Annotated in this window: 55 protein-coding genes and 1 tRNA gene (2 of these 56 running past the window's edge); 37 read left to right on the forward strand and 19 right to left on the reverse strand. The window is 59.0% G+C overall.

From position 1 onward, the window contains the following. On the reverse strand, positions 1–262 hold the 5' portion of the coding sequence (locus A0U94_RS06100) for a LapA family protein (RefSeq protein WP_062032194.1). The gene continues 80 nt to the left of window position 1, outside the view; only the first 262 of its 342 coding nucleotides appear in the window; it begins with the start codon at positions 260–262; the stop codon falls past the left edge of the window. Between A0U94_RS06100 and A0U94_RS15685 the strand changes: the two genes are divergently transcribed. The 6 genes from A0U94_RS15685 to A0U94_RS06125 are packed head-to-tail and all read left to right on the forward strand — an operon-like array spanning position 246 to position 7,481. Next, a complete protein-coding gene (locus A0U94_RS15685) occupies positions 246–620 on the forward strand; it encodes a hypothetical protein (protein ID WP_149026706.1) in 375 nt (124 codons plus the stop codon). The genes A0U94_RS06100 and A0U94_RS15685 overlap by 17 nt on opposite strands. A gap of 12 nt (positions 621–632) precedes the next feature. After that, complete coding sequence (locus A0U94_RS06105; RefSeq protein ID WP_062031901.1) at positions 633–1,154, forward strand: protein-export chaperone SecB; 522 nt, start codon at positions 633–635, stop codon at positions 1,152–1,154. A gap of 48 nt (positions 1,155–1,202) precedes the next feature. Then, positions 1,203–4,295, forward strand: coding sequence for a glycosyltransferase (locus A0U94_RS06110; protein ID WP_077802804.1), 3,093 nt, complete (start codon positions 1,203–1,205; stop codon positions 4,293–4,295). Between the two features lie 59 nt (positions 4,296–4,354). After that, a complete protein-coding gene (locus tag A0U94_RS06115) occupies positions 4,355–5,779 on the forward strand; it encodes a M20/M25/M40 family metallo-hydrolase (RefSeq protein WP_167369361.1) in 1,425 nt (474 codons plus the stop codon). 2 nt (positions 5,780–5,781) lie between these two features. Further along, positions 5,782–6,786 carry a 4-hydroxythreonine-4-phosphate dehydrogenase PdxA gene (gene pdxA / locus A0U94_RS06120; protein ID WP_408735623.1) on the forward strand — a complete coding sequence of 335 codons (1,005 nt, stop codon included), beginning with the start codon at positions 5,782–5,784 and terminating at the stop codon, positions 6,784–6,786. Then, the gene (locus A0U94_RS06125) at positions 6,783–7,481 is read left to right on the forward strand and encodes a pyridoxine 5'-phosphate synthase (protein ID WP_077802807.1); all 699 of its coding nucleotides are present in this window, start codon (positions 6,783–6,785) and stop codon (positions 7,479–7,481) included. Before pdxA ends, A0U94_RS06125 begins: the two co-directional genes overlap by 4 nt. 48 nt (positions 7,482–7,529) lie before the next feature. Here A0U94_RS06125 and A0U94_RS06130 read toward each other — a convergent pair whose 3' ends face one another. Further along, positions 7,530–8,129: a hypothetical protein gene (locus tag A0U94_RS06130; RefSeq protein ID WP_062031915.1), complete on the reverse strand. Its 600-nt coding sequence runs from the start codon at positions 8,127–8,129 to the stop codon at positions 7,530–7,532. A 188-nt stretch (positions 8,130–8,317) separates the two neighbouring features. Between A0U94_RS06130 and A0U94_RS06135 the strand changes: the two genes are divergently transcribed. Next, on the forward strand, positions 8,318–8,542 hold the full coding sequence (locus tag A0U94_RS06135) for a DUF3126 family protein (protein ID WP_062107861.1): 225 nt from the start codon (positions 8,318–8,320) through the stop codon (positions 8,540–8,542). Positions 8,543–8,546: 4 nt separating this feature from the next. Here A0U94_RS06135 and A0U94_RS06140 read toward each other — a convergent pair whose 3' ends face one another. Then, a complete protein-coding gene (locus A0U94_RS06140) occupies positions 8,547–9,068 on the reverse strand; it encodes a DUF2939 domain-containing protein (protein ID WP_077802808.1) in 522 nt (173 codons plus the stop codon). Positions 9,069–9,171: 103 nt separating this feature from the next. Here A0U94_RS06140 and A0U94_RS06145 point away from each other — a divergent pair, with 103 nt between their 5' ends. The 4 genes from A0U94_RS06145 (at position 9,172) to pyk (ending at position 12,783) form a co-directional block, all read left to right on the forward strand. Next, the gene (locus tag A0U94_RS06145; RefSeq protein ID WP_077802809.1) at positions 9,172–9,942 is read left to right on the forward strand and encodes a HesA/MoeB/ThiF family protein; all 771 of its coding nucleotides are present in this window, start codon (positions 9,172–9,174) and stop codon (positions 9,940–9,942) included. Then, positions 9,939–10,316 carry a DsrE family protein gene (locus A0U94_RS06150; protein ID WP_062031931.1) on the forward strand — a complete coding sequence of 126 codons (378 nt, stop codon included), beginning with the start codon at positions 9,939–9,941 and terminating at the stop codon, positions 10,314–10,316. The genes A0U94_RS06145 and A0U94_RS06150 overlap by 4 nt, the downstream gene beginning before the upstream one ends. An 85-nt stretch (positions 10,317–10,401) precedes the next feature. Further along, positions 10,402–11,328 (forward strand): SH3 domain-containing protein, encoded by a 927-nt coding sequence (locus A0U94_RS06155; RefSeq protein ID WP_208611682.1) that lies wholly within the window; start codon positions 10,402–10,404, stop codon positions 11,326–11,328. 24 nt (positions 11,329–11,352) lie between these two features. After that, the gene (gene pyk / locus A0U94_RS06160; RefSeq protein WP_077802811.1) at positions 11,353–12,783 is read left to right on the forward strand and encodes a pyruvate kinase; all 1,431 of its coding nucleotides are present in this window, start codon (positions 11,353–11,355) and stop codon (positions 12,781–12,783) included. A 55-nt stretch (positions 12,784–12,838) separates the two neighbouring features. On the opposite strand, the gene A0U94_RS06165 is transcribed toward pyk, so the two are convergent. Together A0U94_RS06165 and A0U94_RS06170 are read right to left on the reverse strand one after the other, a co-directional pair. Beyond that, on the reverse strand, positions 12,839–13,720 hold the full coding sequence (locus A0U94_RS06165) for a prephenate dehydrogenase/arogenate dehydrogenase family protein (RefSeq protein WP_077802812.1): 882 nt from the start codon (positions 13,718–13,720) through the stop codon (positions 12,839–12,841). Further along, positions 13,717–14,892, reverse strand: a complete 1,176-nt coding sequence (locus A0U94_RS06170) for an HpnL family protein (protein ID WP_077803877.1) — start codon at positions 14,890–14,892, stop codon at positions 13,717–13,719. Before A0U94_RS06170 ends, A0U94_RS06165 begins: the two co-directional genes overlap by 4 nt. A gap of 134 nt (positions 14,893–15,026) precedes the next feature. On the opposite strand from A0U94_RS06170, the gene hpnA reads away from it, so the two are divergent. The 3 genes from hpnA to hpnC are packed head-to-tail and all read left to right on the forward strand — an operon-like array spanning position 15,027 to position 18,024. Beyond that, entirely contained in the window at positions 15,027–16,022 is a 996-nt protein-coding gene (gene hpnA / locus A0U94_RS06175) for a hopanoid-associated sugar epimerase (RefSeq protein WP_077802813.1), read from the forward strand. Next, positions 16,022–17,164, forward strand: coding sequence for a glycosyltransferase (locus tag A0U94_RS06180; protein WP_062031952.1), 1,143 nt, complete (start codon positions 16,022–16,024; stop codon positions 17,162–17,164). The genes hpnA and A0U94_RS06180 overlap by 1 nt, the downstream gene beginning before the upstream one ends. Beyond that, entirely contained in the window at positions 17,161–18,024 is an 864-nt protein-coding gene (gene hpnC, locus A0U94_RS06185; protein WP_077802814.1) for a squalene synthase HpnC, read from the forward strand. Before A0U94_RS06180 ends, hpnC begins: the two co-directional genes overlap by 4 nt. Before the next feature lie 29 nt (positions 18,025–18,053). On the opposite strand, the gene A0U94_RS06190 is transcribed toward hpnC, so the two are convergent. Together A0U94_RS06190 and A0U94_RS06195 are read right to left on the reverse strand one after the other, a co-directional pair. Then, positions 18,054–19,223 carry a pyridoxal phosphate-dependent aminotransferase gene (locus A0U94_RS06190; protein ID WP_062031961.1) on the reverse strand — a complete coding sequence of 390 codons (1,170 nt, stop codon included), beginning with the start codon at positions 19,221–19,223 and terminating at the stop codon, positions 18,054–18,056. Positions 19,224–19,303: 80 nt separating this feature from the next. Then, positions 19,304–19,711, reverse strand: a complete 408-nt coding sequence (locus A0U94_RS06195) for a cupin domain-containing protein (protein WP_231865408.1) — start codon at positions 19,709–19,711, stop codon at positions 19,304–19,306. 202 nt (positions 19,712–19,913) lie between these two features. Here A0U94_RS06195 and hpnD point away from each other — a divergent pair, with 202 nt between their 5' ends. The 4 genes from hpnD to A0U94_RS06215 all read left to right on the forward strand — a co-directional run bounded on the left by hpnD (position 19,914) and on the right by A0U94_RS06215 (position 24,788). Next, positions 19,914–20,789: a presqualene diphosphate synthase HpnD gene (hpnD, locus tag A0U94_RS06200; RefSeq protein WP_062031964.1), complete on the forward strand. Its 876-nt coding sequence runs from the start codon at positions 19,914–19,916 to the stop codon at positions 20,787–20,789. Between the two features lie 3 nt (positions 20,790–20,792). Beyond that, complete coding sequence (gene hpnE / locus A0U94_RS06205; RefSeq protein WP_077802816.1) at positions 20,793–22,088, forward strand: hydroxysqualene dehydroxylase HpnE; 1,296 nt, start codon at positions 20,793–20,795, stop codon at positions 22,086–22,088. A gap of 73 nt (positions 22,089–22,161) precedes the next feature. Continuing rightward, positions 22,162–24,156 (forward strand): squalene--hopene cyclase, encoded by a 1,995-nt coding sequence (gene shc / locus A0U94_RS06210; protein ID WP_077802817.1) that lies wholly within the window; start codon positions 22,162–22,164, stop codon positions 24,154–24,156. After that, positions 24,156–24,788, forward strand: coding sequence for a phosphorylase family protein (locus A0U94_RS06215; RefSeq protein ID WP_077802818.1), 633 nt, complete (start codon positions 24,156–24,158; stop codon positions 24,786–24,788). The genes shc and A0U94_RS06215 overlap by 1 nt, the downstream gene beginning before the upstream one ends. 90 nt (positions 24,789–24,878) lie before the next feature. Here the strand turns inward: A0U94_RS06215 and A0U94_RS06220 are convergent, their stop codons facing one another. Both A0U94_RS06220 and A0U94_RS06225 read right to left on the reverse strand, forming a co-directional pair. After that, positions 24,879–25,685, reverse strand: a complete 807-nt coding sequence (locus A0U94_RS06220; protein WP_077802819.1) for an RlmE family RNA methyltransferase — start codon at positions 25,683–25,685, stop codon at positions 24,879–24,881. Continuing rightward, positions 25,682–26,803 (reverse strand): Ppx/GppA phosphatase family protein, encoded by a 1,122-nt coding sequence (locus A0U94_RS06225; RefSeq protein WP_077802820.1) that lies wholly within the window; start codon positions 26,801–26,803, stop codon positions 25,682–25,684. Before A0U94_RS06225 ends, A0U94_RS06220 begins: the two co-directional genes overlap by 4 nt. A 157-nt stretch (positions 26,804–26,960) precedes the next feature. Here A0U94_RS06225 and A0U94_RS06230 point away from each other — a divergent pair. The 3 genes from A0U94_RS06230 (at position 26,961) to A0U94_RS06240 (ending at position 30,099) form a co-directional block, all read left to right on the forward strand. Then, positions 26,961–27,034, forward strand: a tRNA-Gln gene (locus A0U94_RS06230). 153 nt (positions 27,035–27,187) lie between these two features. After that, positions 27,188–28,681 (forward strand): IMP dehydrogenase, encoded by a 1,494-nt coding sequence (gene guaB, locus A0U94_RS06235; protein WP_077802821.1) that lies wholly within the window; start codon positions 27,188–27,190, stop codon positions 28,679–28,681. A gap of 56 nt (positions 28,682–28,737) precedes the next feature. Beyond that, a complete protein-coding gene (locus tag A0U94_RS06240; RefSeq protein ID WP_077802822.1) occupies positions 28,738–30,099 on the forward strand; it encodes an RsmB/NOP family class I SAM-dependent RNA methyltransferase in 1,362 nt (453 codons plus the stop codon). On the opposite strand, the gene A0U94_RS06245 is transcribed toward A0U94_RS06240, so the two are convergent. Beyond that, positions 30,065–30,589 (reverse strand): GNAT family N-acetyltransferase, encoded by a 525-nt coding sequence (locus A0U94_RS06245; RefSeq protein WP_077802823.1) that lies wholly within the window; start codon positions 30,587–30,589, stop codon positions 30,065–30,067. The two genes, A0U94_RS06240 and A0U94_RS06245, sit on opposite strands and share 35 nt — an antisense overlap. 93 nt (positions 30,590–30,682) lie before the next feature. On the opposite strand from A0U94_RS06245, the gene A0U94_RS06250 reads away from it, so the two are divergent. Beyond that, positions 30,683–32,485 (forward strand): cation:proton antiporter, encoded by a 1,803-nt coding sequence (locus tag A0U94_RS06250; protein ID WP_062107897.1) that lies wholly within the window; start codon positions 30,683–30,685, stop codon positions 32,483–32,485. A 168-nt stretch (positions 32,486–32,653) separates the two neighbouring features. Then, positions 32,654–33,628, forward strand: a complete 975-nt coding sequence (locus A0U94_RS06255) for a glycosyltransferase family 8 protein (RefSeq protein WP_077802824.1) — start codon at positions 32,654–32,656, stop codon at positions 33,626–33,628. Positions 33,629–33,649: 21 nt separating this feature from the next. Here the strand turns inward: A0U94_RS06255 and A0U94_RS06260 are convergent, their stop codons facing one another. Further along, entirely contained in the window at positions 33,650–34,162 is a 513-nt protein-coding gene (locus A0U94_RS06260; RefSeq protein ID WP_077803878.1) for a L,D-transpeptidase family protein, read from the reverse strand. A gap of 163 nt (positions 34,163–34,325) precedes the next feature. Between A0U94_RS06260 and A0U94_RS06265 the strand changes: the two genes are divergently transcribed. Further along, complete coding sequence (locus A0U94_RS06265; RefSeq protein WP_062107902.1) at positions 34,326–35,060, forward strand: response regulator transcription factor; 735 nt, start codon at positions 34,326–34,328, stop codon at positions 35,058–35,060. 25 nt (positions 35,061–35,085) lie between these two features. Here A0U94_RS06265 and A0U94_RS06270 read toward each other — a convergent pair whose 3' ends face one another. Then, entirely contained in the window at positions 35,086–35,883 is a 798-nt protein-coding gene (locus A0U94_RS06270) for an exodeoxyribonuclease III (RefSeq protein WP_167369399.1), read from the reverse strand. An 81-nt stretch (positions 35,884–35,964) separates the two neighbouring features. Here A0U94_RS06270 and A0U94_RS06275 point away from each other — a divergent pair, with 81 nt between their 5' ends. From A0U94_RS06275 to A0U94_RS06290, 4 genes are all read left to right on the forward strand, one after another. After that, the gene (locus A0U94_RS06275) at positions 35,965–36,972 is read left to right on the forward strand and encodes a dipeptidase (protein ID WP_077802826.1); all 1,008 of its coding nucleotides are present in this window, start codon (positions 35,965–35,967) and stop codon (positions 36,970–36,972) included. Positions 36,973–37,287: 315 nt separating this feature from the next. After that, positions 37,288–39,225, forward strand: a complete 1,938-nt coding sequence (gene uvrC / locus A0U94_RS06280; protein WP_077802827.1) for an excinuclease ABC subunit UvrC — start codon at positions 37,288–37,290, stop codon at positions 39,223–39,225. 89 nt (positions 39,226–39,314) lie between these two features. Continuing rightward, positions 39,315–39,917, forward strand: coding sequence for a CDP-diacylglycerol--glycerol-3-phosphate 3-phosphatidyltransferase (gene pgsA / locus A0U94_RS06285; RefSeq protein ID WP_077802828.1), 603 nt, complete (start codon positions 39,315–39,317; stop codon positions 39,915–39,917). A gap of 101 nt (positions 39,918–40,018) precedes the next feature. Next, positions 40,019–40,624: a hypothetical protein gene (locus A0U94_RS06290; protein ID WP_062107906.1), complete on the forward strand. Its 606-nt coding sequence runs from the start codon at positions 40,019–40,021 to the stop codon at positions 40,622–40,624. Between the two features lie 52 nt (positions 40,625–40,676). Here the strand turns inward: A0U94_RS06290 and lexA are convergent, their stop codons facing one another. Further along, positions 40,677–41,396 carry a transcriptional repressor LexA gene (gene lexA, locus A0U94_RS06295; protein WP_062032010.1) on the reverse strand — a complete coding sequence of 240 codons (720 nt, stop codon included), beginning with the start codon at positions 41,394–41,396 and terminating at the stop codon, positions 40,677–40,679. Between the two features lie 304 nt (positions 41,397–41,700). Between lexA and rpmG the strand changes: the two genes are divergently transcribed. Then, positions 41,701–41,868 (forward strand): 50S ribosomal protein L33, encoded by a 168-nt coding sequence (gene rpmG / locus A0U94_RS06300; protein WP_011253780.1) that lies wholly within the window; start codon positions 41,701–41,703, stop codon positions 41,866–41,868. An 84-nt stretch (positions 41,869–41,952) separates the two neighbouring features. On the opposite strand, the gene A0U94_RS06305 is transcribed toward rpmG, so the two are convergent. Next, positions 41,953–42,282, reverse strand: a complete 330-nt coding sequence (locus A0U94_RS06305) for an FtsB family cell division protein (protein ID WP_062032014.1) — start codon at positions 42,280–42,282, stop codon at positions 41,953–41,955. 141 nt (positions 42,283–42,423) lie between these two features. Beyond that, positions 42,424–43,704 (reverse strand): phosphopyruvate hydratase, encoded by a 1,281-nt coding sequence (gene eno, locus A0U94_RS06310; protein ID WP_077802829.1) that lies wholly within the window; start codon positions 43,702–43,704, stop codon positions 42,424–42,426. A gap of 101 nt (positions 43,705–43,805) precedes the next feature. Between eno and A0U94_RS06315 the strand changes: the two genes are divergently transcribed. After that, positions 43,806–44,282 carry a DUF3429 domain-containing protein gene (locus A0U94_RS06315; protein ID WP_244178100.1) on the forward strand — a complete coding sequence of 159 codons (477 nt, stop codon included), beginning with the start codon at positions 43,806–43,808 and terminating at the stop codon, positions 44,280–44,282. Here A0U94_RS06315 and kdsA read toward each other — a convergent pair. From kdsA to tpiA, 4 genes are all read right to left on the reverse strand, one after another. Further along, positions 44,279–45,103 carry a 3-deoxy-8-phosphooctulonate synthase gene (gene kdsA, locus A0U94_RS06320; RefSeq protein WP_077802831.1) on the reverse strand — a complete coding sequence of 275 codons (825 nt, stop codon included), beginning with the start codon at positions 45,101–45,103 and terminating at the stop codon, positions 44,279–44,281. The two genes, A0U94_RS06315 and kdsA, sit on opposite strands and share 4 nt — an antisense overlap. Further along, positions 45,100–46,731 carry a CTP synthase gene (locus tag A0U94_RS06325; RefSeq protein ID WP_062107911.1) on the reverse strand — a complete coding sequence of 544 codons (1,632 nt, stop codon included), beginning with the start codon at positions 46,729–46,731 and terminating at the stop codon, positions 45,100–45,102. The genes kdsA and A0U94_RS06325 overlap by 4 nt, the downstream gene beginning before the upstream one ends. A 103-nt stretch (positions 46,732–46,834) precedes the next feature. Then, the gene (gene secG, locus A0U94_RS06330) at positions 46,835–47,185 is read right to left on the reverse strand and encodes a preprotein translocase subunit SecG (RefSeq protein WP_062032034.1); all 351 of its coding nucleotides are present in this window, start codon (positions 47,183–47,185) and stop codon (positions 46,835–46,837) included. Beyond that, complete coding sequence (gene tpiA / locus A0U94_RS06335) at positions 47,182–47,982, reverse strand: triose-phosphate isomerase (protein WP_077802832.1); 801 nt, start codon at positions 47,980–47,982, stop codon at positions 47,182–47,184. Before tpiA ends, secG begins: the two co-directional genes overlap by 4 nt. Before the next feature lie 190 nt (positions 47,983–48,172). Here tpiA and A0U94_RS06340 point away from each other — a divergent pair, with 190 nt between their 5' ends. From A0U94_RS06340 to A0U94_RS06370, 7 genes are all read left to right on the forward strand, one after another. Next, positions 48,173–50,122, forward strand: coding sequence for a peptidyl-prolyl cis-trans isomerase (locus tag A0U94_RS06340; protein ID WP_077802833.1), 1,950 nt, complete (start codon positions 48,173–48,175; stop codon positions 50,120–50,122). Further along, the gene (trpE, locus tag A0U94_RS06345) at positions 50,122–51,534 is read left to right on the forward strand and encodes an anthranilate synthase component I (protein ID WP_077802834.1); all 1,413 of its coding nucleotides are present in this window, start codon (positions 50,122–50,124) and stop codon (positions 51,532–51,534) included. The genes A0U94_RS06340 and trpE overlap by 1 nt, the downstream gene beginning before the upstream one ends. 61 nt (positions 51,535–51,595) lie before the next feature. After that, entirely contained in the window at positions 51,596–52,192 is a 597-nt protein-coding gene (locus tag A0U94_RS06350; RefSeq protein WP_077803879.1) for an anthranilate synthase component II, read from the forward strand. Further along, positions 52,189–53,292, forward strand: a complete 1,104-nt coding sequence (trpD, locus tag A0U94_RS06355; RefSeq protein WP_077802835.1) for an anthranilate phosphoribosyltransferase — start codon at positions 52,189–52,191, stop codon at positions 53,290–53,292. The genes A0U94_RS06350 and trpD overlap by 4 nt, the downstream gene beginning before the upstream one ends. Then, entirely contained in the window at positions 53,289–54,215 is a 927-nt protein-coding gene (trpC, locus tag A0U94_RS06360) for an indole-3-glycerol phosphate synthase TrpC (protein WP_077802836.1), read from the forward strand. Before trpD ends, trpC begins: the two co-directional genes overlap by 4 nt. Before the next feature lie 153 nt (positions 54,216–54,368). After that, positions 54,369–55,373 carry a pyruvate dehydrogenase (acetyl-transferring) E1 component subunit alpha gene (pdhA, locus tag A0U94_RS06365; RefSeq protein ID WP_062032056.1) on the forward strand — a complete coding sequence of 335 codons (1,005 nt, stop codon included), beginning with the start codon at positions 54,369–54,371 and terminating at the stop codon, positions 55,371–55,373. 3 nt (positions 55,374–55,376) lie between these two features. Continuing rightward, positions 55,377–56,502, forward strand: partial view of a pyruvate dehydrogenase complex E1 component subunit beta gene (locus A0U94_RS06370; protein WP_077802837.1) — the 5' portion only. The gene runs 242 nt beyond the window's last position; the window shows 1,126 of its 1,368 coding nt (coding positions 1–1,126); the start codon lies at positions 55,377–55,379; its stop codon lies off the right edge, out of view.

Below are 56,502 nucleotides of genomic sequence, written 5' to 3' on the forward strand. Positions count from 1 at the left end.
GCTGATGAAGCTCAACCAGCTGGCTTTCCAGTGTGCGGACATGCTGCTCGGCCCGACGCGCGCGCGAACGCTGCTGCATGTCGCCGATAAGGCCGATCAGGAAGCCGAACAGAAGCGCGATTACGCCCACTCCGAGGACCAGCGTTCCGATCGACAGATGCCAGCCAAAAGAGACCAGCCAGATGGGTTCCAGATCCGTATTGCTCAGGGCAAAGACGATCAGGACCGCAAGAAGAATAACGAGAATGAGCAATCTGAGCATGAACATGGTCCTATCGTGCTGTCTGCAGCGCAACAAGGCGTGCGGGCTGGAAGAATGTTTCCCTGTCAGCAATCATGATGTCCTGTCGCGGCGTGCATCATGCGCCAGTGCTGACCTTGTGCAGGATGGCGATATCATTCCCAGCATATCGCAGAAGATCCATGACTGCACGAGTGAGGAAAGAAGACCTTCCACTTTTTCCGGAAACCCGGTGTTTTTCTGGAAAGAATACTCTACTCGAAAGGCGCCTCTAAAATCGCCCCGCTGGTCAAAACTGAAACATCGTGACAGAGTGCCGGGTGCCACATTTCATTGCATTTCAGTGCAATACGGAATGAAGCAGGTGATGACCGCATGAGGATGCAAGCCAATGGATCAGACATACACCGATACCGTGACGGGCAGTCCGGCTAGCCTTGATGTATCGGATTCCCTGCCTTCTTCCTCATCCCTGATTGTTGGATCGCAGTATCTTCGCACTCTGACCATTGATGTCCAGAACACCCCGGATGTCTACCGCGACCTTCCGTCCCAGCCCCATATCGGCATGACGGTGGATGTCACGGGACGCCAGCTTGGAGATCAGCCGACATTTGAAGTCAGCCTGGTCATTCGGGCGCAGGGTTTCGAGAATGCGCCGACACAGGACGCACCTACCTCCAGAGTACTTTACGAAATCAGTCTGGCTTACGCGGGTCTGTTCGGCCTGACGGGACGCATTCCGCAGGATGCGATCGAGCCCCTGCTGCTGGTTGAGGCACCGCGTTTCCTGTTCCCTCCTGCACGAAGCGTTCTGCTGAATACGATCCGCGAGGCGGGATTTCCCTCACCGAACATCCAGCCCATAGATTTTCATTCGCTCTGGCAGAGCCGGCGCGCCCAGCAGCGATAAAGGTGGGATAACGGCGTTCAGCGGGTGACTCCAGAGGGTTCAGCGTCAATGAAAGATCATATTCTTGAATCCCCGGCTTTTGCTGGAGACCGCCCCCCGCTCTGGGCTGCATTTGACCCAGAATGGTATCGGACGCGCTATGGACAGCGGCTGCGGCAGGAGGCCAGGGACGGAGCGGATGCGTCCGAGCTAGATCTGAGCGACGAAGGGCTGGAACGTCACTGGAAACAGTATGGTGCCAGAGCTGGATTTTCTCCCAACCGGTTCTTCGATGAAGAATGGTATCTCCGCCAGAACCCGGACGTCCGTGAAGGGATCCGTCTGGGGATTTTTGACAGCGGTTTCCTTCATTATTGCGAAAGTGGGTTTCGGAGCCGCTCTCCACACTGGCTGTTTTCTGAAGAGAACTACTTCAGCTGCAATCCGGATCTGAGTCCTCATGTTCTCAAGTCACAGGGGTTCTGTAACGGTTACGATCATTACCTTGCGATAGGCGATCAGGAGCACCGCAAATCCCACGCGTTTTTTGATCCCGAAGTTTTCCGTGCCGCCAGCATGACCGAGCGGCAGCACTATGATTTCGCAATTGGGGATTTCGTCCAGTTCATCAGGTTTTCGTCTGCCGGGCGTCGACGCAGCTCATGGTATTTTGACCCGCAATGGTATCTGAGCCGTTATCCGGACGTAATCGAAGATCTGAAGAACAACCGCTACCAGAGCCCACTCCATCATTACCTGACGAATGGAAACCCGACAGCCTTCGATCCCAATCCGTGGTTCAGTGAAGCTTTCTATGCCGAACATTATCCCGATGTTGGCGAAGTTGTGACCCAAGGGAGATTCCGAAACGGTTACGAACACTTTATCCGGTTCGGAATTTCAGAAAAACGTCAGCCGCAGGCGGGGGTCGATCTCGCGGGCTTCCTGAGGCAGAGCGGAATACAGCGCCTGTTGCGCCAGCCTCATATCCCGGACATTTTTGCCCTCTGGGTCCAGTCTCAAGGGAGCCCCACGCCGGACGAAGCGCTGGAGGCATCGGAAGAACAGTACCAGTTACTTGATCTTCAGCGGGCTCAGACCCTCATTCCATCGCTGGTCCGTGCACCACTGGATTTTCAACCGGTCACGGCGCCGGACATCACAGTTATCCTGACTGTTTCAAACCAGTTTCAGGAAACACTCTCTACTCTTGCGGCACTCCATGCGAATAATGACCGCAATCTTCAGGTCATTCTGGTCGATGCCGGCTCTACGGACGAAACCGCACAGATCGAAAGATTTGTGCGCGGGGTCCACATCGTCCGCCCTCCTTACCGTACCACTCACGCTGAACAGAGGGAGCTTGGTCTTGAACTTGCCCGGGCGGAGATCGTCCTGCTGGTTTCCGCCGGTGTCCAGCCTTTCCCCGGAGCCCTGAAGATCGCGCTTGAAGCCTTTGCAGACCCACAGGTCTGGGCGGTAGGCGGACAGTCCCTGGGGCTGGATGGACGGGTCCGGGAGGCTGGAAGCGTCATCTGGAGAAATGCGGGCTTTACGCCTTTCGGGATTGGTATGCGGGCCAACGAGCCTGAAATTGCCTTCCGACGGTGGGTAGACGGTTTTACCGGCGGCCTTCTGTTCTGCCGACGGTCTGCTTTGCGGACCCATAATCACCTCACTCTGGGAGGTATCGGCCCGGAAGCGGAGATGCTGGCGATCTGTCTCTCCCTGCGACAAGCAGGTGGGAAAATCCTTTACGATCCGGATGTGATCGACAGATCGCCGCCTGAACCCGCAATCGCGGCGGACTTGCGCGCGCGCAATGAATCCTGGCTGAAACGCCGCTTTTCCGGGTTACTCTCCAGACAGCCACTGCCCGGAACCAGCCTCATGCGGGCACGCTCGGCATTTGGAACGTCAGGGATCCTGTTCCTGTGCCAGCAATTGCCTCATCCCGTATTGGGAACACCTGGTCTGCGTCATCGGGATATGATGATCGGCCTCAGCCGGCTCGGATATCGGGTAACCGTCTTTCCGCTGGACGGCACACTTCACGACGGTGTGGCAACGGCTTTGGACTTCCCGCCTGAAATTGAACTGATGGATGACTGCGACCTGTCCGAACTTCCGGGCTTTCTGCGAGACCGCGCGGACTGTTTCGAGGCTGTCTGGATCGGCGGGGTGCAGACACTCCAGCAGGCAGCCCCGGTCCTGCAACAGCATTCCCGGTCATTACCAAAACTCGGAATTGTGGCGGATATTCACGCAGGCCCTGCCAGAGAGAGGCATCTGCGCAGGCGCGTCGGCGCTCTCAATGACCGCGACCTGTTTCTGGACGATCTGGAACTGGATACCGATCAGGTCTGGCTGACACAGGCTGTCGTTGTCGGAAACGAGGAAGAGAAAGCGGATCTGGAAGCCCTCGGCCTGACCAGTATGCGCGTCATTGGGCACCCCCCAATTTCGTCAATGCTCTCTCCGTCCTTTGAAGAACGCTCGGGCATCCTTCTGGCCCTTCCGGTTCATACAAGCGGCGATGCAGTTCATGACGGTCTGCATTTCTTTATTCATGATGTCCTTTCAAAACTGGACCGTGACCTTCCGCCGGAGGCCACCGTTCTCCTGGCAGGGTACCGGTCCGAGCAGATCGACCTTTCAGCCTTTACAAGATATCGTCGGCTGGAAGCCTTTCCCGAAGAAGCCGATCTGACGGCGCTCTACAGATCCCGTCGTATTCTCGTGGAGCCCGCGCGCGTGCTGGCAGCCGCCCCACGGGAAGTTCTGGATGCCGCCGCTGCCGGGTTGCCTTCAGTCCTTTCGGAGAGCGTCTGCCATACACTGGGATGGGAAGACGGCCAAACATGCCTGTCAGGCGGATTTTGTGACCCCGACCGCTTCGCCAAGGCCGTCATCCGGCTGTATACGGACGTGGGTCTGTGGAATACGATAAGCCGACAGGTGCAATCCGTAATGGACGCAGATGCCGCCCATTCGAGCTTCTACGAGGATCTGAAAGACGTTCTTTCGGTCGCGGCAGGCACTACGCCCCTGATACCGTCAACCGCCCCTTTGCGTCCGCAGAAAGTCCCTGAAGTTCAGACAGCTTTTGCTCCGGCCCCGATCCGGCTACAGCCACGTCGACTAACTGCGGGCAACATCTGAAGACACGACGCTGCCGCCCGACTTCATGGAAATCTACCAGCCTGAACATGGATAACACGATGACTGCCTATTCCGAGAAACTTGATGCCGTTCTTCAGAATGTCGACACCAATCTGGATGCATCGGTCTCACGTCTTTTCGAGATCCTGCGTATCCCGAGCATTTCCACTCAGCCCTCACATGCCGCCGATTGCCGCAAGGCTGCAAACTGGATGCAACGCGAACTCGAACAGCTGGGCATGAAAGCGGATGTTCGGGATGTTCAGTGGTCAGTTCCCGGTCATCCAATGGTTGTCGGGCACGATCAGCGATCGGCAGCGGATGACAGCCTCCCGCATGTCCTGTTCTATGGTCACTATGATGTTCAGCCGACAGATCCGGAATCGCTCTGGACTGCGCCTCCCTTCGAGCCTCGTCTGGTCGAGGAACCTTCCGGCCGCCAGGTGATCGTTGCCCGTGGTGCAAGCGATGACAAAGGTCAGGTCATGACCTTCCTTGAGGCGTGCCGGGCATGGAAACAGGTCACGGGGTCGCTTCCGGTCCGGGTGAGCGTCCTGCTGGAAGGCGAGGAAGAATGTGGCGGTGCAAACCTGCTCCCGTTCCTCAAGGAAAACGCCGCAGAGCTGAAAGCGGACGTCGCACTTGTCTGCGATACCTCCATGGCCGACCGGAAAACACCGGGGATCACCACGTCCCTGCGCGGCATGATGGCGGATGAAGTGGTCATCCAGTGCGCCAGCCATGATCTGCATTCCGGTCTGTATGGCAACGCTGCGGCCAACCCGATTGCCGTTCTGTGTCAGGCTCTCGCTACACTGCGGAACGCGGATGGCGGTGTGACGCTTGCAGGGTTCTATGACGGCATTCAGGATCCTGCCCCCGCAACTCGTGCGCAGTGGAGCAGGCTCTTTCCTGGCGACAGCTCCCTGCTAGAGGAAGCAGGCCTGTCGGTTGCAGCGGGCGAGAAAAACTACAGCGCCATCGAGCAGACATGGTGCCGCCCCAGCTGCGAGATTAATGGAATTTCGGGCGGTTATGAAGGCGAGGGGTTCAAGACCGTCCTGCCTGCCAAGGCTATGGCAAAGGTTTCGTTCCGTCTGGTTCCGGGGCAGGACCCGGATCGCATCCGCGAAGCATTCCGCGCCCATATCCGTGCAGCCCTGCCTGCAGACGCACACGTGACCTTTACGGCGCATGGCGGATCTCCGGGTTTCGAAGTCTCCCGTGACAGCCGGTTTCTGAACCCGGCGCTGCAGGCTCTGACGGATGAATGGGGCGTTCCCGCCGCCATGGTCGGATCGGGTGGCTCCATCCCCGTGGCCGGTGAAGTGCGGGATGCACTCGGGTTGGATGCCCTCATGATCGGCTTTGCCCAGAATGACGACCGGATCCATTCCCCAAACGAGCAGTACGGGCTGGACTCTTTTCACAAGGGAATCCGCTCCTGGGTCCGGGTTCTGGCCGCGCTCGCTAAAGCAGGCTGATGATGCGCCCCTCCAGCCCCCTTGCACTGACACTGGGTGATCCTGCGGGTATTGGTCCCCAGCTTACGGCGCAAGCCTGGCGCAGCCTCAGGCATTCAGGGGAGGGGACGTTCTTCTGGCTTGGCGATCCGCGTCTGATAGAGGCCGCAGTACCCGTCACCCGGATTGAAACGCCGGAAGAAGCGGACGCGGTTTTCGCCGTCAGCCTGCCCGTTTTGCCGGTTTTCTGCGAGGCAGCCGTGATTCCGGGCCAGCCTGATCCACGCAATGCCGCAGCCACGATCAGCAGCATCCGTCTGGCTGTTGAATACGCACTTGCTGGCCGGGCTGGCGGCGTCGTGACAAACCCGATTGCCAAACATGTTCTTGCAGCGGCAGGCTTTCCGTATCCGGGTCATACGGAGTTTCTGGCGGCGCTTTGCGACATGCCCGGGGACGAGATCATGATGCTGGTCTCGCCCCAGCTCAGAGTCGTGCCGGTCACGGTGCATGTTTCGCTGCGAAAGGCTCTGGAAACGCTGACGACCGATCGCATCGTAAGCGTGGCGGAGAGCGCAAATGCAGCCCTGAAGCGTGATTTCGGGATCTTGACCCCACGTCTGGCGATTGCGGGCCTCAACCCTCATGCCGGTGAACAGGGGTTGATGGGAGAAGAAGAAATTACGATCATCCGGCCTGCGATCGAGAAACTTCGCGCGCGGGGGATCGACTGTCTGGGGCCGTTCCCGCCTGACACGATGTTCAGCGACACGGCCCGGCCAACCTATGATGTCGCCATCTGCATGTACCACGATCAGGCGCTTATCCCGCTCAAAACGCTCGATATGGCGCACGGCGTAAATGTGACACTGGGACTGCCTCTGATCCGCACATCGCCCGATCACGGCACGGCATTCGATATCGCAGGCCCTGTGACGGAGACGTGCCGCCCCGACGTCTCAAGTCTTCTGGCCGCCATCCGTCTGGCGGACGGGATGAGTGCTTATCGGGAAGGAAAAAAATCATGATCCGGCTTGGTGTGAATATTGATCACGTCGCGACATTGCGAAACGCACGAGGCGGTACGTTTCCCGATCCAGTCGCGGCGGCAGAACTGGCCATTGCGTCAGGCGCAGATGGGATCACGGCACATCTGCGGGAGGACCGTCGCCACATCCGTGACGCCGACATGCCGCGCCTGAGAGCACTATCCGCACCGCTGAACTTCGAGATGGCTGCGACAGACGAAATGGTCCGGATCGCCTGTGAGCTTCGTCCCCATGCGTGCTGTCTGGTTCCGGAAAGCCGACAGGAAGTCACAACCGAAGGTGGGCTTGATGTCGTCGGACAGCGTGAAGCCCTGACGCCCCGCATTGTCCGACTTAAAGAAGCCGGGATACGGGTTTCCCTGTTCATTGATCCCGATACGCGACAGATCGAGACGGCAGCAGCACTCGGAGCGCCCGTTGTCGAGCTTCATACGGGAGCTTATGCACTGGGCGGCGGGCACGAGCTGGAGCGTCTGCGGAAGGCCGCAGAGACGGCTGTCGCCTGCGGAGTGGAGCTTCATGCCGGACATGGGCTGACTTATGACAACGTCGAAGCAATTGCGGCCCTGAAGGGCGTTGCCGAGCTCAATATCGGCCATTTTCTGATCGGGCAGGCCATTTTTGACGGCCTGGGGCCAGCCGTTCAGAGAATGAAGCGTCTGATAAACTCCTGAACAAAAAAAAGGGGCCGGGACAAAGACTGTCCCGACCCCTTTTCAGGCTCACTTGACCGGCTGGATAACCGGCTGAGTGTCGTCCTTGCTGAATTTGGGAACGTATTTTCCGGACTGATCGGAATAGGTGGCCGTACCGCTCTGGGGTGGGGTACGCGGCGGATGGAAAGCCGACACAGGCCCGAACGGCCCTGCATTCACACGGCGCATCGTCGATTCACGCTGGCGGGCACAGCCTCGCGTGATGATGGAGCAGATGCCGTCCGTTCCGATATATTCATCGTCATTGCCGGTGTAATGGACTTCCGAAACCCGGTCATGATCCACGCGGACCAGCATCCGGCAGGTCGTCCCGCCGCCGCCCAGAGCAGACTGGTAAATGCTGATTGCGGACTGGACAGGAATAAATCCCGAATCAGCAGGCATGGTCGGCAGCGCCATGCTTCCGTCATACTGCCAGAGTTCGGTCGTATCGTTCAGCTTCTTCGTGCTGGCCGGAATACCCGCGCAGGACTGAAGGTCGTAGCTGGTCATCCCGATCATTTCATACTGCGCCTTGTGGGCGTTCCGGGAATCAAAATACCCACATCCCGAAAGGGCGGCAGTGGAGGTCAGGGCAACGATCATTCGAAGGAAAACCGGGCGCATCATGTCTCCTTTGCGCGTAAGGGGGAGCAGACTGCGGACCCTGAACGATTCATGACGAACAGGTCACAATCACATGTGAAGTGCCCGGTTTCTACAACAGCATCCCTGACGGGGATAGAGGAGGCGGGTTCCTTTGTGCGTGTCGATGGGTTACAGGGCAGTTCCCTTGCAGCACAGGAATGCCACCAATGGCCGATATGACCCTATCCGAGGTGACACGCCTCCAGACCACGCTCCAGCGCCTGCTGGGCTCTCCGAAACTGACTGTCAACAAGCCGAGCCGCAAGGGCATGAGCGTTGAACTGGCCGTGTCCGGAGAAGTTATCGGAACGGTTCATCGCGATGAAGACGAGGGCGAGGTTTCCTACGCCATTCACATCACGGTTCTGGAAGAAGATCTTCCGGCGGCCTGAATTTTCAGGCCGCGTGCGCCGGGGCCGGCATTTCGAATCGTGTGATCTTCCAGCCCCAGTGCTCGAATTTCATATGCAGGACGAAAGGTGTCTGCCCCGGCTGATCGAGGCTGGCCTCGAATTTTCCGGGGCTTACGAAATGGGTATGCACGGCATGCCACGTCCCGAGCCAGCCTGAGGTCGACGCCTCATGCGGCATCACCTGATGGGCTGTTGTCATTAGCGTCGCGGGTGTCAGACGGGTATCAATCGCATTGGATACAACCTGCCCGGCAAAGGAACTGCCGAAGCCAGGCAGGTCATCATCGGCAGGAACAGCTGGTGTGAACTGTTCCTTCAGACAGTGGCTTAGCGACGACCAGTCCACATGCGGCGCCAGACGCGACGCATTGTTTCCGTGCAGGGCCCGGTCGATATCCCACAGGGCAAGATAAGGGGACACGGCATAGGCGGCCAGAACGGCACCGGCCGTAACGCCCAGCCCCTGCCATGCACGGGGCATGGCGCTGCGAAATCCTTTTCTCATGATATTCCCCTGTCTCGGGTCCCGCGGGCACAACCTGCGCGGTGACGGACGATAATGACGCTAACGTCTTTCAAGAGTGAAAGTCAGCAATTATCATCATTGCATGGACATGAATTTTTCCGACCAGGAACTGGAACGGTATTCCCGCCACATCCTGCTGCCGCAGGTTGGCGCGACAGGACAGGCACTGCTTCGACAGGCCTCCGTGCTCGTGGTCGGTGCAGGCGGCCTCGGAGCCCCGTTGCTTCAGCAGCTTGCCGCTTCGGGCATTGGACATATCGGGATCATGGACCATGACCATCTGGAACTGAGCAACCTGCAGCGGCAGGTTCTTTATGGGACGGATGATCTTGGGCTGTTCAAGGTCGAGGCCGCAGCCCGACACCTGAGGGCGCTCAATCCGTTGGTCAAAATCAGTTCCTACCCGGTACGTGCGACGGAAGCGACGCTTGATGACCTCGTCCCGCAATATGATCTCGTCTGTGACGGGACCGACAATTTCCCCACACGGCTTGCAGTTTCCGATGCCTGCGTCAGGCACAGGCGCTCTCTGGTTTCGGGGGCTGTACAGGGGTTTTCAGGCCAACTCGCCGTATTCAGGCCTCAGAAGGGTGGTCCCTGTTATCGCTGTCTGTTCCCCGAAGCCGAACAGACAGCTGCGCCGGATTGTGGAATGTCCGGTGTGCTGGGCGCCGCCCCGGGAGTTATGGGCAGTTTGATGGCGGTCGAGGTCATGCGCGAAATCATGGACCTTGAGGGATGTGATGAAACGCGGGTAAGCATGTGGGACGCGCTGTCAGGAACGATGAACGGTTTTACGCTCAATCGCGATCCCCATTGCCTCGCACATCCTGAGGATAATGTGAAAGCATGAGCCGCCCTATGTTTCTGACGCTGGCGGATGATTCGTGGCAGCGTGCTCATTACGCGATGATTGTCGCGGCAGGTGCGCTTTCGCTGGGTCGTCATGTCACGCTTTTCGCGGGCGGCCGCAGCGTTCTGGCCCTGACGACGGATTGCTCAGGACTTCAGGGCACCATTGCCGATAACGTGCTTGAGGCCAAGGGGATTGCAGGGTTCGGCGAACTCCGGGAGGCAGTGCTCGGCTTTGGCGCGACCGTTATGGCCTGTGAAACCGGCCTCATAATGGCCGGACTGACTACGAAAGACCTTCTGGCGGGGGTGGAAGTAAGAGGAATTGTCAGCTTTCTCGAACTGGCGGGAGACAATCCGCTCCTTGCGCTGTAAGTTTTCCTTAAAGATTACGGGTTCAGGATGTCTTTCCCGTTTTGATGACTTGCCCAAACCGTCGGCCCTTGGCAGGGATGCGCTCATGAGAATGTCAGTCTTCCTTCCGCGTTCCTCCACAGGCCCGTCCACTGTTCTTTGCGCGCTTATGGCCGGTACGATCCTGCTCGCTGCTCCCGGCGCGCAGGCGGCGCATCATCACAAAAAGCACGCAGAGAGCGCAGCAAAGCCTGCGGACAAACACGCCTCTGCGAAAAAGCACCATAAGGCCGACGCAGCAAAGCCGTCATCTTCGGCCCCGCGACACAAGGCGGCCCATCATGCCGCACTGAAACATGCTGCTCCTGTGGCCGCTGGTGCGGCTGCCCCAGAAGCAGCGGCTTCCACGGCAGCAGCTGCGGATCAGGCGGCGACACCGGCTGTTCCTCCTGGGCCCGAAAACACGGACAAAGGCAGCAATACAGGCCTGCCCCTGCCGCGCTACGCCGCGCTCCGGGCTGACAAGGTCTATATGCGTCGTGGGCCCGGAGACCGTTATCCGATCGACTGGGTCTATCATCGGCGCGGCCTTCCGGTGCAGATCGAACGGGAATTCGATGTCTGGCGGCTCGTGGAGGACTCCGACGGCCAGAAAGGCTGGGTCCATCAGGCAACGCTGTATGGAAGCCGCACATTCGTGATTCCGGGCCTTCCTCCCGAAGGTGTGAAAGCCCAGACCGGCGAGGCGAGCGCACAGGAAGGCGACCATATCGGCAAGGCCGATGCACGGATCCTTGCCCGTGTCGCAACACAGGACGAGGCGAGGGCACACAAAAATGATGTGCTTCTTATGAGTCATCCGGAAGAAGATAGCACCGTGGTCGCGGTTCTGGAGCAGGGAACGGTGGGCAACATCAAGTTGTGCCCGCAGAACTCCCAATGGTGCCATGTCAGCGTGAAGGGCTACGACGGCTGGCTGCCACGCCGTCTTTTCTGGGGCCTGCTCCCGGGCGAGACGATTCAACCAAACTGATTTTTTCGATCGAGGACGCCGTATATGACATCGAGTTCCCATCACCGCCGCACGCGGATCGTCGCTACACTGGGGCCGGCTTCATCGTCCCCCGAGATGATCCTTTCTCTGGCGCAGGCCGGTGTGAATGTCTTCCGGCTCAATTTCTCCCATGGCGCCCATGAAGATCATGGCGAGCGTCATGCCGCTATCCGGGCCGCCGAGCAGAAGGTCGGGCATCCGCTGGCAATCCTTGCGGATCTTCAGGGCCCCAAACTACGCGTTGGCGTGTTTGAAAATGGCCCAGTGATCCTGGAGGAAGGCAAGCCGTTCCGGCTGGATCTGGACCGTACGCCGGGCACGATTTCGCGGGTCTGCCTGCCGCATCCGGAAATTATTTCCGCTGCGAAGCCGGGAAGCCACCTTCTGCTGGATGACGGCAAGCTCAAACTGCGTGTCGTGACGGTAGGAGACGGCTTTCTCGAAACAGTCGTGGTGGTCGGCGGCAAACTGTCCGAGCGCAAGGGCGTCAACGTTCCCGACGTGACACTCCCTATTCCGGCGCTCACCGAAAAAGACCGCCGCGACTTCGATTTCGCTCTGTCGCTTGGTGTCGATTTCGTGGCTCTCTCCTTTGTGCAGCGCCCGGAAGACGTTCAGGAAGCGCGCGATATTGCGAACGGCCGCGCAGCGATCGTTACCAAGCTCGAAAAGCCTCAGGCGATGGATAACCTTGAAGCCATCGTACATCTTTCAGATGCGCTCATGGTGGCGCGCGGTGATCTCGGTGTCGAACTCCCGCCCGAGGAAGTCCCTGTTGCCCAGAAGCGCGCAATTGCCGAAGCCCGCAGACAATGCCGTCCGGTGATCGTGGCGACGCAGATGCTCGAGAGCATGATCGAAAGCCCGACCCCGACACGCGCCGAAGTCTCTGACGTCTCCAATGCCGTTTATGACGGTGCGGATGCGGTCATGCTGTCTGCGGAAAGTGCCGCTGGCAAATATCCGCTTGAGGCCGTGTCAATGATGGTGCGGATCGCCGAGCGGGTCGAGCAGGATCACGAATGGCGCATCCGCATGGACCGTCTGCGTCCCACACCGGACGAGACCGTCCAGTGCGCGATTGTTCAGGCCGCCTGGCAGGTCAGCCGCACACTCCATGCGGGTGTGATTGCATCCCATACCCGTGGCGGCGGCGGAGCAATGCGCATGGCGCGTGAGCGGCCGCATTGCCCGATCATTGCCCTGACGCCAGAACTGGACGTCGCGCGTCGCCTCTGCATCGTATGGGGGACATTCCCGCATGTTGTGGATCGGGAACAGACAGCTCATGGCATTGAGGATCTGGCCGGACCGGCCGCAGAGCTCGCACGGAGCCTGAACTTCTGCAAGGCCGGAGACCGGGTTCTGGTTCTCGCCGGTCTGCCTTATGGCCATTCCGGAAGCACCAACACCCTGCGTGTTGTTACGGCCTGATGTAACAACCTGCTGTCGGACATACGCCCGGCAGCAGGCTCATCCCTGAATAATCTTAGGCTTGACGGTTTTCAATCAGGGTTCGGCGGATGGCGCGCCCACGTTCAATCCTGCCGGTTATGGCCGCCTCATCGCCGTTGCGGATTGCATCCGCCATGGCCTGCGTATCGGCCATAAACCTGTCCAGCGTACCCAGAAGCGCCTCGCGATTGGCAAGGAAAATATCCCGCCACATGACCGGGTCTGACGCGGCAATCCGTGTAAAATCACGAAACCCTGACGCCGCATAATCCAGCACGGCAGCGCGGATTTCGTCAGACAGGTTGTCGGCGGTATCACAGATCGTGAAGGCCAGAAGATGCGGCAGATGGCTCACCATGGCGCAGATCTGATCGTGTTGTTCGTCAGACAGGGTTTTCGTCCGGGCGCCACACAGGTTCCAGAGGGCCTCGATTTTTGCGATCGCTTCCGGATCGGAGCCTTCAGGTGGCACAAGCAGCGCCCATCGGTCTTCAAACAAGGTTGAAAAACCAGCGTCCGGCCCGGAATGCTCTGTCCCAGCCATAGGGTGGCCCGGAATATAGGATATGCCTTCGGGCAGTATCGCGTGAATCGTTGGTCCGAGTTGCCCCCTCACTGAAGCTACATCTGTGAGGATGCTTCCGGGCTTCATATAAGGCAAAACCTGCCGCGCGACGTCTTCAACCGCACCGACGGGAACACAGATCATGACGCAGTCTGCCTGTGCCGCAACGGCTGGGTCAGACGTTATGACATCGGCAATATCAAGCTCACGCACCCGTTCGAGAACACGCGGCCTCGTATCCGCTGCGATCAGGGTTCCGGCAATCGTGCCAGTCTCCCTGGCGCGACGAAGGACGGAAGAGCCAATCAGTCCCGGACCAACGACGCAAAGGGATTTGAAAAGCGGCGTCATAAAACGCGTGGCGCTGTGGCGAAAGAGCTGTCTTCTGACGTTTTACCATCCCGGGAGGCCGTCTCTTTCTTGATGTTTCCTGCAAGAGCGGTCACGGCTGGCGCAATGACCTTTTTGCGAAGAGAGGGCGAGGTCGGTTCGTTTTCCGGTCTTGCCTTCGGGCGTTCATGACGAAGACGCCGCATCTCAACGACCTGCCAGATCAACAGAACCGGAATACCGATCAGAATATCCCGACCGCGTCGCAGCAGCGAAAGGCTGAGCGACACTTCCGCATCGACACCGAAAATCATGCCAAGTGCGACATAAGCGGCTTCCTGAACGCCGAGCGCCCCCGGGACCAGAAACCCTGCCGACATGATGCCGCAAACCACACCCTCAATGGCGACAGACGAGAAAAATCCGACATGTGCGCCAAGGAGCTGAAGTCCCAGCCACGTCATGGCAGCACTGCCTGTCCAGCATACCAGATGACAAAGCGCACCCAGAGAAATCCGGTCAGGGCGGCTCCAGAGTCCTTCCAGACGAGACTGAAAAGCCTCGGTATTTCCGATGAGTGAGTCACGCCACTCCGCAGCGATATGCCGCCCCAGGAATGTCGCAACCTTGCGGACCGTCGCGCCGCCACGCTGCTGCGTCCAGATGAAACCGGCAATTCCGAGGCTAAGCAACGCCATCCCGCCAATGAGCGGCCAGACAAATCTGGCCGCGTCGTGATGACCGATAAGGCAGAGCAGGGCGATCAGCACGAAGGCGATCTGTCCGAGCACTTCCGTCGTGATATCCACGAGATTGGCCGCCACGGCTTCGGGCCAGTGAAGATTTTCGCCCTGCTCGGTCTTGGGATCAATGCCCGCCATCGTTGCGCGAACACCAATCACCATCCCGCCAAGCTGGGAGAAGGGCAGGCACGCTCCGGCGCTGTCCCGGACAAGACGCGCACCCATCAGGCGCTTGACGCCCAGAATGGGGACCGCAGCGTGCCAGGCGATCCCGAGCCCGACGTCCACTACAAGCTGGCAGGCCGCCAGAAGCAGAAAGCCACCAAGCCCGACTTTGGAGAGCGCTTCCATGACAGGATGGATACCGGCTCTGGCCGCAATGAAGGTGAACAGGGCCACCCCGAGAAGGGAAAGGAGAACAGGGAGAGTTTTTTTCAACGTCTTCGTCACATGCCGTTTGCACACGATCTATCGCAGGTATCGTTAATATTCCACCCTCGCAGACGCTTTCCCCGAAAAGCCGGGAGGATTATGCTGTCATAAATTGCAACCATCAGCTGATAACCCAAGGAGACACTGCCACCATGAACGATGTCACACTCGTGACGGGGGCTACGGGGTTTGTCGGCTCTGCCGTCGCCCGCGTCCTTGAAGAACGCGGACACCGCCTGAGACTTTTCGTCCGCCCGACATCAGACCGTTCAAATATTGCGGAGCTTGATGCGGAAATTGCCGTAGGAGACCTCTCCGATCCGCAGACGCTCGCTCCGGCACTGAAGAACGTCAAAACCCTTTTCCACGTTGCTGCCGATTACCGACTCTGGGTTCCTGATCCGGAAAGCATGATGAAGGCGAATGTGGAGGGCACACGCAATCTGATGCTTGCCGCCCTTGAGGCCGGGGTGGAAAAAATCATCTATTGCTCGTCGGTGGCGGCACTTGGCCTGGGCAAGAACGGCGAATCAGCTGACGAAAACACGCCGGTTTCGGAAAGTCAGGTTATCGGGATCTACAAACTCTCAAAATATCGCGCGGAACAGGAAGTTCTGCGGCTCGTTCTGGAAAAAAACCTACCCGCGATCATCGTCAATCCTTCCACCCCCGTCGGCCCGCGGGATATCAAGCCGACACCCACAGGGCAGATGGTTCTCGACTGCGCCAGCGGAAACATGCCGGCCTATGTCGAGACGGGTTTGAACATCGTGCATGTCGATGACGTCGCGGAAGGACATGCTCTGGCTCTGGAACGGGGCAGGATCGGCGAGAAATATATTCTTGGCGGCGAAAACATCATGCTGGGGGATCTTTTCCGCATGGTCAGTCAGATTGCCGGGGTGAAGCCACCAGCAATCAAACTCAAGCAGTCCTGGCTCTATCCCGTAGCCCTTGTGTCCGAATGGCTGGCACGCGGGTTCGGCATTGAACCGCGGGTCACGCGCGAAACGCTCGCCATGTCCAAAAAGCTGATGTTCTTCTCGTCCGACAAGGCCAGGCGGGAACTCGGATACACCCCACGCCCGGCCCGCGATGCCGTGACAGATGCGATCGTCTGGTTCCGTCAGCATGGACGGATGAAATAATGCTGTTTGGAACCGCACTGACCAGTCTGGGAGCCTGGGTCTATCTTTCGCTGTTCCATGGGAATTTCTGGCAGAAAGGCCCTATTCTCGACCCTAAGCCCATGCCGGCTGCCGCCCCGGATGTTGCGATCGTCATTCCTGCACGGGACGAGGCCGAGTCCATCGGAGCCTGCCTGACGTCTCTTCTGGAACAGGACTATGACGGCAAGGTGTCCGTTATCCTCATTGATGACGAGAGCACGGATGACACGGGCGACATCGCCCGCGCATTGCCTGATCCGCACGGGCGGCTGACGGTCATAACGGGCGCCAAGCGCCCTGCGGGATGGAGCGGCAAGCTCTGGGCCGTCCACCAGGGAGAACAGGAGGCGCTGACGCGGATTGGCCCTTATGGGTATGTCCTCCTGACCGATGCCGATATCATGCATGCGCCAGAGCATCTCGCCTCTCTGGTGGCCAAGGCGCGCGAAGACGATCTGGATCTTGTCTCGGAAATGGTAGCGCTGAACTGCGAAAGCAGTGCGGAACGCTTTCTTGTTCCCGCTTTCGTCTATTTCTTTGCCATGCTTTATCCGTTTTCGCGCATTGCCAGCGAACGTTCCCGTATTGCGGGGGCTGCTGGAGGAACCATTCTCCTGCGTCGCCGGGCACTGGAACGGATCGGAGGCATCAAGGCACTCCGTGGCGCACTGATTGATGACTGTACTCTGGCCGCTCATATCAAGCGATCGGGAGGGCGGCTCTATCTGGGACACAGTGCGCTGGCATGGTCCGTCAGGCCGTATCGCGGCATGAAGGATGTCTGGCATATGATTGCCCGCACGGCCTATGTGCAGCTGCGATATTCTCCGGCTCTACTCCTTGCGACGATCGTTGGTCTGGCGATGATCTGGCTGCTTCCCATCGGGCTGGCACTGTTTGGCAAGGGGCGGGAACGGCGGATCGGACTTCTGACCTATCTCGTATCGTGCCTGACATTCGTGCCCACGCTTCGCCGCTTTGGCCTGCCGTTGTGGCGTGCTATTCCCCTTCCGCTTGTTGCGGCCTTCTACATGGCAGCAACCATCGGCTCGGCCATCGACCATCATCGTGGTGTTGGTGTGCGCTGGAAAAATCGTTCCTACACGGATGAAACATCGTGACAGACAACATCTGGGGGACGAAAGACGTCACCTCCACCAAAGGCAAATCCGACGAAAATTTTCCCGTTGGTTCATTCCTGATCGCCCCGCGTCTCCGGCCTTACGTTCACACCTATTATAACTTCGCGCGTGTCGCGGATGACATGGTGGACACGACCGAGCTGACGCCGCCCGAAAAAATTGCGCGGCTTCGGGGCATGGCAGCCGTTATCCGCGGGGAAATCACAGCTCCTCAGCGCGCAGACGCGCAGACAGCAGTCAAACTTCGCGACGTTCTGCTCCAGACCGGTGTCCCTCTGGAAACGGCGACGGATCTTCTCGAAGCCTTCTGCATGGATGCCGAAAAGAACCGTTACGAAAGCTGGGACGAACTGCTGCATTACTGCAGGTATTCCGCCAACCCTGTGGGGCGGTTTCTGCTCCTGCTGCATGGCGAGGCGGAGGAAACACTCGCACCATCCGATGCACTCTGCTCTGCACTGCAGGTCATCAATCATCTTCAGGATGTCGCCGGGGACCTGAAAGATCTGGACCGGTGCTATGTCCCGCTACCATGGCTGGAAGAAGAAGGCGTCTGTCTGGATGATCTGCGTCTGGTCCGCAGCAAACCGGGCATCCGTCGCGTATTCAACCGGATGCTGGACGGTGTGGATGTCCTCAACAGAAACGCCAGGATCCTGCCGCTACTCGTCCGGGATCGGCGGATGCGGCTGGAATCTGCAGTCATTGTGGAACTGTGCCACATCCTGACGGCGCGTCTGCGCCGTCAGGACCCGTTGCTGGAACGTGTCGCCCTGACGAAAGCGGATGGTGCAAAAGCCCTGTTCCGGGCCTTGCGCTATTTCCCTGCCGTCGGCTGAACCGTCACGGCAGGGCTTTTCGAAGCGGATCAGGTATAAATCTGGTCCAGTACGGTACAGAAGGTCTTCATTTCATCCATGGAGCCGACCGTAATCCGCGAAGCATTCGGCCAGACGGGCCATGAGCGCCCGATCAGGACATTCTGCTTCAGGAAGGCATCCTTGATGGGCGCGGCCGGCTTCTTCCAGTCGATGATGAACATGTTCGCATCGGAGGGGATGAAGTGGATGCCGCGCTTGCGCAGGTGCTGGAACGTCATGTTGCGGGCGGCAATCATTTCTTCCCGGCGGGCTGCAATGGCCGATTTCATGGTCAGGCTCATCGTGCCGCAGGCCATGGCCGGGACCGGAAGCATCGCGGTGGCACTTTTGCCATCATAACGCATCATGCTCTCATGCAGGTCAGGTCGGGCAAATGTCAGGCCAAGGCGCATTCCCGCCATGGCAAACATTTTTGAGAACGTCCTGAGGACAACAACGTCCTTGTTCTTTGCAACCAGTTCAACCGCGCTCGGGGCATTCGAGAAATGGATGTAAGCCTCATCCACCAGCACAACCGAACCCTTGGGCTTGTTCTCGACCAGCCACGCAATATCGCGCAGCGGCGTCAGCGTGCCGGTCGGATTGTTGGGAGAGCAGATATAGTAGACGCCCGCATTGGGATCAGCGGCCAGCATGGCGCGGACATCCGTCTTGTACCCGTTCTTTGCGGACAGAGGGACGCGTGCCAGAGGGATTTTCAGCCAGTCCGCGGCGACCCATCCGGCTTCATAGCTTGGGTCCGCCGTCACAAGCCCGCGGGTGGGGGAGCAGAACGTAACGATGGCACGTGCCAGCGGATCGGACGAGCCACACCATGTCATGACATGGGTCTGGGGAATCCCTTCGACATCCGAAGCCGCCTTGATGAGATCATCACGCATATGACCGGTCGGATCGTAGCGGTTACTCTGGAAAACCGAGGATGCACCAGCCTGCGCGGCTTCCGGGAAGGGACCCGTCCAGCATTCATTACTGCCAAGGCGCGTGACGCCCTCGAAATTGACCCCGGACGGAAGAATGTCCGCGCGGGCAGAGCCTGTCAGGGCCTTTACGGTCGCGCCTGCGGCCAGAAGCGTGGCAATGCGTCCGAAGCTGCGCCGGGAATACCCCCGGGCAAGAAGGTCGCTGCGGGCGGCGGGAGAGAGGGGACTGGTCATTAGGGGCCATACTCCAGACTAGGGCCGGAACATGTTAGTTCCGAAACGTTTTCCCTGTCAAAGCACGCCGGAAGATATTTTCAGTATTCTTTCTGCTGGCCGGGCAGGGGAATGGACGTCGGCTTTCCGGGAGAGCCAGCATAGGTCAACAGAAGGACCGTCTGGCTGTCACCCGTTACGCCACGGTGAACATCGTTGACCGATTCCGCAAAGGCTTCGCCCTGATGGAACGTCCGCTTTTTGCCACTCTGCCGATCCTCGATCGTGAGCGTTCCCTCCAGCACATACCCCGCATTAGGATATGGATGAACATGCCAGGGAAGGGCGGAATGCGCAGGAATGGTCAGCCGGATCATGCTGAGCATCGGACGCGTCGTCGGATAATGCTCATAGGGCGTGCCATTCCAGGAATGATCGTCAGCCAGAAGGTGGTCGGCGTGCCCGCTTGCCGTTGTGGGCGACGATGTCTGGGCGGCAGCGATGGACATGGAAAATCCGCCTCCAGCGAGCACTCCGGCAAGAAGGACGAAGCTTTTCAGGAAAGGGAAACGCATGGCGCAAGACTCCTTTTGGGGTGTTGCCTTTTGGCATCACCTTAACGCAGGGCAGTCCTTTCCGTTCAGGTCATCTTTGTGTTGATGGGATTTGGGGCTAGAACCCTGATCTTCTGAAACGAGACAGGGGACAGACATGGTTTTCAGCAGGATGCGCGCTTCTTCAGGTCTTCCCTGCGCGCAGGCCGATCTGGATCATGTCGAACGGATCGTCACCGCTTCGGGGACGTCCTTTGCCCGGGGGATGCGCATTCTCCCGGCAGACCGTCGTCAGGCGATGTTCGCAGTCTATGCCTTCTGTCGTCAGGTGGACGACATCGCCGATGGCGATGCAGGCGTTGCAGACCCCATGGCCGCCCTTCAGGACTGGCATCGCCGTGTTGACGGCCTCTATGAAGGCTTGGCGACAGATGCACTGGATCGGGTGCTGATCGTGGCGATCCACCGTTACCAGCTTCAGCCTCAAGATTTCCATGACGTCATCGACGGAATGGCGATGGATTGTGGGGCACCGATCGTGGCACCGGACGAAGCGACGCTGGATCTGTATTGCGACCGCGTGGCATCGGCTGTCGGACGCTTGTCCGTCTGTGTGTTCGGAGATTCGTCAGACAATGCCCGGCGTGTTGCCTATCATCTGGGACGCGCCCTTCAGCTCACCAATATTCTGCGCGATATCGCCGAAGATGCAGGCCGGGACAGGCTGTATCTTCCCTCCGAACTCCTGACCCGGTTCGATGTCCCGAAAAATCCGCAAGAAGCTCTGTACGCTCATGGGCTGGATCAGGTTGGGCGCATCCTTGCCCAGCGGGCACGGGACCATTTTCGGGAAGCGCGGAAGGCCATGCAGCTGTGCAACAGCACCGCAATGCGTCCGGCACGCATGATGGCCGCTTCCTACGCGCCCATCCTGTTGGCCCTGCAAAAGCGCGGCTGGAAAACACCGGATATCGCCCCGAAAGTCTCCAAACCTTTGAGACAGCTTCGTACCCTCGCAGCGTATGTGAAGTAACCCATGAGCCACGTCCACATCATCGGCGGTGGTCTGGCAGGCCTCTCCGCCGCAATCGAACTGGCGGCACAAGCCCGCGTCACCGTTTACGAATCAGGGCCGGCCTGCGGCGGTCGGGCGCGTTCCTTTCACGACCGTTCCCTTGATGCCCGCATTGATAACGGCAACCACCTGATCCTGTCGTCGAACGACCTGACGTTCCGCTATCTGGACATTATAGGCGCACGCCACACCCTGACCGGTCCGGGGCTGCCAATCTTTCCGTATTACGATCTGGAAGACAGCCTCGCCTGGACGCTGCGCCTGTCGAAAGGAAAGCTCCCCTTCTGGGCTCTTCCGGGTGGGCGGCGTGTTCCGGGCATGAAACTGTCCGAACTCACCGCTTTGGGACGCTTTTTGCGTGCGGGTGACAGGACGACCGTGGACACCTGTCTCAGTTCCGGGCAACTCAGTCGCCGGCTGCTAATCCCCTTTGCCATCTCGGTTCTCAATACGGACATCCATACCGGTAGTGCGAAACTGCTCGGCAACGTGATCCGCAAATCTCTCGCCAAAGGTGGCATGGCCTGCTGCCCCTGGTTCCCCGCAGTTGGCTTGTCCGAAACCTTGATTGATCCGGCAGTAGCCTATCTCAGGCGCTTTCACGGTGACGTGCGCACAGGCGTCCGCGTGAGCGCCATCGAACAGCAGAACGGGCGCGCCACGGCGCTGGAAACCGGTGAAGGGCGGATTGAGCTCGGTCCCGAAGATCAGGTCATCATGGCTGTTCCGGGACCTGTAGCACAGTCCCTGCTTCCGGGACTGACTGCTCCGGATGCTTTTGAGAGCATTGCCAACGCCCATTTCCGTCTTCCGGCAAGAGTTGAAGCCCGGGGAGTCGTTGCGCAGGCAGGCTTTGTGGGACTGGTCGGTGGTATTTCGGAATGGATCTTCCTGAAAGGGGATATCCTGTCCGTCACCGTCAGTGCCGCCAACCGCTACGCCGACCGCAGCAACAGCGAACTGCTGGCCACGATCTGGTCCGAAATCCGACGCGCTCTCGATCCCGTCCTGTCGCAGTCACTACCGGTCGCCATGCCGCCCTCGCGTCTGGTGTGGGAAAAGCGCGCAACATTCGCTGCAACACCGGAACAGAACCTCCTGCGTCCGGGAGCGAGAACCGATCTCGTCAATCTGGCGCTGGCCGGAGACTGGACGGATACCGGACTGCCCTCCACGATCGAAGGCTCCATCCAGTCCGGACTTCAGGCTGTCGCCGCTCTGGGCTTCCGTTCCGCTGCAGAGAACACGGGATCGTGATGAGCGATCATCCTGTCATGATTGTAACACAGCTCCCGACTTTGAGGACTGCCTGCGTCGGAAGAGCCGAACAATGCTGATCTATTCTGATATTCTGGAAAAGGAGGATCGCGTGAGCGAAACCTTGTCCCGTCAATCGGTCGAACCCGATGAGATCAACCATGCCATCGAAGGCGCGCAGACCGCGCTGGGCGGGAAGCAGAAATCAGACGGACACTGGGTCTACGAACTCGAAGCGGATGCAACGATCCCCGCCGAGTATGTCCTGCTCGAACACTATCTCGACCGGATAGATCCGGAAAAACAGGCCAAGATCGGCGTATATCTGCGCCGCATCCAAGGCGATCATGGCGGATGGCCGCTTTATCATGATGGCGGCTTCGACCTCTCGGCGACCGTAAAAGCCTATTTCGCCCTCAAGGCAATCGGCGATGACATCAATGCACCCCATATGCGGATTGCCCGTGAGGCCATTCTCGACCACGGCGGCGCGGCACGGACGAATGTGTTCACGCGGATCCAGCTTGCCCTGTTCGGGGAAGTCCCCTGGGAAGCAACGCCCGTGATGCCGGTTGAGCTCATGCTCCTGCCACGCAAGGCGTTTTTCTCGGTCTGGAACATGTCTTACTGGTCGCGGGCCGTGATTGCGCCGCTTCTGGTTCTCAATGCGCTCCGGCCCAAAGCCATCAATCCGCATGGCATCCATGTGCAGGAACTCTTCGTCAAGCCGCCTTCAGAAGTCACGGACTGGATCCGCGGTCCGTACCGTTCGGTATGGGGGCGCTTTTTCAAGCATCTGGACTCCGCCCTGCGTCCTGTTCTGCCGCTCATTCCACGGAGCGTGCATAAAAAAGCCCTGAAAGCCGCCAGCGACTTCATCGAGCCGCGTCTGAGCCGGGGAGGGCTGGGTGCCATTTATCCCGCCATGGCGAATGTCGTGATGATGTACCGCGCGCAGGGTGTCCCCGATAGCGATCCACGCGCCATGACCGCATGGGAGGCCGTTCAGGATCTTCTGGTGGATCATGGCGATGAAATCTATTGCCAGCCCTGCGTCTCGCCCGTCTGGGATACCGGCCTGTCCGGCCTTGCGATGATTGAAGCCGCGTCCGGTCCCGCCGGGACAAAGCATGAAGAAACGCTTGCGGCCCTGAAAAAGAGTGCCGAATGGCTTCGGGAGCGCCAGATCCTGAACGTCAAGGGCGACTGGGCCATCAACACACCTGACCTGCGCCCCGGTGGCTGGGCGTTCCAGTACGAGAACGACTACTACCCTGACGTCGATGATACCGCCGTCGTCGGCATGCTGCTGCATCGTGTTGATCCCGAAGGCAGCCGCGAGGCGATCGCGCGCGCTCGGGAATGGATCATCGGCATGCAGAGCACCAATGGTGGCTGGGGTGCGTTCGATATCAACAACGATCTCGAACTGCTCAACCACATCCCGTTCTCGGATCACGGCGCCCTTCTGGACCCGCCGACGGCCGACGTCTCGGCCCGCTGCATTTCCTTTCTGGCCCAGCTCGGCGATCCGGACGACCGTCCTGTCATTCTCAAGGCACTGGAGTATCTGCGCTCCGAACAGGAACCGGAAGGCTGCTGGTTCGGCCGGTGGGGCACAAACTACATCTATGGGACCTGGTCTGTTCTGTGCGCGCTGAATATCGCCGGTGTGCCACATGACGATCCGATGGTTCTGCGCGCCGTGAACTGGCTCGAAAGCGTCCAGCGTCCTGATGGTGGCTGGGGTGAAGACTGTGCGACCTATGAAGGCGGCACGGCAGGCATGTACAACAAGAGCCTCCCCTCCCAGACAGCCTGGGCCGTTCTGGCGCTTATGGCGGTCGGGCGCCGCGAGAGCGAAGCCGTCAAGCGCGGTGTGGCGTATCTCGTGTCCCAGCAGGACGACAAGGGAGAATGGCAGGAAGACGCCTATAATGCCGTCGGTTTCCCAAAGGTCTTCTACCTGCGTTATCATGGCTACAAGCAGTTTTTCCCGCTGACAGCGCTCGCCCGCTACCGTAACCTCGGTGCGAGCAACAGCGGCAAGGTGGAGTTCGGGTTCTGATGCTGGGCATCCTCGCAGGCCTGAAACAGGAAGCCCGTGTGATCCGGCGCTTTCTGCCGGGTGTTCCTCTGGCCCTGAGCAATGCCGCACCTGAAGGCGCACGGCTGGGCGTGGAGCGCCTGCTCCGCGCAGGGGCAACGGAACTCCTGTCCTTCGGATGTGCAGGGAGTTTGTCGCCGGAAGCTCCTCCAGGCACTGTCATCGTGGCTGATCATGTTCATCATGAAGGCCGGAATATTCCTTCCGATCCCGCTTTGAGCAAGAAATTCGGCTCTGCCTGCGCGCGCCGGGGGGGCATCCTGCATAGCGATTCACTGGTTGAATTTGCTTTTGAAAAGACGCGGTATTTTTCTGAAACGCACTGCATCGCGGTGGATATGGAAAGCGGTTTCATTGCGCAGAGCGGCGTGCCGTTTGCTGTCCTCAGGGTCGTGTGCGACGACGCCACGCGGGATCTGCCCCCTGCGGTCAAGACCAGCGTGAAGGACGGCGCCGTATATATTCCGGGGTTGGTCGGGTCCCTTGTCCGGCACCCGTTGCAGATCGGCGGCTTGATCCGGCTTGGAAAAGAAGCAGCCCTCGCACAGCGCGCCATGGCGTCATTTCTTCAGGCCAATCCTCCCCAGATCTGAACAGACTTCTCCCCCTTCGCAGGTATGGAAAATTCTGGACATAAAAAAGGGAGGCTACTGCCTCCCTTTTCATCTTCCTGTTCGTATCCGTCAGATTGGATCGGCAGCGGCCGTCAGGCGTTCGGGACGGAAACCCGTCGCCACGACATAAAGCTCGCTTGATTCTTTGCGAGACGCCGGGGGTTTGACATGCCTGACGCTGGCAAATGCGGTTTTCATTGTCGCCAGCATGTCTTTTTCCGAGCCGCCCTGAAAGACCTTGGCAATGAAACTGCCGCCTTCGGCCAGAACCTGAAACGCAAAATCCAGTGCGCCCTCCGCAAGACCCATGATCCGCATATGATCGGTTGCAGCATGACCGGTCGTATTGGGCGCCATGTCAGACATAACCAGATCGGCCGGACCGCCCAGCATCTCTTTCAGACGATCCGGCATATCGGCGTCCGTAAAATCCCCCTCGATGATCTCGGCACCGGCAACAGGATCAACCGGAAGCAGGTCCAGCCCTACAACGTGCTTGGCACCCCGCTTGACTGCGACCTGCGTCCAGCCGCCCGGAGCAGCACCCAGATCAATAATGCGGGTCCCTTCTTCAATCAGCTTGAAGCGATCGTCAATCTCGATCAGCTTGAAAGCCGCGCGTGACCGCCAGCCCTGCTTGCGCGCGGCTGCGACATAGGGATCGTTGAGCTGACGGTTCAGCCAGCGCTGCTGTGCCGTGGTGCGTCCACGGGCCGTTTTAAGCGAGACCGTCTTGTTACGGGCGGTTTTTGACGTTGCTGAATCACGTGTGGCGTCGTTTTCACCGGGATTGGAGGCACTTTTCAGAGCCTTGCCCGGGATACGCTTCGGTCCCGTATCCTTACTGGAACCGGAGCGGGATCTTGGCGGCTTCATATCGTGGCATATGTCCCGAATGGGCCCCGTGACCGGGGCGTGGCATGGCGACTGGTCGTATGACGCCCCTTGCCGGAACGCTGACCATGATCGCGGGCCATACGCAGCAACATCCCGTCGCGCAACCCCCGGTCTGCAATCGTGACGTCTTCAACCGGCCACAAACGATGGATTGCTTCGAAGATCGCGCAGCCGGGAAGCACGAATTTCATGCGCTCGGCACCAACACAGGGATGCTCCGCCAGCTCATCATGATCCAGACCGCGCAGGCTTCCGATAGCATCCATCATGCTATGGCCTGGAAGTGTCAGCCCATCAATCGCTGCGCGGTTGTAGCGGGGCAGGGACAATGCCACCCCAGCCAACGTCGTCACGGTTCCCGACGTGCCGATCAGACGCGTCTTTCCATGCGTGACCTCACGCCGGATACGATGCACGTTCTCGAAGCCCTTCAGATATTCCTGAACGTGACTGACCATCGTCTCATAAGAAGAGCCATGCCCCTCACCAAACATTTCCTGAAGCGTAATCACGCCAACGGGAACGCTTGTGGTGCCGATCAGAGTCTGTGTCTGCCGCTCCGGGTCGATCCGGACCCACGCAACTTCGGTGGACCCGCCACCAATATCGAAAAGAACGCCCCGATCGGCATGCACAGGCCTGTGTTCGGGCTGACGGAAAAGCGGAGAGCAGCTTTCAAGGGCCAGCTCTGCTTCTTCACGAGCCGTGATGATGTCGATCGTAAGGCCCGTCTCGTGCTGCACATGCGCCAGAAACTCGCGGCCATTGGCAGCCTGACGGCAGGCTTCCGTCGCAACCGCACGAACATGCACCAGCGGCCACTGTCTCATGCGCTCCGCACAGACCCGCAGGGCATCAAGCGCGCGCTTCATGGAGTCTTCGGCAAGCCGCCCACTGGCACGCAGGCCCTCTCCAAGACGGACGGAGCGGTTGAAACTGTCCACGACACGAAAACCGGTAGGCGTTCCCGCAGCAATCATGAGGCGGCAGTTGTTGGTGCCAAGATCAATGGCGCCAAAGAACGGACCCGTACGTCTTGCAGACGCATGAACAGGCATCGGGCCTGACAGGTTATGATCCGTTCCGTACCTCATCATGTGTTTCGGCTCCCGCTTGCCCGTGATCTGGGACCTTGGAAAAGCAGCATGGGGCGCAGGGGACCCTGCTCGCAAGAAAAATATGTGTTTTTTCAAAAAAATGTCCGGATCGCTCTTGCGCCCTGCGAGGTCGGTTGATAAACACCCTCTCACCGCTTGGGAGATAGTTTAGCGGTAGAACTACCGGCTCTGACCCGGTCAGCCCTGGTTCGAATCCAGGTCTCCCAGCCAAGAAAATCCTCAGAAAATACCGCAAAAAAGAGACTTCCCCTCGGGGGGCAAAGTGCTCTATGAGGACCCGCCAACGGCCGGTCGGCCTTCTGGCCTCCGGTTCAAACACATCGCGTCTTTCACGACGCATGACGTAACGGGGGCACGCGGCTCATGACTTCATCTTCCCACGCAACAAATCTGAATGAGCGCATCCGCGAGGCGCTGGCTTTCGATGACGTTCTCGTCGAACCGGCAGAATCGTCGGTTCTGCCAGCCCAGACCTCCACGCGCACGCGCCTGACACGCTCCATCGAGCTGAACATCCCCCTGATGTCTTCCGCAATGGACACCGTCACAGAAGACGGCATGGCGATCGCCATGGCGCAGCAGGGCGGCATGGGCGTTATTCATAAAAACCTGTCGATTGAAGAACAGGCGGAACAGGTCCGTCGCGTCAAACGCTTCGAATCAGGCATGGTCGTCAATCCCGTTACCGTTGGCCCCGACCAGACACTGGCCGAGGTTCAGGCCATCATGGCACGTCACGGCGTCTCCGGCCTTCCCGTCATTGAAAACGGCAGCGGCGTTCTGGTCGGTATCCTGACCAACCGCGACATGCGCTTCACGACCGACCCGAACACGCGCGTCCGTGACCTGATGACGCACGAGAACCTTGTGACCGTCCTTAACGGTGCCGCACCGGACGAGGCACGCACGCTTCTGCACCGTCACCGCATCGAGAAGCTTCTGGTCGTTGACGAGGCAAAGCGCTGCATCGGACTGATCACCGTCAAGGACATGGACAAGGCCATCGCGCACCCGCTGGCCATCAAGGACTCCCAGGGCCGTCTGCGCTGTGCCGCCGCCGTAGGCGTCGGGGAAGACGGGTTCCGTCGCGCTGCAGCTCTTGCTGAAGCCGGCGTGGACGTCATTGTCGTGGATACGGCCCATGGCCATTCACACGGGGTTCTGAGCGCTGTGGAGACCCTCAAGAGCCGTCACGGCGGACTTCAGGTTATCGCCGGCAACGTTGCCACCCCACAGGCCGCGCGCGCCCTGATCGCCGCAGGTGCCGACTGCGTGAAGATCGGTATCGGACCGGGGTCCATCTGCACCACGCGTGTCGTTGCGGGCGTAGGTGTGCCGCAGTTCTCGGCCGTTATGGAAACAGCCGCAGCCTGTCACGAGCTGGACATCCCGGCCATCGCGGATGGTGGCGTCCGGACATCGGGCGATATCGTCAAGGCGATTGGCGCGGGCGCTGACGTGGTCATGGTCGGCTCGCTTCTGGCCGGCACCGACGAGAGCCCGGGCGAGACGTTCCTGTATCAGGGCCGCTCCTACAAGGCCTATCGCGGCATGGGATCGCTCGGCGCCATGGCCCGCGGTTCCGCAGATCGTTACTTCCAGGCTGAAGTTCGCGATACGCTCAAGCTGGTTCCGGAAGGCATCGAAGGGCAGGTTCCTTACAAGGGCAGCATGGCTCCAGTTATCCATCAGCTCGTGGGCGGCCTGAAGGCTGGTATGGGCTACACGGGATCGGCCACCATTGCCGATCTTCAGGTCCGCACCATGTTCCGTCGCATCACGAATGCCGGCCTGCGTGAGAGCCATGTCCATGACGTGACGATCACCCGTGAGGCTCCGAACTACCGCCGGGACTGACCGTTCCTGCATCAAAGCCTCTCGCATTGAGGGGCTAAACGGGCTACGGGGGCGCTATGACCCCCGCAGCCCGTCTTTCAGGCGCCATCGATCTGCTCTGTGCGATCCAGAATGCGCCCCGCCGTCCCGCCGACGCCACAGCCAACGCTTTTTTCCGCGAACGCCGTTATATTGGTGGCGGAGACCGTCGGGCCATTTCCACGATTGTGTGGGATGTCCTGCGTGGCTGGCGGCGGCTGCAATGGAATCTCAGGGATATTTCCGGCGATATCTCCCCCCGGCTCATCTGCGCGGCCTCTCTGCTCCTTGGCGGAGAAACGATGGACAATGTCCGTCGGCTTTTTTCCGGAGAGCGTTACGCGCAAAAGCCCCTGACGTCCCGTGAGGATATCGCGCTCAAGGGCCTGGAAGGAAAAGAACTTTCCACCCAGAAGCAGCCGCTGGCTGTGCGCCTGGAGTACCCGGACTGGCTGGAAAGTGGTCTTCGCGAAACCTTCGGCAACCGTCTGCCAGACGAGATGGAGGCGATGCTGGGTACGCCAACGCTCGATCTGCGGGTCAATCTGCTGAAGGGAACCCGCGAGCAGGCCGTCCGGGAACTTCGCCGCGAATCGCTTCCGGCAGAGATGACGAAGCTGTCTCCGTGGGGGCTGCGTCTTGATGGACGTCAGCCCGTAACCGCGACACAGGCCTTCAAAGACGGTCTGGTCGAGATCCAGGACGAAGGCAGCCAGCTTGTGGTCGCAGCCGCCGACGCACGGGGCGAGCACCGGGTTCTGGATTATTGCGCGGGGGCAGGCGGCAAAACGCTGGCACTGGCGATGACCATGGAAAACCGCGGGCATATCGTCGCCTGTGACGTGCACGAAAAACGTCTGGACGGAGCGGTCAAGCGGCTGCGTCGCGCAGGCGTTCACAACGTGGAGCGGCATCTCCTGGTATCTGGCGACAAGTGGGCAAAGCGTCGGGCCGGCAGCTTCGATCGCGTGCTTGTCGATGCACCGTGCTCGGGAACCGGAACGTGGCGGCGCAATCCGGATGCACGCCTTCGCCTGACACCGGAAGACATCCAGGAACTTGTCGTCAAACAGGCCCAGATCCTTGATCGTGCAGCCTCTTTGGTGAAGCCGGGCGGACGCATGATCTATGCGACCTGCTCGCTTCTGGCCTGCGAGAACGGCCAGCAGATTGATGCATTCCTCAAACGCCGCAATGACTTCATCCGCCTGCCAAAAGAGCAGATGTCCGAGCTTCTGCCCACCGAGTTGCGAAACAAGGCACAGTTCTCGCTGACGCCCCTTCGGGATGGCACGGATGGATTTTTCGCCTGCGTTCTGGAGCGCGTCGTAACGGACACAAAGACGCAGAAGGAAAACGCGGCCGTTACACTCCCGGCGGCAGAAGATCCTTCCACATAACAAGTGCGTCCACATATCCTTTCGAAGGGTGATCGAAAGCTCCGGGAAGCGTTCCGATCACCCGAAAGCCCAGTGATTTCCACAGGGCTACGGCACGCAGATTGCTATTGACGACAAAATTGAACTGCATGGCGCGAAAGCCAAGCTTTGCAGCTTCAGCAAGCGCTTCCTCAGCCATTAGCCGCCCTGCACCAAAGCCGGAACGCGCAACGAATCCCGCGTTGCTGATGTGACTACCGCCGCCTTTCTGGTTCGATTGAAGATAAAACGTCCCGACGATCTCATGATCGCGGGCCTGGGCAACATAAACGCGGTGCTCGACATCCATCCAGTAGGCGAGTGCCTGACGGCGCCCCCAGTGTCGGGGCAGGGCATATGTCTCGCCCTTCCGCAGTACAGGAGACAGCAGGCGCCAGATTCCTTCACGGTCCAGAGACTGGGCAGGGCGAACCAGAAGGTCAGCTCCGGTTCGGGCAGGAGAAGACATCATGACGAGGCGTTCTTCCGTGTTTTTAGGTGCGCGACGGGATCTGGAGTATGATACCGCTTCGTAGCCATCATGCGGAGCCCGTGCCGAACATCCATGCAGTATGACATTCTTATCGGCATTGCCTCGACTTTCGGCGCGGGAATGCTGGCCCAGTGGGTGGCCTGGCGCTTCCGCCTTCCGGCCATTGTCCTTCTCTTCTCTCTGGGCCTGATTTTCGGGCCGGGCCTGGGCATTCTTCATCCTTCTGAAACGATGGGATGGATGTTCCGGCCGCTGGTGTCCCTTCTGGTGGCGCTCGTGGTGTTCGAAGGAGGCATGGCGCTCGATTTCCGCCAGCTGCGTGAAGCCGGAGAAGGCGTTGCGCGTCTGACGATGCTGGCACTGCCCATCAACTGGGTTCTGGGCTCCTTGGCAGCACATTACGTGGCCCATCTGGAATGGGGCACCTCCATGCTGTTCGGGGCAATCGTCGTGGTGACGGGCCCAACGGTCGTCCTGCCGCTTCTGCGTAGTGCCAAGCTTCAGCCGCGCGTTGCAGCGTTCCTGCGATGGGAAGCCATCGTTAACGATCCGCTGGGAGCAATTCTGGCGGCGGTCGTGCTTCAGCTCATGCTGCTGCATGTGGACATTCATGCGGATGTGTTCTTCACGCATACGCTACCGGATCTTCTTGGGGCCATTGCCGTCGCGCTTTCCGCTGGAATCCTGCCAGGATATCTGGTCCGCTATCTGTTCACGCGTGATCTGATGCCGGAAATCCTCAAGACGCCGATGCTGATCTCGATGGCGCTGGTAATCTTCTCCCTGTGCAATCTGGAGATGGGGGGCGCCGGACTGATGGCGGTCACGATCTTTGGAATGGCACTGGCGAACCTTCAGATTCCGGGTGTGACGGAACTGCGGCGCATGAAGGAATCACTGGTGGTTCTCGTCGTGTCGGTCCTGTTCATCATGCTGACGGCCGATCTGCATCGCGATGTTCTGGCACAGCTTTCCATTCCGATTTTCGCGCTGACGGTTGTGGTTCTGTTTGTTGTGCGCCCTCTGGGCATTTTCCTTTCCACTCTGGGCACGAGCATGCCCTGGAAGGAAAAGCTGTTTGTCGGCTGGATTGCGCCACGCGGTATCGTCGCGGCTGCCGTGGCTGGCGAGGCGGGGGTCAGTCTCAAGGAGGCGGGATACCAGTCTGCGGATCTGATCATGCCAGCGGTGTTCGCAGTGATTGCCGTGACGATGATCCTGCACGGTTTCTCGCTTGGACCCATTGCACGACGCCTCAAACTCACCCTTTCCAACGATCCGGCCATCGCAATCATGGGAGCGAGTGGATGGTCCATCAACCTTGCATCCTGTCTGCGCAAGGCGGGCGTGCCGGTTCTGCTGGTGGACAACCGCTCCAGCGCCCTCCTGCCGGCCACCCGGCAGGATATTCCGGTACTGCGCGCAGAGCTTCTGTCGCAGCATGGGCAGGAATCCCTGGAGGAGCGACCTGCCGATTATCTGATCGCGACAACGGGTGACGGCATCTATAATGGTATGGTCTGCGGGCATCTGGCCCCGACCATGGGACGGCAGCGTGTCTATCAGATCAGCCCTGGCGTGGCACGGCTGGATTTCTATCACGGCCTGTCACGCGACGCTCGCGGCAAGGTTCTGGGAGAACCGGCCTGGAACTATACCCTGTTTGATACGCTGTTCGAGCAGGGATGGCGGTTCGTCGCCGTGGAAGCCACGGACGAGAGTGCATCGACGTTCGGGAATGACGAAAACAGGCTTGATCTTCTCGTAGTACGGCGGGATGGCGGCATCCTGATCCGTTCAGCCGAAGACAACGACAAAGCCGTACCTCAGCCTGGAGACAATATGGTCTGCATGGTGCCGCCAGAGGTGGAATAAATATTAAGTGAGGAGGGGCTGCAGAGATCGGATTGTGCGGAGTAGCCCACAATAAAACGAAGATAGAAACACAATCTTAAAACATGGACTCTATGTTTTCAGTGCGACGGAATTTTCTCCTTTCTTACCGCGGTGGGAGCGCTGCCGTCCAGAAAACGGAGAACGCGCATGAGCGTACAGACCTGCGTTTGCTACTGCACTGACCAGTCTTATCTTTTCCCTACTCTTGTCAGTGCACTTCAGGCGCGTGCTCATGCGGCAGCGGACATCGCAGACATTATTATTGTATGCTTTGACGTTGACGCTGCGACATTTTCCATCGCAGGCTCAATCTGTAAAAAAAACAACATTATTATTTTTTCAAGATCAAGATCTGACATTGACGGTGCGTCAGCTATGCTTGGAAGACTTTATCTCGATGAGATTTTACCGGAAAATTACAAAAATATTCTTTATGTTGATGGCGACACTCAGATCAAATATTGTCTGAATGAATTATTGTCCTGCCCTCCACCTAAAGAGCATTTTTTCGCTTCTGCCGATCCTATGGTCTTTCTTCTCGATGATGATTCACGCGAAGGCGAAGGTGTACGGGAACATTTTGTAGATATTGGACTGACGTCCCAGAAGTCCACTTTGTATTTCAATACGGGCGTTCTTTATTTTCATCGGTCAGCATGGGCGGCGCTTGCGAGGCAAGCACGAACCATCATTCGTTCCCAGAGCAGGATGTCCAGATTCCCCGATCAGGATATTCTCAACCTCGTAGGCATCGAGCGCGTACTACCCATGTCCTTATCATGGAACTTTCCTGTCTTTCTGTTCAATGCCGATCTGGAAGACACTATCCAGCCAAAAATTGTTCACTACATGTCACAGCCGAAGCCATGGGAAGGAATTTTTCGCCCTTGGCAGGCAGTCGACTATGAGCCATATCCGGCGTTTGTCGCCGCTTATCCTGAAATTTCCGGACTGTGGAAAAGTAGTTCGCCACTGCGAAAAGCACGATATCTCGCACAGCAAAACTACAAACGTTTCTGCGAAACCCGGAGATGGGGGCGCGGTCCCTTGCACGCCCGTATTCTCGACTACGAAGCCAGATGTCGGAATAGCGCGGAGCAGACCGAACAGCTTTCATTCTAAAGCTACCTCACCGCTTTTATCTCAGGACGGCTTTTCTACTGTAATATGCGACAATCCCGCTTCGAGAAACGCACGGAGGTCCTTTTCCTCAAGGGCAACACAGCCTTCCGTATATCCGCTGGCGGGCGGCAGATGCAGGAAAATAGCCGATCCGTCTCCCGATTTTACCGGGGCATCATTCCAGCCCAGAACGATGCAGAGATCATAGACATGATCGTCACGCCACAGGTTTTCGCAGGAGGCCGGGTGAGGGAGCGCTACAGCGCGATTGTAGTCGGAATGGGTGGGGTCATCACACCAGCCATCATTGGCGGCGAGAGGTTCGACGGAAAGTTCCGCTGTGCAGACGGGACGTGAGGTCCGGTCCGCACGGTAGAGGACACGCCGGAGCGGCAGTTCCCCCACGGGAGTACGAAGGTCTCCTTCCGTTTTGTCAAGAGACAGCCCACGCCGTCCGATCAAAGCCGGAACGATTTTCCCCTGAAAGTGAAGAAAAGCGCGGTCTCCAGCGGTTCTCAAAATAGCTTTAGCCATAATGCTGTTTCCTTTTTCGGCTGTACTTGCCATAGTCTGATGCGAAAGCATGCTGCTTTCTTCCCGTTTACCGGGAATGGTAAGTCCGGATGTGCAAGTTACGAACACCGAATTTTTACGGATGTGACGTTTCTTCCGTCGCGATAGAACGAGACAGGTTATTATGGCAGGTCCACGCCCCATCCTGGTTGTTGACGATGATGATACGCTCCGTCGTCTTCTGGCAGAGCAGCTTCAGCACGGCGGCGAACTGGAAGCGGTTGAGGCGACGTCCGTTGCCGCAGCGCGCGAACTTCTCGCCAAACCTGGTGCCCGGTATGATGCCATGCTGCTGGACATTACCCTCCCCGATGGTGACGGGCGCGACTTCTGCGCCGAATTGCGGCGCGCGGGCATCCGCATGCCGATCATCATCCTGACCGGTTCCGATGACGAACACGACGTGGTGCGCGGCCTTGATGCAGGCGCCAACGACTACGTTGCCAAGCCTTTCCGGATCGGTGAGCTTCTGGCCCGCCTGCGGGCCCAGTTACGGATTTTCGAGAACAGCGAAGACGCCGTCTTTGAGATCGGCCCCTATGCATTCCGTCCGTCTGCCAAGCTGCTCGTCGAAACCGCCCGTAACCGTCGGATCCGTCTGACGGAGAAGGAGGCCGCGATCCTGAAATATCTCTATCGTGCTGGTCAGCGCCCGGTAGCGCGTCAGGTACTTCTGAACGAAGTCTGGGGCTACAACGCGGCCGTCACAACCCATACGCTCGAGACGCATATCTACCGACTGCGCCAGAAGATCGAGCCAGATCCGGCACGCACGTCACTTCTGATTACGGAAGGTGGTGGCTATCGTCTTGATCCTGAAGGACGTGGCGTGATCGGCTCCGACAGCCTGTCAGCCTGAAGGCTGACAGGAAGCGGGCGGAGGGTCAGGCCGGGTCGAAGTCCAGCACAACAGGAACGTGATCCGACGGGCTGTCCCAGTCCCGCACATCCTGCAGAACCCTGATATCCCTCAGGCCCGGCATGAGGTCGGGCGTCATCCAGACATGATCCAGCCGCCGACCGCGGTTGGATTTTTTCCAGTCTTTGTTGCGGTATGACCACCAGGTGTAAAGCTTCTCCGGCTCCGGCGTGATCGTCCGCATGGCATCCTGAAATCCCGTCGCCATCCACGCCTTCAGGCGTTCAATCTCAGGCGGCGTGTGACTGACGATCTTCAGAAGTTGCTTATGACTCCAGACGTCATGCTCCAGAGGCGCGATGTTGAGATCGCCTACCAGAATGCTGCGGGCAGGAGGCGCACTGGTGAACCAGCCGGTGGCTTCATCCACGAACGCCAGTTTGTGGGCAAATTTTTCGTTTTCCACCGGGTCGGGGATATCGCCACCTGCCGGCACGTAGAAATCATGCAGCAGGATCGGACCGGCTGGCGTCGCAATACTCGCAGCCACATGGCGGCAGTCCGAGCGCGTGCACCAGTCGGGCGTTCCAGCAACGCTTTGCAGTGGATGTCGCGACAGGATCGCCACACCATTATAACCCTTCATGCCTTTATAGACCTGATGGGGCAGGCCCATTTCAACCAGGGCCTGAGCGGGAAAGAGCGGATCCGGGACTTTCGTTTCCTGTAGACAGACGATGTCCGGGTTTTCCTGTTCGACGATCTGCTTCAGCAGCGGCAGTCTGAGTCGAAGGGAATTGATGTTCCAGGTGATGAGACGCATGACGACTGGATCGACCGGATCAGGCGTTTTGACAAGCACCCTCTTGCACACAAAGCTTTCCCGTCCGATCTAGAACGAACCATGACTGATCTGCACCACACACTCCTGACGCTTGATTCCCATATCGATATTCCCTGGCCGGACCGACAGGATGCCTGGACGGAAGACACACCCAGACAGGTGAACGTTCCCAAGACGCGTAAAGGTGGCCTGAAAGCCGTGTGTCTTGCGGCCTATATTCCGCAGGGCGCACGCGATGATGCCGGGCATGCTGAAGGCTGGGACCGGGTTCAGGGCATGCTGGACGTGATTTCCGGAATCGAAGGACGACAGGGCAATCACAGCGCACGCGTCTGCCGGACGGCGGCAGATGTGCGTGCGGCCTATGAAGCGGGCGACCTTGCCGTCATTCCGGCGATCGAAAACGGACATAGCCTAGGTGGACACCCGGAGCGTATCGCGGAACTCGCCCGTCGCTATGGCGTACGATACATGACCCTGACCCATAACGGACACAATGCACTCGCTGACGCGGCCATTCCACGCAAGGACCTTGCGGATGCCGAAACGCTTCATGGAGGGCTGTCAGAGCTAGGGCGTGAGGCGATCGCACACATGAACCGCTCCGGCGTTCTGGTGGATGTCTCCCATGCGGCAAAATCGACCATGATGCAGGCGAGCGAGATTTCCGCCACGCCGGTTTTCGCCAGTCACTCCTGTGCCCGCGCCCTGTGCGATCACCCGCGCAATCTGGACGATGAACAGCTTGACCGCCTGAAAGAAACAGGTGGCCTGATTCAGGTGACGGCCATGGGCTCCTTTCTGAAAAAAGGCGGCGGCGGCACGGTCGAAGATCTGGTGCGGCACGTCTCGTATATTGCGAACCGGATCGGCGTCGAGCATGTCGGGATTTCTTCGGACTTCGATGGCGGTGGTGGAATTCCGGGTTGGAAAGACGCAACCGAGACCGCGAATGTCACGCATGCTCTTCAGGCGGCAGGTTTCAGCGATGCGGAAATTTCTGCCATTTGGGGTGGTAACATGCTGCGCCTTCTGGAGACGGCCGAAAAAGCCGCAACGGTGCTCTGAAAGCAGCCTTGAAAATACGCTTCGACAGACCCTGAGAGAACAGAACATGATCATGATGGACAAAACAGGAGCCGCGTCGTCCACCATGACCTGCTGAGGCGTTTGCAGGCCGTCTGTCGATCCTTTCTACCCTCCCGAACAGGGGGTGATGGAATGGGAAGGAAAGCAAGAGACAAGTGTTTTCAATAACTTGCAAAAGATGATTAAAAATTGGGCAATCTGATGACAGGTCTGGCAAACCGTGGCTTTCATGATTCTGTCACGGAGCAGCCCACAGACTTTTCCACAGGTTCAGTGGATGACTGAAAAAGCCGAATGACCGACCTTCCTCCACACAGTTCCGACCTGTCTGACGACCATGACGCACTCCCTGTTTCTGCGGGAAACACGCAGGGTGTCGAGGCCATTCGTGAGGCATTGAAGACCATTCCCTACAGCCCTGGCGTGTATCGCATGCTCAGCGCGAAGGGGGAGGTGCTGTATGTCGGCAAGGCGCTGAGCCTGAAGAAGCGCGTCTCGTCCTATACCCGCACCAACCAGCTTCCCGAGCGGCTGCGGCGCATGGTGTCGATGACGGTTTCGATGGAAATTGTTATCACGAAGACAGAAGCGGACGCACTGCTTCTGGAGGCGAACTACATCAAGCGCATGAAGCCGCGCTTCAACATCCTGCTGCGTGACGACAAGAGCTATCCGTGGCTGATGCTGACTGAAAGTCACGAATTTCCGCAGATCACCAAACAGCGCGGCAAGCCCGTCAAAGGCGCAACCTATTGGGGGCCGTTTGCAAATGCCTGGGCCGTCAACCAGACACTCAATCTGGTGCAGCGCAGCTTCCTGCTCCGGTCCTGTTCGGATGCCGTGCTAAACAGCAGAACGCGGCCCTGCCTGCTGTACCAGATCAAGCGCTGCTCAGCGCCCTGTGTGGATCGCATCTCCGGACCTGATTATGCGAAACTGGTTGACGAGGCCCGCCAGTTTCTCTCGGGACACAGCACGGACCTGCAACAGCGTCTGGCAGCCGAGATGGAGCAGGCTTCGCAGGACATGGATTATGAGCGGGCTGCATCGATCCGGGACAGGATTCGTGGATTTGCCAGCATTCAGGGATCAAGCACCGTTAACCCGGCGTCGATCAATGACGCGGATATCATGACGATCTGGCAGGAAGCCGGCCAGAGCTGCATTCAGGTATTCTTCATCCGAGGCAGCCGCAATAATGGTAACCGGGCATTCTACCCGGCCCATGCCGAGGAAGAGACAGCAGCAGACGTGCTGTCGGCGTTCATGATCCAGTTTTATGACAACAAACCGCCACCGCCCACGATTCTGGTGAACTGTGAGATTCCGGAACTGAATCTGGTCGAGGAAGCACTCAGCATCAGGCGCGGACAGAGGGTCGAAATCCTCAGACCACAGCGGGGTGAAAAAAAGGAGGTCGTAAGGCACGCAGCCCTGAACGCCCGGGAAGCGCTGGAACGTAAGCTGGCCGAGAATACCGGACAGCGCAAACTGCTCGAAGGGGTTGCGGAGGTCTTTGGTCTTCCTGAAACGCCGCAACGTATCGAAACCTATGATAACTCCCATATCATGGGGCAGGCCCCCTATGGCGTGATGGTCGTAGGTGGCCCCGAAGGCTTCAACAAACGCGCCTATCGCAAATACGGCATCAAGGGACCAGTCGCGCCGGGAGATGATTTCGGCATGATGCGCGAAGTCATGGAACGCCGGTTCGGAAAACGCCCGGAGAACGGAGAGCGCCCGGAAGACTGGCCGGATCTGCTTCTCATCGACGGTGGCCTCGGGCAATTCAACGCCGTACGGAAAGTTCTCTCCGACATTGGTGTGAGCGGAATCCCGATCGTGGCCATCGCCAAAGGACCGGACCGGGATGCCGGGCGGGAATGGTTCTTCACGGAGACAAAACCCCCCTTCCAGCTCCCTCCGCGAGACCCGGTTCTCTACTATCTGCAAAGACTACGCGACGAAGCACACAGGTTTGCAATCACCACACACAGGGCAGGGCGCTCCAAGGGGTTACGCAGTTCCGAACTGGACACTGTACCGGGAATCGGAGCTGCTCGGAAAAAAGCCCTGCTCAATCATTTCGGCTCTGCAAAATCTGTCAGACAGGCGAGTCTTGAGGAGCTGGAAAGCGCGCCTGGTATCAGTTCCAGCACGGCAAATGCCATATACGGGCATTTTCATCCAGAATGGGTCCAAAAGGCCTCAGCCGATCATCGCAGCTCCTGAACCTAGTCAGCGATTTACACGAAAAATACATCTTTCACGCACACATTGGCGCATACCGGTATGAGGGAAACTGTTCTAGACTGATTGTGATGCTGACAGATCTGCCAAATATCCTGACACTGCTGCGTATCGCGTCCATTCCCGTACTGGTCGTGCTGCTCTCCGTGCACTCGTCGACTGCGAATGTGATCGCCTGCGTGGTCTATACAGCCGCATGCATCACGGACTATCTGGACGGTGCACTGGCCCGTCGCTGGCAACAGCTTTCCGAACTGGGCCGGATGATGGACCCGATCGCGGACAAGCTTCTTGTCGGGTCTCTTCTGCTGGCTCTGGCAGGGCTGACACAGCTGCCGGTTTATTCGCTTTATGCAGCGATCATCATCATGATCCGCGAAATTCTGGTCAGTGGCCTTCGCGAATACATGGCCTCCCAGCGCGAAACGCTCCCATCGACACGACTGGCGAAATGGAAAACCGGCATCCAGATGGTAGCGATCGGTTTTCTGATCGGTGGAGACGGGGCTGCAGGAATGCTGGGACTTTCCTTCCTGCCGGCAACGCTGATTGGCGGAATCTTCCTTTGGCTTTCCGTGATTCCGACAGTCATCAGTGGCTGGGGTTATCTGACCGCAGGACTGACCCGCATCATGGCAGGGCAACCCCGCAAATCATCCAAAATCAGCTTCTGACGTCATACGGCGAAAGAATGTAGCGTTCTTCGACTGTCTTCATCTGGCGCTTCGTTACAAGGACCGCTAAAGGTCATGGATTGATCTCGTGGGAGTAAGAAATGCGGAAGACCGCTCTGCTGGCACTACCTCTCGCTCTGAGCGGCTGTTCAGGCATGGGCAAGTATATCCGCGACACAATGGTCTGGACGGCTCTCGATAATCCGAACGGCCCTCATGGAGACAGCGAGAATATTCATCGCGCGCGTGGCGAAAAATATTCCGAAACTCCAATTTTCCCCGAAAGCGGCAACATCTGGCCGGGGGCTCCGCAACCGCTCCCAACGCTCAAGGACGTCGCAAACCCCAATAGTACGTTCAGCCATGCTCTAGGCGATCCGGCGACCTATTTTGGTGGCGCTGCGCTCGATGAAAATTTCATGGGTGGAATCGCCGGCAAGGGAGCTCTGGGAGCATCCGGGCCGCAACTCATGCAGGGCCAGAGCCTTTCAGTCGGCGAAGGCGCTGATACCCATCAAGGCGTGTCTCGAGACCGCACTCATCTTATTCCGACACTTCCTTCGTCAGTTCCCGACAGCGCAGCCCGCTTTCTGAACAAGAGTCCCAGCAAAGCCATCGTTATCCCGAACGGGGACGGCACCAGCACGGTCATCGGTCCGGATGGCAGCGTAAAGGTCATTCACGGAACGTCTTTGCCCCCCAAATAAGGTTTTGCTGACGGTTCTGGGCCGCCAGCATTTCCCTTCAGGATCTCAGACTTCAGTACTGACGGAAAAGCGCGATCAAACGCCCCTGGATGTGCACGCGCTCCGCTGGAAAAATACGCGTTTCGTAGTCCCGATTGGCGGCTTCGAGCGCGATCATCGACCCACGACGACGCAGTTTCTTAAGCGTCACTTCCTGGCCATCAATCAGGGCAACAATAATCTGTCCGTTCTCGGCCGTCTCACGTCGCCGGATAATGGCGATGTCCCCATCCAGAATCCCAGCTTCGATCATCGAATCGCCCGCAACGGTGAGTGCGTAGTGCTCTCCAGTGCCCAAGAGCGAAATGGGGACCTCAATCCTGTCGCTGTCATCCTGCATGGCCTCAATAGGCAAACCGGCTGCGATGCGACCATAAAGAGGAATGCTGATGGTCTGACGATCATTGGCGACGCTGGCTTCGGAGAAAGTCCCGTCAAGACCCGTCTCCCCCTGACTGAGAACAGCCGGAACGAAAGCGGCCTCTGTCGTCGGCGTAACGGCAGGAGCCTCGGTGCCCATATGAGGCAGGCGCAGCACTTCCAGCGCGCGTGCGCGATGATGGTGACGCCGCAGGAACCCACGCTCCTCCAAAGCGGAAATCAGGCGATGAATGCCTGATTTGGAACGCAGTTCGAGAGCATCTTTCATTTCATCAAAAGAGGGAGAATATCCCGTCCGGCGGAGATGATCGTCGATATACAGCAAAAGCTGGTGCTGTTTGCGGGTCAGCATACAGGCGCTCCCATGCGCCTCGGCGGAGGCAGGTCAAAACAGGGCACAGAATGACAGTCATCCTGCATTTGTTCCTTATAGGTTCCTCTCTATTGCCCTACAAGCAAAGAGAGTGCTCTCCCATAGGCGTCCGACACGATTTTCTGGTCAACAAACTCTTTGAAACTACAGGAAAACCGCTAAATCTTGCGCAAAGGCCTTGACCTCCGAGCCACAAATCAGCATGGTGCGCCAAATCTAGAGATCAACATGCTGCATCGACACCTTCGAGCGGCATAAGTTATGGCGAAAGCCCGAGGGTATCATGGGAAAGAGCAACGTTATTCAGATCCGGCTCGTTTCGTCAGCTGAGACCGGCTACTTCTACGTCACGAAGAAGAATGCCCGTTCTGCTACGGGAAAGATGGAAGTACGCAAGTACGATCCGGTTGCACGCAAGCACGTCGTGTTCCGCGAAGCCAAGATCAAGTAAGACTGTTCCAACAGTCTCCATAAAAAAAGCGGCCTTCGGGCCGCTTTTTTTTATACCTCGAAGGCTGATTATTTCAACGACTGCTCAAAACAGCTTGTCATGCGGTCCGTAGGGGACAACTAGATCGCCACTGCGCGTCAGGTTCATCGTGGCACGGGCGCGCTCATCCAGCATGTCAGCATCCAGCGCTTTTTCCTTGAGGGCAACAACACGACGCCGCCAGACATTCTGCTCATCGTCTGCATCCTGCCTAGCCTGAAGGGCATCTTTCTGAAGCTGGGTCTGCTCCTGATAGGCATGGATCCCATGCGCACCGTGCAGCGCGTTCCAGCCGAAATAAACCGTGAGAGACAGGAAAAATGCCGGAGGAGCTACGGCGCGGACACCACGTTTGATAAGTCGGATCAGTGTCACGTCGTGAAAACTCCGTTCTGAGAGACTATCTCAATTTATATCAGTCATTTGTGACCAGACAATGAAGGATATGAATATCAATCATATCCGGCCATGAAATAACGGCCCCATTCCCGAAAGGAATGAGGCCGTTGACCATTTTCAGGAGTTCCGGAGGATGTTGCGACCGGCATAGCGGGCCGCACTGCCAAGCTGCTGCTCAATACGGATGAGCTGGTTATATTTTGCCGTACGGTCAGAACGGGAGAGGGAGCCCGTCTTGATCTGGCCGCAGTTCGTTGCAACCGCGAGGTCAGCAATGACGGAATCTTCCGTCTCGCCCGAGCGATGGCTCATGACGCAGGCGTAACCGGCCTTGTGAGCGGTTTCGACAGCTTCCAGCGTCTCGGTCAGAGTACCGATCTGGTTGACCTTTACAAGCAGCGCATTCCCGGTACCGGCCTTGATGCCACGGCGCAGACGTTCGGGGTTGGTGACGAACAGATCGTCACCGACGAGCTGGAGCTTCTTACCCAGACGGGTCGTCAGTTCAGCCCAACCTTCCCAGTCATCTTCCGCAAGTCCGTCTTCAATGGAAACGATCGGGTAGCGGTTCGCCAGATCTTCAAGGTAGGAAATCATGCCCGAAGCATCAAATTCCTTGCCTTCACCCTTCAGATTGTAGCGACCGTCCGCGTAAAACTCGGTAGCGGCGCAATCGAGCGCGAAGGTCACGTCCTCGCCCAGACGATATCCAGCAGCTTCAACAGATTTTGCAATAAATCCAAGAGCTTCATCAGCAGACTTCAGGTTCGGCGCGAAGCCGCCTTCATCGCCGACATTGGTGTTGTAACCAGCCTCGGACAGACCTTTCTTCAGGCGTGCGAAAATTTCCGAGCCCATGCGAATGGCATCCGCAACCGTCGGCGCACCGACCGGCTGGATCATGAATTCCTGAATATCGATCGGATTGTCGGCATGCTCGCCACCATTGACGATGTTCATCATCGGCACGGGAAGAAGATGGGAGTACGCGCCGCCCACATAGCGATACAGCGGAAGTTCCAGTTCCTCGGCGGTGGCCTTGGCAACGGCGAGCGAAACGCCGAGGATGGCATTGGCGCCCAGCCGGGACTTGTTGGAGGTTCCGTCCAGATCAATCATCGCGTTATCAATGGCGATCTGATCTTCCGATTCGGCCCCCTGAAGAACTTCAAGAATGTCGTTCTCGACATGACTACAGGCCTTAAGGACGCCCTTACCGCCATAGCGGGACTTGTCACCATCGCGCAGTTCCACGGCTTCATGGGCACCTGTGGAAGCGCCGGACGGGACAGCCGCGCGGCCGCGGGCACCGGAGGACAGCTCGACTTCGACCTCAACAGAGGGATTGCCGCGGCTGTCCAGGATTTCGCGGGCGATGATATCAACGATGGCGCTCAATGGAAGCTCTCCTGGGATACGTGAACCGGGTTGGCTCGTGACCGTTCGGAATGGAACAGCTATTTCAAGTCTCAAAATCACGCCCTGAGGTCAACGACGACATGCGCCTTCCTTTTCCCATTTTCGTGCTTGGCATTGCCGGGCTGATCCCTTTCATGGCGCTCGGAGGATGGATCTTTCTGGCAGGGCTGTTCACGCCACTGCCAAATCTCAAGATCATTCTCCTGACGTATGCCGCCTGCATCCTGTCATTTCTGGGGGCCGTACACTGGGGGCTGGCCATGGAGCGGCCGGACATCATCACTGTTGGCGGCACGTCCCAGCGGGACCGCCAGCGTCTTGTTCTGGGTGTCTGCCCTGCGCTCTGGGCATGGCTTGCCCTCTGCATCGGTGTTCTAGGGCATGTCCGGGCCGGTTTCGGCCTCGAAATCATCGGTTTTGTGGGGACGTTCCTGGTGGAACGGGAAGCCTGGAGGAAAGGTGCGCTTCCCCCAGGCTATCTGCCGCTGAGAGCCGGACTGACGGTTATTGCGGTGCTGAGCCTGTTTCTGGCGGCTCTGGCTCCTTCCGGGAGTTAGGCCGGAAAGGATTTCGCCAGAGCGTCAAAGGCTTTCAGACGCGTCAGGAGGCTGCGCATCTCATGAAGCGGCACCATGGTCGGACCATCGCTTGGAGCATGGTCCGGGTCCTGATGCGCTTCGATGAAAACGGCGGCCACACCAATCGAGAGCGCTGCGCGAGCCAATGGCTCAACGAATTCACGCTGCCCACCGGTTGACGCCCCGAGGCCACCCGGCTGCTGCACGGAATGCGTTGCATCGAACACAACGGGATAGCCCGTCTGCGCCATAATCGGCAGGCCGCGCATATCGCTGACAAGCGTATTGTAGCCGAAACTCGTCCCACGATCGCAGAGCATGATGCGCTCATTGCCCGTTGAAGCAATCTTGGCTGCAACATTGCCCATGTCCCACGGTGCGAGGAACTGGCCCTTCTTGATGTTGATGGCACGGCCGGTTTCGCCCGCAGCCAGAAGCAGATCCGTCTGGCGGCACAGGAACGCCGGGATCTGCAGAACATCCACCGCTTGAGCAGCAGGTGCGCACTGCTCGGCGGTGTGCACGTCCGTCAGAACGGGAACGCCGAATCGCTCGCGGATGCCGGCGAGGATCTCCAGACCGGCCTCCATGCCTACTCCGCGCGCGGCATTGACCGAGCTCCGGTTGGCCTTGTCGAAGCTGCTTTTATAGATCAGCCCGATTCCCAACTCACGGCAGATGGCGGAGAGGGCATCGGCCATCTCCGTTGCGTGCTCGCGGGATTCGATCTGACACGGACCAGCGATCAGCGTGAAAGGGCGATCCTGACCGACCGTGAGGTCTCCGATCCGGAAGCTCACTTGCTATGAGCCTCCTTGACGGCGGCACCGATAAAGCCCGCGAACAACGGATGCGGGTCAAAAGGCTTGGAGAGCAGTTCCGGATGGTACTGCACAGCCACGAACCACGCGTGATCCGGGTATTCAACCACTTCCGGCAGCACACCGTCAGGAGAGAGGCCGGAGAATCGCAGACCCGTCTTTTCGAGGCGGTCCTTGTAATGCGCGTTGACTTCCCAGCGATGACGATGGCGCTCGCGAATTTCCGTACGGCCATAGATCTCAGCCACGCGGGAGCCGGGAACCAGCTTTGCCGGATAGGCGCCCAGACGCATCGTGCCGCCCAGATCGCCGCCTTCACGACGGCGGAGCAGTTCGCCACCACGCGCCCATTCCGTCATCAGCCCGACCACAGGCTCATCCGTCGGACCGAATTCGGTGGAAGACGCCTTGGGAAGGCCCGCAAGCGAACGGGCACATTCGACCACGGCCATCTGCATGCCAAAGCAGATCCCAAGGAACGGGATATTGTTCTCGCGGGCATAACGGACAGCCTGGATCTTGCCTTCCGCACCGCGTTCCCCAAACCCGCCGGGAACGAGGATGGCATCCGCATCCTTCAGGCGCTCGGCGATATTACCGTTCTTTTCGAATTCTTCCGATTCGATCCAGTCCAGATTGACCTTCACATGATTGGCGATGCCACCATGCAGCAGGGCTTCGGCCAGCGATTTATAGCTGTCGAGCAGGGCCGTGTACTTGCCGACAACAGCCACGCGGACTTCGGCTTCGGGTTCGCGAATCGCATGAACGATCTTTTCCCAGCGCGAAAGATCCGGCTTGCTGTCATAGGGCAGGCCGAAATAGCGCAGGACTTCCTGATCCATTCCTTCGTTGTGATAGGAAATGGGGCAGGCATAGATCGTGTCCACGTCAAGCGCCGCAATGACGGCTTCCGGGCGGACATTGCAGAAATTGGCGATCTTGCGACGCTCGTTGTCCGGAATGGGACGATCCGAGCGGCACAGGAGCATCTGCGGCTGGATACCGACATTCTGCAGTTCCTTGACGGAATGCTGCGTGGGCTTGGTCTTGAGTTCGCCGGCTGCCGGGATGTAGGGCAGGAGCGTCAGATGCACGCACATGGTCTGGGCGTGGCCAAGGTCATTGCGGAGCTGACGGATGGCCTCGAGGAACGGAAGGCTTTCGATATCACCAACCGTGCCGCCGATTTCCACGAGCACGAAATCGTAATCGTCAGTACCGGAGACCACGACATCCTTGATGGCGTCAGTGATGTGCGGAATGACCTGTACGGTCCCGCCCAGATAGTCGCCGCGACGTTCGCGCGCGATCACATCCGAGTAAATGCGTCCCGTCGTGGTGTTGTCAGCACGGGACGCGTGAACGCCTGTGAAGCGTTCATAATGACCGAGGTCGAGGTCGGTTTCCGCCCCGTCATCGGTAATGAACACCTCACCGTGCTGGTACGGGCTCATGGTGCCCGGGTCCACGTTGAGATAGGGGTCCAGTTTGCGCATGCGGACCTTGTATCCGCGCGCCTGGAGGAGAGCAGCGAGGGCCGCTGAAGCGATGCCCTTGCCGAGAGAAGATACCACACCGCCGGTGATGAATACGAAACGCGTCATGGGCGGTCTTCATACACTGCCGACATGGGGCAGGGGAAGCGAAGAGACGCGTCTGTGAGAAAGATCCCCGTTAAAAAATCTGAACGGGGATTTTCAGTGTCGCTCAGTGAGCGGGTGTGGATGCCGGAGCAGCAGGAGCTGCCGGTGTTGTGGGCGCAGGCGTTGTGGTCGTCTGCGTCGCGGCAGGCGGTTGCGCCAGAATGTCACGCGAGCCGACGCCGGAGGATGCGCCACGGTTCATAACGGCCAGCACCAGGCACAGCAGCATGAAAATTCCGGCAAGAACCGACGTGGCCCGCGTGAGAAGCGTTGCCGTTCCGCGGCCGCTCATAAAAGAGCCCATGCCCTGGCCGCTGCCGATTCCGAGGCCACCGCCTTCGCTGCGCTGGATGAGGATCACCCCGATCAGCGCCAGTGTGACCAGCAGGTTGAGAGCAAGCAGAAGAGTGGTCATGAACGATAGGGTCCGGACAGTGGTTGGGCAGACAGGCGGAGAGAGGCTGATTCGGCAATGCGCAGGAAGCTCTTCGCTTCCAGACTGGCACTGCCCACCAGCACCCCTCCGAGCGACCCGATGGAAAAAATGGTCGGCGCCTGAGCCGGTGTTACGGAGCCGCCATACAGGATCGGGACATGAATGTCATCCATCTTGAGGCGCGACTGCAACAGTCCGTGAAGCAGGGAGAGGGTCCGCTCGAGCTCGTCAATTGGCGGAACGGAGCCGCTGCCGATGGCCCAGACCGGCTCATAGGCCAGGACGCCACTGAAGTCATCCGTAAGCGATCCTTCGACCTGCGTTGCCAGAACGGTGGTCGTGCGTCCTTCGAGACGCTCTTCCATCGTCTCGCCGATACAGACGACGGGGATGAGCCCCGCTGCCTCGGCGGCTTCGACTTTCCGGCGGATCAGCGCATCGGTTTCGCCATGAGCCTGACGACGCTCGGAATGACCGAGGATGACATACTGCACCCCCAGATCGGACAGCATGTCCGCTGAAATGTCACCGGTATGCGGTCCGGACGATGTTGTGTGACAGTCCTGGGCTCCAAGACAAAGAGGGGCGGCAGGGCCTGCGGCATTTATGATGCCGTGAACACTCGCAAGCTGTGTGAAGGGCGGGCATAGGACGAGCCGCACATCATCTGGAAGGGCCTGGGCACCTTCGGCGACGGCACGGGCCAGACGGGTGGACTGCTCGCGCAGTCCGTGCATCTTCCAGTTACCAACGACAAGTCTTGGGGATGGGATCACTCTTCCTCCTTCGTGGCGACATCTGCGGAATGACCGCTCAATCGGGGCATAAGGACCGGGCGGTGCGCAAAAGGATGCTTTCCGTTCCGGTCTGCTTCTGGTCAAGCCGTTCTCACGACATTATGGTGCGGCAAGTTTAGCGGGCCTTCCGTGTCCGTACCATCCCGTCATCCGGATCTGCCCTGACCCCATGATTATCTCGCTCCGCCATCTTTTTGTTGACTCCTGGATCGGCCGTGCCGCCGCATTGCTGATCTTTCTGGCCTTTATCGGTTGGGGCGTGGGAGATGTTTACTCCAATCTGGGCGCGACCGGGTCCAACGAAATCGTGCGCATCGGCGATCGGAGCGTTACGCCGGACGATTTCAGCCGGGCGCTCTCGGCCCAGCTTCCGGCTGTCGCCAAGCAGATCGGGCTTGCCGATCCCTCTAGGCTACCGCGGAGCGAGGTGGAGCAGATCGCACGCCAGACGCTTCAAAATCTTGTGATGCAGAATGAAATCCAGCTTGCGGCCGAACGTGGCGGCATGATGGTGCCCGACGATCTGGTGCGGCAGGAAATTTTTGCCATTCCAGCCTTCCATGATGCTGCCGGAAAGTTCGACCGCAGCGTTTTCAACGAGCGCCTGACACGCATGGGCTTTACCGAAGGCAGACTGATCCAGGTCATCCGCGAAGATATCGCATCCCGTGGCCTGTTGCAGGGGATCGGGCAGGCCGTTGTGGCGCCCCCGTCACTGACGGAACGCATGCTGTCTTTCGATGCAAACCAGCGTGTTTTTGATCTGGTGGAAATCCCGTTTGCGAGTGGCGCCGTGACCGCACCTCCCACGGACGAACAGCTTCACCGTTTCTATGACAATCATCCGCAGATGTTCCGCACGACAGAGTACCGTCATGCCAAGATGGTCATCATGACAGCGGACAGCGTTGCCAAAACGATCGAGGTTCCGGACGACGTTCTTCATCGTCTGTACGATTTTCAGGCGCGCACCTACGACATGCCCGAGACGCGGACGCTCCAGGTCCTGACATTTGCGGACCAGACCAAGGCCGCTGCGGCAACGGCCGCATGGAAAGGTGGAATGTCATGGGACGATATCCAGAAGAAATTCCCCGAAGCCGCAGCCGTTTCCCTGCCGTCGGTACGCCAGAGCGATATCCCCAACCCCGAGCTTGCCAAGGCTGCTTTCGCTGCACAGCCTGACCGTATTTCCGGCCCGGAAAAGACCGGGATGGGATGGGTTGTGTTCAACATCACGGCCATTGCAGCCCCTCACATGACGACGTTCGAGCAGGCAAAAAACGATCTGAAAAAACAGGTCCAGACGCAGGAAGCAAGCGAGGCTCTTCAGGCACGCCAGAAGCAGTTTCAGGACGCGGTTGCAGGATCTTCAACGCTAGATCAGATCCCCGGCGATCTCGGCGCCGTTCCGGCTGCAGGCACGCTGGATTCCAGTGGTATGACGCAGGACGGTCTGCCCGCACCCATTCCGGGCGACGAGGCGCTGCGTCAGGCCATTGTTCAGCAGGTTTTCACACAGTCCAAAGGTGCCCAGCCAACGGTCGTGAGCGGCCCGAACGGCACCTTCTTCTCAGTGCTGGTCGATGATGTCCGCCCCGGAACCCTCAAGCCTTTCGACAGCGTACGCGATCAGGTCGTTCAGGCATGGACAGCCGAGCAGAAGCGCCGCGCCGCCAATCTGCGCGCAACGGCCCTGTTCGGCACCGCAAAGGCAGGTACGCTGCGCAAGGCCATGGACGGACAGCCGGAGGCTTCGACCCTGCGCCAGGACGTCAGCGTCTCACGCGTTCATCCCGATCAGAGCCTGCCCCAGAACATCCTTCGTGGGATCTTCGATCTCAAGCCGGGTGCGACCGGAATGTTCGAAACGCCGGATGCATTCTGGCTCGTCAACGTGACCGCCGATCGTCCGGCTTCGGCAGAAGACCTGAAGTCCCTTGGAACCCGTCTGGCGGACGACTATCGCCAATCCATGCAGTCCGATATTCCGATGGTCCTGAATGCCGCGATGGAAAAGGCTGTTCCTCCTTCGCGTATCAATATGGCGCTTTACAATCAGGTCGTGACGGCCGCCATTCCGGCCAGCGCACCGGCCGCAGAAAACGGGGCGCACTGATGGGTATCGTCTACAGCATTGAGGCCGCCGATCTCCTGACGCCTGTTTCGGCTTTTCTCAGACTGTCGAACCTGTCGGATGATCCGTACCGCCTGCTGCTGGAAAGCGTCGAGGGCGGTGCCGCACGTGGACGCTATTCCGTTATAGCGCTGCTGCCGGATCTGGTCTGGAAATCCCGTGACGGGAAGGTCACGCTTGATGGCAAGCCCCTCGACGGGGTCCCGCTCGAGACGCTCAAGACCATCGTGGACGAAAGCCAGATGGATCTTCCGAGCGGAATGCCTCCCATGATCGGCGGCGTGTTCGGGGTGCTGGGTTACGACATGGTGCGGCAGATGGAGCGTCTGCCGAATGCGCCGGTCAATGATCTGGGCCTGCCGGAAGGGATCATGATCCGTCCGCGCCTGTTTGCGGTCTTCGATTCCGTTCGGGACGAACTGACACTGGCCGTGCCGGTCCGTGGAAACACGACGGATGCGGATGCTCATGCGCTTCTGGACAGGGCGCGGGCCGCTCTGGCTGCGCCACTTGGAGATGCGCGCGAGACGCTGCCTTCCGGCACGGAACTGGCAGCACCTACCTCCAACATGACGCAGCAGCAGTTCGAAGACCATGTCCGCAAGGCACAGGACTATATTGCGGCGGGCGATGCCTTCCAGATCGTGCCAAGCCAGCGCTTTACCACGCCGTTCCCACTCTCGCCGCTCTCGCTTTACCGAAGCCTGCGGCGCGTCAATCCGGCACCGTTCCTGTTCGTGATGGAGCTTGAGGACTACGCGCTCGTGGGGTCCTCGCCGGAAATTCTGGTGCGGCTGCGGGCTGGCGAGGTTACGGTCCGTCCGTTGGCCGGCACCCGTCCGCGCGGTGCGGACCGAGAAGAAGACCTCGCACTGGAAAAGGAGCTTCTGGCTGACCGCAAGGAACTGGCCGAGCACCTGATGCTGATTGATCTGGGACGTAATGATGTGGGTCGCGTCTCGCAACTCGGAACCGTCTCGGTTCCGGAGCAGTTCGTCGTCGAGCGTTACAGCCATGTGATGCATATTTCCTCGACCGTCACGGGCCGCATCAAGGATGGCAGCACGGCGATGGACGCGCTTGTGGCCGCGTTCCCCGCAGGAACCCTGACAGGCGCGCCCAAGATCCGAGCCATGGAGATCATCGACGAACTGGAACCGACACGACGTGGGCCGTATTCCGGCTGCGTCGGATATTTTGGGGCGGATGGTGAAATGGACACCTGCATCGGGCTGCGCATGGCTGTTCTCAAAGACGGAAACATGTTTGTGCAGGCCGGATGCGGCGTTGTGGCGGACAGCGATCCGAATGCCGAGTTCCGCGAAACGCAGGCCAAGGCCCGCGCACTCTTCCGGGCGGCGGAAATCGCGGTTGCGACCGCAGCCAAAGCCTGACGGAGGGCCGACACACGATGTGTTGTTTGACGAAAAAGGACGCGAAGGTCATTCTGCTGCCATGATCCTTCTCATCGACAATTACGACAGCTTCACGTTCAACATCGTCCATCACCTGGGAGCGCTTGGTGTAACGTGTGACGTGCGCCGCAACGATGCGCTGAGTGTTGAAGAGGCTCTGGCGCTTGATCCGGCTGCCATCGTAATCTCGCCAGGGCCTGGCGCACCTGCGGAAGCCGGGATCTGCTGTGATCTGATCCGCGCGGCCGCGGGGCGAGTGCCGGTTTTCGGTGTATGCCTCGGCCATCAGGCCATCGGGCAGGTCTTCGGTGCCGAAGTCGTGCGGGCGCCCGTGCCGATGCACGGAAAGATCAGCGCTGTGCACCATGACGGGACGGGGGTTTTTGCCGGACTGCCCGATCCCGTCGATGTGGTACGCTATCACAGTCTGACGCTTCGGCCCGACAGCATCCCCGAGACACTGGTGGTCAATGCACGGACGGAAGATGGGGTCATCATGGGGGTTCGCCATCGCGACTATCCCGTGCATGGCGTCCAGTTCCACCCCGAAAGCATTGCCTCCGTTGCCGGACGCGAACTGCTGGCCAATTTCCTGGCGATTGCCGGGATTCCGGTCGCGACATCACAGGCCGCCTGACAGTGGGGGCTGATTTCACAGAGCTTCTGCACAATGCCGTTTCGGGACAGGCTCTCAGCAGTCAGGAAGCAGAAACCGCTTTCCATGCGATCATGGCGGGAACGGTCGACCCCGTTCATCTTTCCGCCTTCCTCACAGCCCTGAAACTGCGCGGGGAAACCTTCGCCGAACTAACCGGTGCTGTAAAAGCCGTCCGGCATCACATGACGCTCCTCCCGGATGTTCCGGCTGGCGCGATTGATGTGTGCGGAACAGGCGGGGATGGTCTGAAGACGCTGAACGTTTCGACAGCCGTGGCCTTCGTGCTGGCCGGTCTTGGCGTTCCCGTTGCCAAACATGGCAACCGCGCACTCTCATCGACCACAGGCGCAACAGATGTGCTGGAAGTGTTGGGGATTCCGCCTACCGCTGATCTGGCTCTGCAGGGCAGACGCCTGCGCGAAGACAATCTGGTCTTTCTCGCAGCCCCCCAGCACCATCCAGCGATGCGCCATGCGGCCCCTGTGCGCAAAACGCTTGGTTTCCGGACCCTGTTCAATCTGCTCGGGCCGCTGTGCAATCCCGCTCAGGTTCGCCATCAACTGATCGGCGTGTTTGATGGTCGCTGGTGTGAACCTGTGGCGCGAGCACTTGGCGCGCTAGGTAGCCTGTCTGTCTGGGTCGTGCATGGCTCGACCTCCGAAGGGGGCAGCGACGAACTCACCCTTGCTGGCCCCTCTCAGGTATCCGCCTGGGAAAAAGACGCTCTTTTTTCGTTTGAGATCGAACCAGACATGGCCGGCCTGAAAGCCGCTCCCATATCCGACATCCGTGGCGGAGACGCCCGGACCAACGCATCCGCGCTGGTGTCTCTGCTGGAAGGCGCCGGTGACGCTTACCGTGATACGGTTCTTCTCAATGCGGCGGCCGCCCTGCATGTAGCAGGACGCGGCGATATCGTGAAGGGCGGGACGATTGACGTTCCGGCTTTCCGTCGCAATGTAGGTCTGGCGGCAGAGTCCATCGACCGTGGGCTCGCCCGTGCCGCGCTGGAACGTGCGCGTATGTCAGCCCATTCTCCGACCCATTCCATTGCTTCCACAGACGCAGGACGATCATGACATTCATGCACCATCGACCGGCGATGACATATTCGCCCGAGGGAACAGAACAGTTCCCTGACCCGGAAGTTCCGGAAACGACGACTCCTCCCATCAAAAATCCCGAAGCGGAGACCGCCGCAGACCGGAGCGACGTTCTCGCCCGGATCTGTGCCCGTACACGGGTGGACGTCGAGCAGCGCTCGCAGATCATGTCTCTCAAGGACATCACGGCGCGGGCACGGGAAGTCACCACCCCCACGCGGGGTTTCGGACAGGCGCTTCAGCACCTGACGGCGGACCGGCAGGTCGGACTGATTGCCGAAATCAAGAAAGCGTCTCCCTCCGCCGGGATCCTGCGTCCGGACTACGATCCGGTGAAGATCTCGCAGGACTATCAGGCCGCTGGCGCCACCTGCCTGTCCGTTCTGACGGAAGGCTCGTGCTTTCATGGCAGCACGGAAGATATCCGCGCCGTACGCGAAGCCTGCAGCCTGCCGATTTTGCGCAAGGACTTCATTCTTGACCCATGGCAGGTCCATGAAAGCCGTCTGATCGGCGCAGACTGCATTCTGCTGATCATGGCCGTACTGACCGAAACGCAGGCGGCTGAGCTGATTGCGATTGCACGCGGACTGGACATGGACGTCCTGTTGGAAGTCCATGACGAAGCCGAACTGAACCGCGCCCTGGCGCTGGATACGTTCCTGATCGGAATCAACAACCGCAACCTGCGGACCCTGAAGACCGACATCCAGACGACGATTGATCTCGCTCCCCTGGTTCCGCCGGATCGTCTGGTCGTCTCTGAAAGTGGCATCCGGACGCAGGATGACATGATGAAGGTCGGCGCCGTGGGCGCGAGTGCGGTTCTGGTGGGCGAGAGCCTGCTGCGTGAGCCCGATCCAGGTGTGGCGGCGCGCCGCCTGCTCGGTTTCGTTTGATCTCAGGCCGCCTTTCGGGGCGGTCTGAACCGTTTTTTCACGGCATATCCCACGGATCGGTACGCTTCGCGAAAGCGGGACATGGTCTGGCCTTTGGTGGCTTCTGCCGCTAAGAGCATGCGGGATTTTATGCATTTCCATCAGGAGACCGTCATGGACGAGACACCGTCCGCTTCAGGCCGGAGCAACGGTCCGGCCCTTTCGCCGGAGACCATGAAGCGCGCTTACAGGGACATGCTTCTTGTACGGCGTTTCGAGGAAAAAGCCGGACAGCTTTACGGCATGGGGCTGATCGGCGGCTTCTGCCATCTCTATATCGGGCAGGAAGCCGTTGTGGTCGGCATCGGCCTCAACATGAAGCAGGGCGACAAGTCCATCACGTCCTATCGCGACCATGGGCAGATGCTCGTCGCGGGCATGACGCCGCGTGGCGTCATGGCGGAACTGACAGGCCGCTCTGGCGGGTATTCGCGCGGCAAGGGCGGCTCCATGCATATGTTCTCCCGTGAAAAGGAGTTCTACGGTGGTCATGGCATCGTCGGCGCGCAGGTCGCACTGGGCACGGGTCTGGCTTTCGCGAACAAGTATCGCGGTACGGATGAAGTCTCGATCGTATATTTCGGCGAAGGCGCATCGGCACAGGGGCAGGTCTATGAGAGCTTCAATCTCGCGGCCCTGCACAAGCTGCCCTGCATCTATGTGATCGAGAACAACCGCTACGGCATGGGCACGTCCATCGAGCGCGCCTCGGCCTCAAAGGACCTTTCGCGCAACGGCGAGCCCTGGGGCATTGCCAGCCGCAAGGTCGATGGCATGGACATTTTCGCAGTTCATGAAGCCGCGCAGGAAGCCGTGGAGCACTGCCGTTCTGGCAAGGGGCCGTTTCTGCTGGAAATGGAGACCTACCGCTATCGTGGGCATTCCATGTCTGATCCTGCAAAGTATCGCCAGCGCTCGGAAGTCGAGGAAATGCGCCGTACACGCGATCCGATCGAGACGCTGAAGGCCGAAATGCTGCGCAGCGGGATCGAAGAGAGCGTGTTCAGGGACATTGAGACAGACGTGAAAGCCATTGTCGCTGACGCGGCCGAATTTGCACAGACGAGCCCCGAGCCGGAACACTCCGAACTCTGGACTGATATTCTGGTGGAGGCCTGATCCATGGCATCTCTGATTCTGATGCCGGCTCTCTCGCCGACCATGACCGAAGGTACTCTGGCCCGCTGGGTTAAGAAGGCAGGTGAAGCCGTTTCTGCAGGCGACGTGATTGCCGAGATCGAAACCGACAAGGCGACCATGGAAGTGGAAGCCGTGGACGAAGGCGTAATCGGCAAGACGCTGGTGGCCGAAGGTACGCAGAATATCGCAGTTAACACGCCGATCGCCGTGCTTCTGGCCGAAGGCGAGGACGCTGACGCTGCGGACACTGTGACGCGCTCTGCCGATCCGGCTGCCGGAGCCTCTGTGGCCATCGAAACACCGGCTGATCCGGGAATTGTGGAAGCGCCGGAAGCCGTGCAGGCCGAGAACGACCGGGACTGGGGCGAGACCAGTGAAATCACCGTTCGCCAGGCTCTGCGGGATGCGATGGCGGCCGAGCTTCGCCGTGATGAGGACGTGTTCCTGATCGGTGAGGAAGTGGCACAGTATCAGGGCGCCTATAAGGTCAGCCAGGGTCTGCTGGATGAGTTTGGTGAAAAGCGCGTCATTGATACGCCGATCACGGAACATGGCTTCACGGGCATGGCCGTAGGTGCGGCACTGACCGGGCTCAAGCCGATCGTCGAGTTCATGACCATGAACTTCTCGCTGCAGGCCGTTGATCATATTATTAATTCCGCCGCAAAGACACTGTACATGTCCGGCGGCCAGATGGGCTGTCCCATCGTGTTTCGTGGCCCAAACGGAGCTGCGGCCCGCGTGGGCGCACAGCACTCGCAATGTTTCGCAAGCTGGTTTGCGCATATTCCGGGCCTGAAGGTGGTCGCTCCCTGGTCGGCTGCGGATGCAAAGGGTCTGCTGCGGGCTGCCATTCGTGATCCGAACCCGGTCATCGTTCTGGAAAACGAGATCCTCTACGGTCAGAAATTCCCGTGCCCGGTGGATGAAGACTTCATCCTGCCGATCGGTCGTGCGAAGATCGAACGGGAAGGGACGGATGTGACGCTCGTGGCATTCTCCATCATGGTTGGCGTGGCGCTCGAAGCCGCAGCCATTCTGGCGGAAGAAGGCATTTCGGCAGAGGTCATCAATCTGCGCTCGATCCGTCCTCTAGATACCGAAACGA

This window comes from Gluconobacter albidus (assembly GCF_002005485.1).
In the GTDB taxonomy this organism is placed as follows: domain Bacteria; phylum Pseudomonadota; class Alphaproteobacteria; order Acetobacterales; family Acetobacteraceae; genus Gluconobacter; species Gluconobacter albidus.

What these genes read in the sequence shown, in the direction of transcription:
- A0U94_RS15685 (WP_149026706.1), top strand. Translation starts at nt 246, where the DNA reads ATGAGCAATCTGAGCATGAACATGGTCCTATCGTGCTGTCTGCAGCGC.
- A0U94_RS06105 (WP_062031901.1), top strand. Translation starts at nt 633, where the DNA reads ATGGATCAGACATACACCGATACCGTGACGGGCAGTCCGGCTAGCCTT.
- A0U94_RS06110 (WP_077802804.1), top strand. Translation starts at nt 1,203, where the DNA reads ATGAAAGATCATATTCTTGAATCCCCGGCTTTTGCTGGAGACCGCCCC.
- A0U94_RS06115 (WP_167369361.1), top strand. Translation starts at nt 4,355, where the DNA reads ATGACTGCCTATTCCGAGAAACTTGATGCCGTTCTTCAGAATGTCGAC.
- pdxA (WP_408735623.1), top strand. Translation starts at nt 5,782, where the DNA reads ATGCGCCCCTCCAGCCCCCTTGCACTGACACTGGGTGATCCTGCGGGT.
- A0U94_RS06125 (WP_077802807.1), top strand. Translation starts at nt 6,783, where the DNA reads ATGATCCGGCTTGGTGTGAATATTGATCACGTCGCGACATTGCGAAAC.
- A0U94_RS06130 (WP_062031915.1), bottom strand. Translation starts at nt 8,129, where the DNA reads ATGCGCCCGGTTTTCCTTCGAATGATCGTTGCCCTGACCTCCACTGCC.
- A0U94_RS06135 (WP_062107861.1), top strand. Translation starts at nt 8,318, where the DNA reads ATGGCCGATATGACCCTATCCGAGGTGACACGCCTCCAGACCACGCTC.
- A0U94_RS06140 (WP_077802808.1), bottom strand. Translation starts at nt 9,068, where the DNA reads ATGAGAAAAGGATTTCGCAGCGCCATGCCCCGTGCATGGCAGGGGCTG.
- A0U94_RS06145 (WP_077802809.1), top strand. Translation starts at nt 9,172, where the DNA reads ATGGACATGAATTTTTCCGACCAGGAACTGGAACGGTATTCCCGCCAC.
- A0U94_RS06150 (WP_062031931.1), top strand. Translation starts at nt 9,939, where the DNA reads ATGAGCCGCCCTATGTTTCTGACGCTGGCGGATGATTCGTGGCAGCGT.
- A0U94_RS06155 (WP_208611682.1), top strand. Translation starts at nt 10,402, where the DNA reads ATGAGAATGTCAGTCTTCCTTCCGCGTTCCTCCACAGGCCCGTCCACT.
- pyk (WP_077802811.1), top strand. Translation starts at nt 11,353, where the DNA reads ATGACATCGAGTTCCCATCACCGCCGCACGCGGATCGTCGCTACACTG.
- A0U94_RS06165 (WP_077802812.1), bottom strand. Translation starts at nt 13,720, where the DNA reads ATGACGCCGCTTTTCAAATCCCTTTGCGTCGTTGGTCCGGGACTGATT.
- hpnA (WP_077802813.1), top strand. Translation starts at nt 15,027, where the DNA reads ATGAACGATGTCACACTCGTGACGGGGGCTACGGGGTTTGTCGGCTCT.
- A0U94_RS06180 (WP_062031952.1), top strand. Translation starts at nt 16,022, where the DNA reads ATGCTGTTTGGAACCGCACTGACCAGTCTGGGAGCCTGGGTCTATCTT.
- A0U94_RS06190 (WP_062031961.1), bottom strand. Translation starts at nt 19,223, where the DNA reads ATGACCAGTCCCCTCTCTCCCGCCGCCCGCAGCGACCTTCTTGCCCGG.
- A0U94_RS06195 (WP_231865408.1), bottom strand. Translation starts at nt 19,711, where the DNA reads ATGTCCATCGCTGCCGCCCAGACATCGTCGCCCACAACGGCAAGCGGG.
- hpnD (WP_062031964.1), top strand. Translation starts at nt 19,914, where the DNA reads ATGGTTTTCAGCAGGATGCGCGCTTCTTCAGGTCTTCCCTGCGCGCAG.
- hpnE (WP_077802816.1), top strand. Translation starts at nt 20,793, where the DNA reads ATGAGCCACGTCCACATCATCGGCGGTGGTCTGGCAGGCCTCTCCGCC.
- shc (WP_077802817.1), top strand. Translation starts at nt 22,162, where the DNA reads ATGCTGATCTATTCTGATATTCTGGAAAAGGAGGATCGCGTGAGCGAA.
- A0U94_RS06215 (WP_077802818.1), top strand. Translation starts at nt 24,156, where the DNA reads ATGCTGGGCATCCTCGCAGGCCTGAAACAGGAAGCCCGTGTGATCCGG.
- A0U94_RS06220 (WP_077802819.1), bottom strand. Translation starts at nt 25,685, where the DNA reads ATGAAGCCGCCAAGATCCCGCTCCGGTTCCAGTAAGGATACGGGACCG.
- A0U94_RS06225 (WP_077802820.1), bottom strand. Translation starts at nt 26,803, where the DNA reads ATGATGAGGTACGGAACGGATCATAACCTGTCAGGCCCGATGCCTGTT.
- guaB (WP_077802821.1), top strand. Translation starts at nt 27,188, where the DNA reads ATGACTTCATCTTCCCACGCAACAAATCTGAATGAGCGCATCCGCGAG.
- A0U94_RS06240 (WP_077802822.1), top strand. Translation starts at nt 28,738, where the DNA reads ATGACCCCCGCAGCCCGTCTTTCAGGCGCCATCGATCTGCTCTGTGCG.
- A0U94_RS06245 (WP_077802823.1), bottom strand. Translation starts at nt 30,589, where the DNA reads ATGATGTCTTCTCCTGCCCGAACCGGAGCTGACCTTCTGGTTCGCCCT.
- A0U94_RS06250 (WP_062107897.1), top strand. Translation starts at nt 30,683, where the DNA reads ATGCAGTATGACATTCTTATCGGCATTGCCTCGACTTTCGGCGCGGGA.
- A0U94_RS06255 (WP_077802824.1), top strand. Translation starts at nt 32,654, where the DNA reads ATGAGCGTACAGACCTGCGTTTGCTACTGCACTGACCAGTCTTATCTT.
- A0U94_RS06260 (WP_077803878.1), bottom strand. Translation starts at nt 34,162, where the DNA reads ATGGCTAAAGCTATTTTGAGAACCGCTGGAGACCGCGCTTTTCTTCAC.
- A0U94_RS06265 (WP_062107902.1), top strand. Translation starts at nt 34,326, where the DNA reads ATGGCAGGTCCACGCCCCATCCTGGTTGTTGACGATGATGATACGCTC.
- A0U94_RS06270 (WP_167369399.1), bottom strand. Translation starts at nt 35,883, where the DNA reads ATGCGTCTCATCACCTGGAACATCAATTCCCTTCGACTCAGACTGCCG.
- A0U94_RS06275 (WP_077802826.1), top strand. Translation starts at nt 35,965, where the DNA reads ATGACTGATCTGCACCACACACTCCTGACGCTTGATTCCCATATCGAT.
- uvrC (WP_077802827.1), top strand. Translation starts at nt 37,288, where the DNA reads ATGACCGACCTTCCTCCACACAGTTCCGACCTGTCTGACGACCATGAC.
- pgsA (WP_077802828.1), top strand. Translation starts at nt 39,315, where the DNA reads ATGCTGACAGATCTGCCAAATATCCTGACACTGCTGCGTATCGCGTCC.
- A0U94_RS06290 (WP_062107906.1), top strand. Translation starts at nt 40,019, where the DNA reads ATGCGGAAGACCGCTCTGCTGGCACTACCTCTCGCTCTGAGCGGCTGT.
- lexA (WP_062032010.1), bottom strand. Translation starts at nt 41,396, where the DNA reads ATGCTGACCCGCAAACAGCACCAGCTTTTGCTGTATATCGACGATCAT.
- rpmG (WP_011253780.1), top strand. Translation starts at nt 41,701, where the DNA reads ATGGGAAAGAGCAACGTTATTCAGATCCGGCTCGTTTCGTCAGCTGAG.
- A0U94_RS06315 (WP_244178100.1), top strand. Translation starts at nt 43,806, where the DNA reads ATGCGCCTTCCTTTTCCCATTTTCGTGCTTGGCATTGCCGGGCTGATC.
- A0U94_RS06325 (WP_062107911.1), bottom strand. Translation starts at nt 46,731, where the DNA reads ATGACGCGTTTCGTATTCATCACCGGCGGTGTGGTATCTTCTCTCGGC.
- secG (WP_062032034.1), bottom strand. Translation starts at nt 47,185, where the DNA reads ATGACCACTCTTCTGCTTGCTCTCAACCTGCTGGTCACACTGGCGCTG.
- A0U94_RS06340 (WP_077802833.1), top strand. Translation starts at nt 48,173, where the DNA reads ATGATTATCTCGCTCCGCCATCTTTTTGTTGACTCCTGGATCGGCCGT.
- trpE (WP_077802834.1), top strand. Translation starts at nt 50,122, where the DNA reads ATGGGTATCGTCTACAGCATTGAGGCCGCCGATCTCCTGACGCCTGTT.
- A0U94_RS06350 (WP_077803879.1), top strand. Translation starts at nt 51,596, where the DNA reads ATGATCCTTCTCATCGACAATTACGACAGCTTCACGTTCAACATCGTC.
- trpC (WP_077802836.1), top strand. Translation starts at nt 53,289, where the DNA reads ATGACATTCATGCACCATCGACCGGCGATGACATATTCGCCCGAGGGA.
- pdhA (WP_062032056.1), top strand. Translation starts at nt 54,369, where the DNA reads ATGGACGAGACACCGTCCGCTTCAGGCCGGAGCAACGGTCCGGCCCTT.